Consider the following 56750-nt stretch of genomic DNA (forward strand, 5'->3'; position numbering starts at 1 on the left):
ACTGCTGTCCGGTGCCTACACCATGGACCAGCACTTCCAGAGCGCGCCGTTCGAACAGAACATGCCGGTGCTGCTGGCGCTGCTCGGCGTCTGGTACGGCAACTTCTGGGGTGCGCAGAGCCACGCGATCCTGCCGTACGACCACTACCTGCGAAACATCACCAAACACCTGCAGCAGCTGGACATGGAGTCCAACGGCAAGCGCGTGCGCCAGGACGGCCAGCCGGTCTCCACCGACACCGGCCCTGTGATCTGGGGCGGCGTGGGTTGCAACGGTCAGCATGCGTACCACCAGTTGCTGCACCAGGGCACCCAACTGATCCCGGCCGATTTCATCGTGCCGATCGTCAGCTTCAACCCGGTAGCCGACCACCACCAGTGGCTGTACGCCAACTGCCTGTCGCAAAGCCAGGCGCTGATGCTCGGCAAGACCCTGGCCGAAGCCGAAGCCGAACTGCGCGACAAAGGCATGAGCGATGCCGACGTGCAGAAACTCGCCGCGCACAAGGTGATTCCGGGCAACCGTCCGAGCAATACCCTGGTGGTCGAGCGCATCAGCCCGCGCCGCCTCGGCGCGCTGGTGGCGATGTACGAGCACAAGGTCTTCGTGCAAAGCGTGATCTGGGGCATCAACGCCTTTGATCAGTGGGGCGTGGAGCTGGGCAAAGAGCTGGGCAAAGGCGTCTACAACCGCCTGGTCGGCAGCGAGGAAACCCCGGCTGAAGATCCGTCCACTCAAGGGTTGATCAACTACTTCCGTGGGCGTCACCGCGGCTGATCTGACGAAATCAACCGAAACTAACCAGCAGTTATGGACCGGTTGCTGCCCTTCGCGACAGGCTGCAATCGGCCAGAAGCAGACTTTTTCCGGATTGTCTGTTCTTCCCCTAGAACACGGTCAAGCTCGCCAGGCATTCCAAGATAGATGGTGGACCCAAAGGAGATGACCCAAATGAGCGAAAAGATTGTTCCAGATCCACCCATCGACACCACCACTCCCGATCCCGAAACATCTCGCGACGAAGACCTGCTCCGAGACCGCGAAGCCATCAAGCGCGCTCTCGACTACTACCTGGATCCGCCTGCGCTCTACACCGAAAAACCCCGCCGCCCCAACACCATGTACATGATCGCCCCAAACAACGACACCGAAAGCCTGTTGGTCCATGCCTGTGAATCCCGGGCATCCGCCAGCGTCCTGGCCAGCGATTTCGCCACCGACCTGATCGGCCCGCAGCACCATAAGGCGATGACCATCCAGCAGATCATCATGCTTGCGGAACTGGCCATGAACCGCGCGGTGGATAACGTCGTTCCCACCTGAATACACCGAAAGAAAAATATGGGAGTGAGCTTGCTCGCTCCCACCGGGGCTCAACATTCCGTACACTCCCTGTCTCACGACTCTCAGGATGAGCCTCATGTTGAAATCTGTTTTCCTTTCGTTGCTGGTGCTCGGCTCCAGCGCCGCATTGGCCGATACCACCGTCGATGTCTCGAAGATTTACGGCAATATCCAATTCGTCGACAGCTTCCCGGACTACAAGGTGCAGGTGGTGCACTCCTTTTCCGATCTGAAGGTGCAGCAGGTCGACTCTTTTCCGGACTCGCCGGGCAAGTGGAAAACCGTCCACAGCTTCCCGGATTACAAAATCCAGATCGTCGATTCCTTCCCTGATTTCACCATCCAGTACGTCGACTCATTTCCCGGTCCCAACTGAGCCCCTCTGCATCACCGGTTGAATCCACTGCCATTAGCAGTCGTTCCGAGTAGGGAAAATAATCCGCCCTTTCTCCGCAGACTGAAACAGCAAGGTGCTCCCGTCGCGCGTATGCCGACCAAAGCCTACTGGCGCCGGGCAAGACAGGATTGATTGAAGATCAGTGTGATGACACGAAGGGCGACGGGGTTGTCGGTGCCGGCAACGCATAGGTCCGTTTCATCCACTCCACCTCCGCTAACGGTGTGCGGCCGAAGAGGCGCTTGAAGTCGCGGCTAAATTGCGAAGCACTTTCATAGCCCACCAGAGATGCCGATTTGGCTGCTGTCAGGTCGTTACGCAGCATCAGTAATCGCACCTGGTGCAACCGTGTCGACTTGAGGTACTGCATAGGCGAGGAATCGGTCACCTTGCGAAAGTGCAGATGAAAGTTGGGCACGCTCATCTGCGCTTCCTGGGCCAGGGCTTCTACATCCAGATGCTCGTTGTAACAGCTGTGGATTTTGTGAATGGCGCGCGTCACCTTGCCAAACTGGCCCTGCTGGGCGATGGCCGCGCGCAGGGTGCCACCTTGTTCGCCGGTGAGGATGCGGTAGTAGAGTTCGCGCAGCATCGCCGGGCCGAGGATTCGCGCGTCGGTGCGGTCGCCCATGACTTCCAGAAGAGGAACTCAGTCTCAACTTCAAACTGGGCGCGAACTGACAGTCGCTCACAAGTGAACGTTCAGTTCACCCCTGAGATGAACAAGGCGCTATTTCGACGCCCAAGGGCCATGCGCCAACCCGCTACCCGCCCTCGGCCTGAAATGCAACGCCCCGATCGATCCAATCGGGGCGCTTTGCTCAGCGATAGCAATCAAGCAGGCGTGCGGCGACTTCCTTCAATTGTTCGTCGGCCAGACGGTTGATCCCGGCGGCACGCTTGCGCCCGCCCCCCGTGGGAAACTGCCGGCAGAAGGCATCTGCCGCCAACCCGGTCTGTTCCGGTACCCGCAGGCTGAACGTCCAGTCACCATCCGCCCTGGCGCTGAGCAAGCCGATCGCCTTGCGCGGCGCACCGGCCGCCAGCTGGTTGGCCAACACGCCGCTGACCCGCCGCGCCCAGGGTTGCGCGGGCAGGCGGTACAATCGCGCACCCGGGCCCTCGTGCCAGGGTTCAAGGCCCGCGGCAGCGGCCATGTCGGCGGCGTGGCCGACGCGCAGGGTGGTGAAGCTGGTGCTGTGGCGGATGAAGTCCAGCGGGTCGTGGTAAGGCAGCAGTTCGGCGGCCAGCGCCAGCGGCTCGAAGTGCAAGTCCGACAGGCTGTCGCCATAGGCGTTGTAATTGAGCAGCAGGCCCAGCTCCTCCAGGGCCTTCACTTGATCGTTGTCCAGGCCATGCTGCGTCGCCAGTGTCCGTGCCGGCCTGGCCAGACCGTCACCAAAAGCGGCGGCCACCGCCCAGCGGTGATGACGCCCATTCAGCCAGGCGTTGACCAGCAGGCTGGTGCACACCTGGGCGGCCGTGTCGATGAAGGACTCGAATGCCGGGTGTTGCGGCAGCTCGCCGGCAAAGTGGTGGTCGAAGTAGCGTACCCGGGCGCCCGCGTCGAGCAGGCGCCGGGTGGCCTCGCGGTTCTGCTCGTGGGCCACGTCCAGCACCGTGACCCGTTCGCCGGGCCCGGCCCGGACCTGGCGCAACAGCTCGATGTCGCGCTTGACCCCGCTGACCAGGCGCACCTGCGGATCCAGCTCGCCTGCCAGGCGCAACTGCTGCAGGGCACACAGGCCGTCGGCATCGCCGTTGAAGGCACAATGATCGATCATGTTCATCTGCCCTCCTCCTCAGTGCATGACTTCGCCGCCGTTGGCATCGAGCTGCGCGCCGTTGATCGCACTGGCGTAGTCCGATGCGAGAAACAACGCAGCGCGGGCACACTCCTCGTCGCTGCGCATGCGCCCGCCAGGGATGCCGGCACTGAACTCGGCGCGCACCTGTTCTTCGCTGACACCACGGGCGGCAGCCGTCTGGCGTACCAGGGCCTGCACTGGCTCGCCCCACATCCAGCCACAGGCCAGACCGTTGACCCGCAAACCGTGGGCCGCCTGCTCGCTGGCCAGGTAGCGCACGCTGGCCGCCAGGGCGCTTTTCGACGCGGCATAGGCCGCCCCGCCCTGATACGGCTTGCGCACCCCCAAGGTGTTGATCATGACGATCGCCCCCGCACCCTGAGCGCGCATGGGCGCCAGTACCGCACGGCTCATGTTCAGCGAACCCAGCAGATTGACCTCCAGCGCCTCGCGCAGCGGGTCGTTGTCCGCCTCGTCCACCGCCTGGAAACCGCCATGGGAAAAAGCGCTGTTGATCAGTGCATCAATACGGCCGAATTGCTCGAGGGTGGCTTGGGCGAAACGATTGCAAGCCTGCACATCGGTGATGTCGGTGGCCACGCACAGCACCTGGCAATGCTCGGCAACGGCCTTGATGCGCTGTTGCGCCTCAAGCAGTCGGCCCATGTCACGGGCGCCGATGGCCAAGGCCCGCGCCCCCTGGCGCGCAGCCTCCAGGGCCAGTTTGATACCCAGCCCGGGGCCGACGCCCGAAACCATCACGACTTTGTCTTTAAGCAGCATGGGATGAATCCTTTTATTGTTATCGGGACAGGCTCAGCCTTGCAGATGCCGGGTGCGGTACTCGGCGTAGTCACGTTGCAGCAGCGCGTCGCTGAGGCCGAACTGGTCAGGGCTGTAGTGATGGGCAGCGCGTTTTTCCCGGCCGTTGGCGCACAGCCATTGATCCATGGCCGCCCGGACCTCGGGTGTGCATTCAAGGCCGGCGAAGCGATAGATGCGCTCGACCACTGCCTGGGGCGCGGTGAGGGTGTCTTCGAACCGCACATCGAGAAAACGCCCGGCCGGCATGCCATCGCGCACCGCCATGGCATGGCGCAACGCCCGCGCCATGCGCCGGTTCCACTGCTCGCCGACGGCTTCGGCATCCGCCTGGTCGCTGTACAACTGCCACAGGGTATGGATGAAGCTGGCCAACGAGGGAATGGTCCTTGCCGGTTCACGATGGGTGAGCACCACCTGCGCCCCGGGGAACACGTCGAACAACAGCTCCAGGGTATGCAGGTGTTGCGGGCTCTTGAGCAACCAGCGCCGGCCGGGGGCGATACCACGGCGTACCTGCTGCCATTGGAGAAACTGCAGGCAGCGCTTGAGGTAACGGTAGACCTGGGTCTGGTCCTGACGGTCGAGCCAGGCGGTGTAGCTGGGGACGTTGACGTAGGAGTCCATGGCGCAGAGGAACGAGTGTTCCATCAACATGAACTCTTCGTCGGGCTGCTCGGCGTCCAGCGGGTGGATGGCCAGTAACTGCGGAAGGAACTCGATCATCGCCGCCACTTCGGCGCGCGCCCGGCCGAGGCGCTGCAGCGGCTGCTCCAGGGTCTCCCCGCTCAGCGGCGCCGGGTAGCGGGTTTCCCACCACTGCGCCTTGCTGAACTGCGGGTCCACCGCCAGGGTGCGTTGCAGTAGCGTGGTGCCGGTGCGTGGCAGGCCGACGATCACCAACGGGTCGTTGATGTCCAGTTCGAGAATTTCCGGGAAGCGTCGACAGTGGTCCTCGATCACCAGGCGGTTGATCAGTTGCGCCAGCAGCTTCTCGCGCAACAGCGCACGTCCCTGGAACGATAACTGCGCTTCCTGCTCCAGGGCCTGTGCCAGTACCTGCAAGCCCTGACGGAAATCCCCCGGGCCGAAATCATCAAGGCCACCTGCGCGAGCACTGGCCTCGGCCAACAGCAGATCCACAGAAAAATCGTTGCCGCTCATACTGCCAGCTCCTTGAGGTCATTGAGTTTGACCACGCGGGTGGTCGGGTGAACCGGTTGTCTGGCGCCGACCCAGCGCAGGCACAGAGTGCCGTGGGGATGGCCGGCGGTTTCCAGCCAGTTGGCCAGGCCCGGGTCACGGTGGCTGAGGACCATGCGCAGGCTGCCGTCCGCTGCAAGCTGCGCCGAATGCTTGTTCAGGCAGATGCGGTGGTAGCGGTAATCGAGAGACTCCATCCAGTAGTTGTTGATCTGCAGGTTCCAGAAGTCGCACGCCGGTACCTGTTCGACCTCGATCAGCAGCGCTTCGTCGTCGGCCAGCGCCCAGTAGGAGTGGTAGTAGAAGATGTTGGGGTCGCCGCCCACCGCCTGGCACAGCGCCTGGTCGGCGGGCGGCAGCTGGTTGCCGTGCTGCTGGTAACCCTGGGCCCAATCGGCGAACAGGCGCGCGGTGTTCTCGACGAAACTGCCGACCCGTTGCAGGCTTTGCTGCAAGCGTACGGCGTCCAGCGGCGCGGGTGACTGGCTGGCCCCAAGGCGTTCGATGCGCAGTTGTGCCGGTTGCTCGCTGCTGCGATCGAGGAACGTCTGGCGCACGATCAGCGCATTGCTCTGCGGCTCGAGGGGCAGCCAGTTGCCGCTGGCCGGCGGGCGCTGGCTGAGGATGATCTCGAAGTTCCCCTCGGCATCCAGCTGCAGTTGCCCGGCGTCGACAAACCCGGTCTGGATCATCTTGCCGTCAGTCTCGTAACCGCCCTTCTGCGAGCCGAAGCTCAGGTAGGCGACACTGCCACGTTGACCGCTGACCCGGTATTCGTGCTCGCCGTTGAGACGTGCATAGCGGTACAGGTTGTCGGGGTTGTCGGCGCCGATCTTCGCGGTTTCGTGGGAGGGGGTGATGAATCCGGGGAAGTCGGGATCGGCGAATTCCAGGTGCATCTCCAGGGCGATGCGCAGCAAGCGGGTGAGGTAGCGAAAGCCTTCGGCGCGGGTCTGCTCGTCGGCCGGGGCCTCGGCACGCAGTATCTGCTCGCCGCTGCGGCGCAACTGCTCGCAAAACCGGGTCCAGCTCTCACCGCTGATGACCTCCTGCCGGGGTGTGTCTGTAGTCATGTCCGTCTCCTCTGCCGGCGGAGGGCCCGCCGCTGTACACGACCTTAGGGAGGAGTCCGGCAACGGTTCTTCGTCCGTGCGGACTAAAAAACCGTTCTAGTCCGCACGGACGAGGAGCCGCCGCAGCCGAGCGGTGAGGATCGTGCCTGAGCCCAGGGCTCACTGGCGCCACCGCCTGTGGCGCGCAGTCATCCTCACAGGAGCCACCCATGAACGCAGAAAAAAACCTGGTCCGTTCGCTGACCGTGGACATCGTCGCCCCCGCCGAGCTGGTCTGGGCGATCCTCATCGACCTGCCCGCCTACCCGCAGTGGAATCCCTACACGGTCAAGGTCGAGTCGAGCCTGGTGCTCGGCGAGCCGGTCAATCTGTTCCTGCCCAATCCGGGGCGGCCAGGTGAACTGCTGCACGTGATCGAGTACCTGGCAGACTTCGAGCCGCACCGGCTACTCGCCTGGGAGATGTATGCCAACGCCGGCAATCCCGACGCTGCCCGTCGCGAGCAGCATATCGAGCGCACCGGCGCGGCCAGTTGCCGTTACCACACCACCGACCAGTTCCTCGGCGCCACCGCCGACCAGGTCATGACCGATCATGGCGCCTGGGTCAAACAGGGGTTCGATGCCGTTGCCCACGCTCTGAAGATCCGTGCCGAGAGGCTGTACGCGTCCGTCGCGTGACCTTCAGCTGCCGGCGCTTCTTCGTCCGAGCAGACGAAGAGGCACCGGTGGCGCTTTACCTACCGTGGTGTTCAGCCGGCGCCAATCCCGGCAGAACCCGAGGAGGTATCCGATGTTGACTCATCTGCAATGGCTGGAAGCGGAAAGCATCCAGATCATCCGCGAAGTGGTGGCCGAGTGTGAAAACCCGGTGATGCTCTATTCCATCGGCAAGGACAGCGCGGTGATGCTGCACCTGGCGATGAAAGCCTTCGCCCCGGGCAAGCCGCCCTTCCCCCTGCTGCACGTGGACACCACCTGGAAGTTTCGCGAAATGATCGCCTTTCGCGACCAGACCGCCAAACGCCTGGGCCTGGAACTGCTGGTGCACATCAACCCCGAGGGCGTGGAAAAGGCCATCGACCCCTTCACCCACGGCTCGGCCCTGCACACCGATGTGTGGAAGACCCAGGGCCTGAAACAGGCACTGGACCACTACGGTTTCGACGCAGCGTTCGGCGGCGCCCGCCGCGACGAGGAGAAGTCGCGGGCCAAGGAGCGGGTGTTTTCGCTGCGCTCCGGGCAGCATCGCTGGGACCCCAAGCAGCAACGCCCGGAACTGTGGCACCTGTACAACGCACGCAAGCGCAAGGGCGAAAGCCTGCGGGTGTTCCCGCTGTCGAACTGGACCGAGCTGGATATCTGGCAATACATCTACCTCGAACAGATTCCCATCGTACCGCTGTATTTCGCCAAGGAGCGCCCGGTGGTGCGCCGTGACGGCACGCTGATCATGGTCGACGACGAGCGCCTGCCGCTGCTCCCCGGAGAAACCCCGGAACTGCGCAAGGTGCGCTTCCGCACCCTGGGCTGCTACCCGCTGACCGGCGCCATCGACAGCGACGCCGACAACCTGCCGGCGATCATCGGCGAGATGCTGGTCAGCCGCACCTCGGAACGCCAGGGCCGGCTGATCGACAGCGACTCGGCCGGTTCCATGGAGAAGAAAAAACAAGAGGGGTATTTCTGATGAACGCGATCACCGACGCACGCAATGGCGACCTGACGCCCTACCTGCAACAACAGCAGAACAAGCAACTGCTGCGTTTCATCACCTGTGGCAGTGTCGACGACGGCAAGAGTACCCTGATCGGCCGCCTGCTGTATGAGTCCAAGGTGCTGTTCGAAGACCAGTTGGGGCAGCTCGAAATCGACTCGAAAAAACTCGGCACACAGGGCGACGAACTGGACTTCGCCCTGCTGGTCGACGGCCTGAGCGCCGAGCGCGAACAAGGCATCACCATCGATGTGGCCTACCGGTTTTTTGCCACCGACAAACGCAAGTTCATCGTCGCCGACACCCCCGGCCACGAACAGTACACCCGCAACATGGTCACCGGCGCGTCCACCGCCGACCTCGCGGTGATCCTCATCGACGCCCGCCAGGGCTTGCTGACCCAGACCCGCCGGCACAGTTACCTGGTGTCGTTGCTGGGCATCCGCAAGGTGGTGGTGGCGATCAACAAGCTCGATCTGGTGGACTACTCCCAGGCCGTGTTCGAGCGCATCGAAGCCGAGTATCGCGCCTTCGCCGCCCAGATCGGCCTGCAGGATATCCAGTGCATCCCGCTGTCGGCGCTGCGCGGCGACAACATGCTCGAAATCAGCCCGAACACGCCCTGGTACCAGGGCCCGAGCCTGCTTGCCTACCTTGAAGACGTACCGCTGGAGCAGGCCCGACAGAGCCAGGCGGCGTTCCGCCTGCCGGTGCAGTGGGTGAACCGGCCGAACCTGGATTTTCGTGGCTACTGCGGCAACGTCGCAGCCGGCAGCGTGCGCGTCGGCGAGCGTATCCGTGTGCTGCCCTCGGGCCAGCAGAGCGAGATCACCGGCATCCTTGGCAGCGCCGGGCAACAGCAGCAAGCCCTGTGCGGCCAGGCCGTGACCCTGACCCTCAAGGACGAGATCGATATCAGCCGCGGCGATATGATTGCCCTGGCCGACGCCCCGCCAGCGGTGGCCGACCAGTTCGAAGCGACCCTGGTGTGGATGGACGAAGAGCCCCTGTTGCCCGGCCGCCCGTACCTGATGAAGATCGGTTGCCGCACCGTCGGCATGAGTTGCGCGAACCTCAAGCACCGGGTCGATGTAAACAGCCTCGAGCACCTGGCGGCCAAGACCCTGGAACTGAACGGCATTGGCGTGTGCAACCTGCACCTGGACCGACCGATCGCCTTCGATGCCTATGCCGACAACCGCGACACCGGGGGCTTTATCGTCATCGACCGCCTGAGCAATCGCACGGTCGGTGCCGGCATGCTGCGCTTCGCCCTGCGCCGAGCGCAGAACGTGCACTGGCAGGCCATCGACGTCAACCGCGACGCCCATGCCGCGCTAAAGGGCCAGTCGCCGCGAGTGCTGTGGTTTACCGGTCTGTCCGGCGCGGGCAAATCGACCGTCGCCAACCTGGTCGAGCGCAAACTGCATGCCCTGGGCCGACACACCTATCTGCTCGACGGCGACAACGTGCGCCACGGCCTGAACCGCGACCTTGGCTTTACCGAAGCCGACCGGGTGGAGAACATCCGCCGGGTCTCGGAGGTGGCCAGGCTGATGCTCGATGCCGGGCTGATCACCCTGGTCTCGTTCATCTCGCCGTTTCGTGCCGAGCGTGAGATGGCCCGCCGCCTGGCTGGCGACGGCAACTTCCTCGAAATCTTCATCGATGCGCCGCTGGCCCTGGCCGAGCAGCGCGACCCCAAGGGCCTGTACCTCAAAGCCCGACGCGGTGAGCTGAAGAATTTCACCGGCATCGACTCGCCCTACGAGCCACCGGTGGCACCGGACATCCACATCGACACCCGGCACGAATCCGCCGAGGCCGCCGCCGAGCGCATAGTCGAAGCCCTGCTGGCGATGTAACGGCGACCGGGCGCAGCGTTCCCCCCTGGGTTGCGCTGTGCCCGTCGGTGCCTAGGCCAAACGGACGATTTTAGCGCCATGACCCCGGTCGATACTCACCTTTGACAACACGCAGCCAAAGAGGCGCGCATGACCCTGCCCTTTTCCACCTGCCCGGACTTGCACGCCAGTATCGATGTCCCTGCCGTCGAGCTCAGCAGCCTGCTCGGGCTGGTCTATCACGGCTCCCAGGAGTCCACGCCCTGGGCCAGCCTGCTCGAAGCCCTGCGCCAGCGCTTCGCCGCCAGCTTCTTCACCCTGGTGCTGCGCAACCCCGACCATGAGCGCCCGGGGCTGATCGTCAATGCCTCGGTGCATGGCCCCCTGTTGCCCGGCGAGCCCTCCTACAGCGAGCATTTCTACTCGATCTGCCCGTTCATTGATTGGCCCGCGGATCAGGTGGCCAGTGCCGATCAGGTGCTGGGGACAGAGGCCTGGCTGGCCCATGATTTCTACCGCAACTACCTGCAGCCGCTGGACCTGCGCGATGTGCTGGTGGCCAATATGCGCACCGCTGCCGGCATGCACTGCGCGCTGTTCGCCTGCCGCGACCACGCCAGCGAAGCGTTCACTGCAGCACAGATCAACCTGATCCGCCTGTTGTTGCCGCACCTGCAACAAGCGGTGGACCTGCACTCGGCGGCAGATCAACTCGATGCCGAGCGCCAGCTCTACGCGGCAACCATCGACCGTCTGATGGTGGGCACGGCCATCCTCGACGAGAACGGCCGGATGATGCGCTGCAACCGTGCCGCCCAGCGCCTGTTCGACAGCCATGACGGTCTGGAGTGCAAGCACGACAGGCTCTGTGCCTTCGCCAATCATGAGAACCGCACACTGCAGCAGGCCGTCCAGGCGGTGTCGAAACAGCGCCAGCGCGGCCTCGACGACCTGCAAGTCCTGACCCTGTCACGGCCCAGCGGCGAGATGCCACTGAACTTGCTGCTGCGCCCGATTGCCATGAACTACCAGACCCACAACAGCGTCCGACGCCCGGCAGTGATGGTGTTCATCCGCGATCCCGCCGACTCGCCACAAGCCTCGCGCGACCTGCTGCGCAGCCTGTTCCAATTGACTCGCACGGAAACCGAAGTGGCCATGCTGGTCATGGATGGCCAGACCCTCGATGAGACGGCCGAGGCGCTCGGGGTTTCGCGCAACACCGTGCGTGCCCACTTGCGGGGGGTGTTCGCCAAGACTGGCGCCACGCGCCAGGCGCAACTGGTCAAGACCTTGCTCAATAGCGTGGCTTCGTTGGGGTAGCGGCCTGCCCCCTCCAGGTGGCCGCGAACTGTCCCGCAGGCCACCCGCTCATCTCGTCGGCCCACGATAGCCTTTGTCATCAAATGAAAATTCGCTGTCGTGCGATGAGAGGTGGCCACAGCCGCTGCTGCTCTAGAGTCGGAGCAAAATAATACAGCGCCCGGAACACGAGAGCCGCCATGACCAGATCGACCCGAACGAACGAGACCGCAACCCCCACCCAACGCCCCCCGGCGACCGCCCGAAAACGTCGCGCTCGCAAGGATGTCGATCTCCCGGAGGTCACCCGGCAACAAGAGCTGATCGGCACGGCTGCCAACCAGACCCTGGCAGGCAATCCGCTGGTCAGTGTGCGTGCGGCGGACCTGGTCAGCTCGGCCGGCTACCTGCTCAAGGCCGTGGGCAAGTCGCCGCTCAAGGCTGGCGCTCATCTGGGTGGCTACCTGAAGGAGCTGCGCGGCATCGTCGGCGGCAACTCCAGCGTCGCGCCGGACCCGAAGGACAAGCGCTTCGCCGATCCGGCCTGGCAATCCAACGCCTTCCTGCGCGCGCTGCTGCAAAGCTACCTGGCCGGCCAAAGTGAGCTGACCCGCTTCATCGACTCCACCGACCTTGCCCCGATGGAAAAGAGCCGGGCCCGGTTCGTAGCAGCGCTCCTGGCCGATGCAGTGGCACCGAGCAACTCGCCGCTGACCAATCCGGCGGCGCTGCGCAAGCTGGTGGACACCGGTGGCATGAGCCTGGCCAGGGGCTTGCGCCAGTTCGGCGAGGATATGCTGAACAACCGGGGGCTGCCGAGACAGGTCGACAGCACGCCGTTCAAGGTGGGCGAAAACGTCGCCACGGCCAAGGGCGCCGTGGTGTTTCGCAACGAGATGTTCGAGCTGCTGCAGTTCGCGCCCACCACCGAAAATGTCTATGCGCGGCCCTTGGTGATGTCGCCGCCGCAAATCAACAAGTACTACGCCATCGACCTGTCGCCGGAGAAAAGCCTGATCAAGTGGATCCAGGACAGCGGCGTGAACCTGTTCGTCATCAGCTGGCGCAATCCCACCCGCGAGCACCGCGACTGGGGCCTGTCCGAGTACGCGCTGTGCCTCGACCAGGCTGTGGACGTGGCCCGAAGGATCACCGGCAGCCCGGATGTGAACATGTGGGGTTCCTGCTCGGGCGGCATCACCCTGGCGGCCTACCTGGGCTGGCTGGCGGCCCGTGGCGAAGGCCACAAGGTGGCCAACACCAGCTGGGCGGTGTGCGTGCTCGACATGCCCTCGGCGCTGGACGACACCACCCTGGGGCTGTTCACTACCCCGTCCGCCCTGCGCGCGGCCAAGGCCAGCTCCCGGCGCAAGGGCGTGCTGAGCGGCCAGGGCATGGCCCGCATGTTCGCCTGGATGCGGCCCAACGACCTGATCTGGAACTACTGGGTCAACAACTACCTGCTGGGCAACAAGCCGCCGGCCTTCGACATCCTGGCCTGGAACAACGACACCACGCGCCTGCCCGCCCAACTGCACGCGGACTACCTCGACCTGATCCAGCACAACCCCTACAGCAACCCGGGCACACTGGAGATAGCCGGCGAGTCGATCGACATGACCCAGGTGAAGGTCGGCGCCTACGTGGTTGGCGGCACCACCGACCACATCACCCCCTGGCAGGGCTGCTACGGCACCGCCCGGCTGTTTGGCGAGGACACGACCTACGTACTGTCCAACGCCGGTCACCTGCAGAGTCTGGTGAACCCGCCGGGCAATCCCAAGTCGTTCTACTACGCGGCGCCTGCTGCCGCCGAGGCTCCGCAAACCTGGCTGCAGAACGCCGGGGAGCGCCAGCAAGGCAGTTGGTGGCCGCATTGGCGCGAATGGATCGGGCAGCGCTCGGGTGACAGCCTGCCGGCGCCGAAGAGGCTCGGCTCGCGCAAGTATCCGCCCCTTTGCCCCGCACCTGGCACCTATGTCATGGAGCGTTGAGGCTGCCATCCCTTCCTCGAGCTGACCCACGCCACCCGTGGGTTTCAGCGCTTGGCGCCCGCTGTCGCTTGGGACTCTTCAAAATGATGCCGTAATGCAGGCACACCGCGCTAATAGCCAGCGTAGACACGTACTCGCCCGAAAAACCCCGCCTGACAGGCACGATAAATAGCCAGCTATTTGTTAATGAAAACCTGAAGTATTCATTTGAGTTTTCAGATTCTTTCGTCGCGTGGCCTGTGCCTAACATCGGCTCCACAGCGAACCAGCCTCGGTATCGCTCAACGGGATCAGCTGGCGCAGAAATCCGGGAGCAAAGTCCCCTGCCGCTGCTGACCATTGATCGCCCAACCGTCTGCTGCCGTCGAAGTTCTTTTGCTCCAGGCCCTGGGATTTTTGAGGATCACCGATGAAGCTGGAAATTTTCCGCACACTGTGGGGCTACACCGCCAGCAAGGCTCAGGCGCTCGATGAGTTGCTGCGGGCCGGCTTTGACGGCATGGAAGCGCGCCTGCCGGTGGACGCCGGTGAACGGGCCGAGTTTGCCGCGTTTCTCCAGGCCAACCGCGCGGGTTATATCAGCACCGTCTTCACCGCGTACGACGTACTGCCCGAGCAGTCGGCAACGCCTGCCGTCCACCTCGATGACCTGGACCGCAAACTCGCCTGGGCCGCCGAACTCGGTCCACGCTTCGTCAACGTGCTGGCGGGCAACGACCGCTGGTCCTTGCCACAGCAAGTGGATTTTTTTGGCCGGGCACTGGATCTGGCGCGCAAGCACGGCCAGGTCTGCAGTTTCGAAACCCACCGCTCGCGTTCGCTGTTCAACCCCTGGGTGACCCTGGAGTTGATCCGGCAATTGCCCGACCTGTTGTTCACCAGTGACATCAGCCATTGGGTGGTGACCTGCGAACGCCTGTTGAATGACCCGGCCGATGACCTGAGCGCCTTCATCGAGCGGGTTCACCATATCCAGGCGCGGGTCGGGTACGACCAGGGCCCGCAGGTTCCGCACCCGGCAGCGCCTGAATATGCCAAAGAGCTGGCTTTCCATCAGCAGCACTGGGAAAGCATCTGGCGCTCGCAGCAAGCCCGCGGTTACCAGGTCAGCACCCTGACCCCGGAATTCGGCGCCGACGGCTACCTGCACCATTTGCCCTTCACCAATGTCCCGGTCGCCGACCTGTGGTCGTTGAACGTGTGGATGGGCCAGACCGAGCGCGAACACTTCGAGCGATTCCACCACTCAAGCCATCCTTAGGGAGCCGACGCGTCATGCTTGACAATAAAAATAAAAGCATCAGCACTGACACACACAAAGCCAACTTCAACAGCATCCCGGTGGTCAACATCGCCGGTCTGTTCAGCTTTGAACTGGAACACCGCCTGGCCGTGGCTGAACAACTGGGGCGCGCCGCCAGTGAAGTCGGGTTCCTCTACATCACCGATCACGGCATCGACCCGCAACTGATCGCCAACCTGCGCAAGGCGGCCAAGGACTTTTTCGACCAGCCGCTGGACACCAAGATGCGGCACTACATCGGCACCTCGCAAACCCACAAGGGCTTCGTGCCTGAAGGCGAAGAGGTCTATTCCAAAGGCAAGCCGGACCACAAGGAGGCCTTTGACGTCGGCTTCGAAGTCCCGGCCGATGACCCGCTGGTGCTGGCCAATACGCCGTTGCTGGGGCCCAACGACTGGCCGCAGCTGGCAGGTTTCAAGGCATCGGTGCAGGCCTACTATGAAGCGATCTTCGCCTTGGGCCGGCGCCTGTTCGGCGGCTTCGCCCTGACCCTGGGCCTGGACGAAAACTATTTCGACAGCCTGGTCACCCGTCCGCCGTCCAAGCTGCGCCTGATCCATTACCCCTACGACGGTGCAACCCATGACGCACCGGGGCTTGGCGCCCATACTGATTACGAGTGCTTCACCATCCTCCTGGCCGACAAACCCGGCCTAGAGGTGATGAACAACCTTGGTCAATGGATCGACGCACCACCGATTGCCGATGCCTTCGTGGTCAACATCGGCGACATGCTGGAAGTGATGACCGCAGGCGCATTCGTTGCCACTGCGCACCGGGTGCGCAGCGTGCAGGAGGAGCGTTATTCCTTCCCGCTGTTTTATGCCTGTGACTATCACACCCAGATCAAACCGCTGCCCGGGTTCGCCCAGGCCGGCAACGACTACGAAGAAATCACGATCGGCGAACACATGTATGGCCAGGCGCTGCAGACCTATCAGTATCTGCGCCAGAGGGTGACCAATGGGGAAGTTCAACTGCCAGGCAAGGCACGCAAGCCCGCCAGTTTCGGACATTTGAAAAATCAGGCGCAACCGTCCTGATTGAAGTTTTCAGCTACACCCTTACCTACGCCGGAGTCAGTAAAAGATGAAAAACAATAAGAAAAACCTGTTGAGCCTGGCTGTATTGGCAGCCGGCATGCTCGGTGCATCGATGAGCATGGCCGCGTCAGACACGTTCAAGGTCGGCATGGAAATCACCTACCCGCCTTTCGAGTCCTATGACAAGGACAAGAACGTGGTGGGTTCGGACCCCGAACTGGCAACGGCACTGGCCAAGCACATGAACGCCAAGGTGGAGTTCGTCGACACCAAGTTCCCGAGCCTGATCCTGGGCCTGAACTCCGGCAAGTACGACGCGGTCATTTCCGGCATGTACATCACGCCAGAGCGCCAGACCCAGGCCCAGACCATCGCCTATGCCAACACCGGTGCCGCCGTCATGGTGCCCCAGGGCAGCGAGATCAATGCGAAAAAGCCCGAGGACCTGTGCGGCCTGAAGCTGGGCCTGGAACAGGGCACGACCTGGGTCAAGGAGTTCCGCAAGCTGTCCGACGAGTACTGCGTGCCGAACAACAAGGGCGCGATCACCGTCAGCGAGTACCCTTCGGCGCCGGAAGTGACCCAGGCACTGCTGTCCAAGAACATCCAGGCCCAGGTTGAAATCGCCGGCGCGGCAAAAATGATCGCGGAAAAAACCAATGGCCGGGTCGTGATCACCACCGAGCACCCGATCTATCAGCAAACCCTGGGTATCTTCGTCAAGAAAGGTAACGACGAAACCTACCAGGCGGTGCAAAAGGCCTTCGAGGAAACGAAAAAGAGCGGTGAATACGCCGCTATCCTTAAGAAATATGGCCTGGAAGAGCCGACTGCCCAATAAGAACCTGTCCTGTAGTCTGGTCATCTGCCGTTCCTGCACGGGGGCGGCAGATTGAGGTGCCCTATGCAATTCGATTGGTCGTACTTTCTCTCCCTGTTCTCCCTGCCGGACTTCTGGAAAGCCTGCGTCACAGTGATCCAGCTCAGCGCCCTGGCCTGGTTCATCGGCATGCTCCTGGGTTTTGTCCTGGCCACGGCCAAGCTGTCCCAATCGCCCTTGCTGCGCATTCCGGCAGCGGTCTACATCTGGTTTTTCCGCAGCATCCCGCTGCTGGTGCTGGTGGTGTTCGTCTACAACCTGCCGCAACTGTTTCCCGGCAGCGGACCGATCCTGTCCAACCCCTTCTACTCCGGCTTGCTGGCCCTGGTGGTCACCGAGGCGGCGTACATGGCGGAAATCCATCGTGGCGGCCTGATTTCCGTGGCCAAGGGCCAGAAGGAAGCCGGGCGCGCGCTGGGTGTCGGCCTGTTCGGCATGCAACGCCTGATCGTGATCCCCCAGGCGTTCCGTATTTCGCTGCCCACGCTGATCAATGAATACATCACCGTGGTCAAGCTGACTTCGCTGGTCTCGGTCATCTCCCTGACCGAAATCCTCACGGTCGGCCAGCGCCTCTATGCCACCAACTTCCTGGTCATGGAGACCCTGGCGGCGGTCGGCGTCTACTACGTGTTGATCGTCACCGTGTTCGGTTACTTCCTGCAGCGCCTGGAGCGCTACCTGGACCTGAACTTCCGCAAGCCGCACACCCTCGACGAAGCCACCATCGCCAGGTTCAAGGCCAGCGCCGAAGCGTTGCCCGACGTAGCGCGCAAGGCCGCCGGCAACAGCGCAACGCCCATCCTGCAACTGCAGAACATCCAGAAAAGCTACGGCACGCACAAAGTGCTGCTGGGTATCGACCTGAATGTCGACTACGGCCAGGTGGTCTCGATCATCGGGCCATCAGGCTCCGGCAAGACTTCGCTGATCCGCACGGTCAACGGCCTGGAAAGCATCGATACCGGCGACATTCTGTTGTTCGGCGAAAAATTCATCGAAGCGTCGGACAAACCCAACAGCGCCCGCCTGCGCAAAGGCGTGCGCCACATCGGCATGGTGTTCCAGAACTTCAACCTGTTCCCGCACCGCACCATTCTCGACAACGTCACCCTGGCACCGCGTTACCACGGCCAACCGGGCGAGCTGAGCGAGCATCGTGCCTATGCGCTGCTGGACAAGGTCGGCCTGCTGGCCCATGCCCACAAGTACCCGCACCAGCTCTCCGGCGGGCAGCAACAGCGCGTGGCAATCGCCCGGGCCCTGGCCATGGAGCCGCAGATCATGCTGTTCGACGAGCCCACCTCGGCCCTCGACCCGGAACTGGTCAACGATGTGCTCAACGTGATCCGCGACCTGGCGAAGGAAGGCATGACCATGCTGATCGTGACCCACGAAATGGACTTCGCCATGTCGATCTCCGACCGGGTGATTTTCATGGAGAACGGCAATATTCAACTCGATGCCGCACCTGAAACCATACGCTGCGATGCCAAGGGTGAGCGAGTACGGCGCTTCATGGGCATCGATGCGCGATCGCCAAACCTGTCTGCTACCGTGGACCATGCATGAATAGGCAACCGCATTCTTTCAGCGACCTACTTTCAGGAGAATACCGATGAATCTGGGCATTGCAGGACGCTGGGCGCTGGTATGCGCCGCCAGCAAAGGACTGGGCAAGGCCTGCGCACAGGCACTCGTGCGCGAAGGCGTGAACGTGGTGATTACCGCCCGAGGCGAACACACGTTGAATGAAACGGCCCGTGAGCTCAGGGCGATAAATCCTCAAGTGACGGTCATCGCCGTGGCCGGAGACATATCGACGCCCGAGAGCCGGGCGGCAGCGCTCGGGGCCCATGAGCATTTCGATATCCTGATCAACAACGCCGGTGGCCCTCCCCCCGGAGATTTCCGTGAATGGAATCGCGACGCCTGGCTCAAGGCGCTGGATGCCAACATGCTGACCCCTATCGAATTGATCAAGGCCACGGTAGACGGGATGGCGGCACGCGGATTTGGCCGGATCATCAATATCACCTCGAGTGCCGTGAAGTCCCCTATCGAAAGCCTGGGTCTGTCCAATGGCGCGCGCAGCGGCCTGACGGGTTTTATCGCAGGGCTTGCCCGGCAGGACAACATTGCCAGTCGCAATGTGACGATCAACAACCTGCAACCGGGTTCCTTCGATACTGACCGCTTGCGTGACAACCTGATCGCGGCCGCCGAAGAATCGGGGCTGGACAGTGAGGCATTCCTTGACGAGTGCCGTCACGAAATTCCTGCCAAGCGCTTCGGCACACCGGAGGAGTTCGGCGCGCTCTGTGCCTTCGTTTGCAGCAGCCATGCAGGCTACCTGACCGGGCAGAACCTGTTGATCGACGGAGGAGCCGTTCGATCCAGTCAATAATGACGACAGGCCGTAAACGGCCACTTCTGTCCGGAATACCCCGCCCTGAATTGGGTAACCCACTGTAGGAGCGAGCCAGCTCGCGATGGTCGTTAACGATACCGCTGGTTAACTGACTAAACGCAGCGCTCTTGAGTCCATCGTCGGAACGCCGCCCGGAGCAAGCTCGCTCCTACAGTGAACAACTTGACCCTGTATTGGGGGGGGTGTAATCCCCATTATCGGGGGCCTTCACCCAACTTCTGATACCCGCGCTCAAAGCCCGCCAGCAAGGGGATTATGGCGCAGAGCCATTAATCATTTCCTTTCACTTTTGGCAGAAAAATTGCGTCGTCGACATCCCGGCTCGTAACAAAATGTTTCGCCAGCCGACCAGAAAGCCGTGGCTCGTTACCCATGCATTGCCACGCGCTCTGCGGAACCCGTCAGAGGTGTTTGCGATGAAACTGGATACCGAAAGGTTGACTCCTAGTCCATTGTTCAAAACCAGGCTGGCGTTGAGTATCTCTGCTGCCGCGATCATGCTGGGGTTGGGCTTGTCCCACACCCAGGCAGCCCCCCTCGACAACACTGATCAACCGCCTCCTACCGATCCATCGGCGTTCACCAATCCACCCGCCGACCCCAATGCCGCATTGAGCAACTTGCTCAAGCAGCCTCCGGCAAACGTCGGCGCCTTCGATTTGCCCAATGGCGTGGTCGGTAACCGAAAGACGCCCTTGGCCGACAATGTGCTGCCACCCAATCTGCAGACCAGCTTCAATATCCCCACTAACGGGAATGCCAGCCCATTGTTCGGGGCTCAACCGTTCACACAGAAACTTGAACTGTTCGAGGAGTTCGGTTCGAACAAGCTCAATGCAGCCGACCCGCCATCACCCGTGCCGTTTCCGGTCCCGACGGTGGGCCCCGCACCAGCGCAAGATCCATTGTTTGTGGCGCGTAGCGGCCCGTCGCCGGATGCGCTGGATGCCTTTCTCAGGCAGCCGGCATTGACGCCCTTCCCGAGCGAGTTCTCCAATGTGCTGGACTACAACCCCTGGAAGGCGCAGATCGAGGCCTTCCTCAATCGCCGGGTCGGTTCGCCTGCAGAAGGCCGGCCACCGGGAAAAGGCTGGGCGCACCAGCGCTTCAATGAATTTTTCCCGCGCAACGCTTTCAAGACTGTGCAAGCCGGCGCGCACGTCAACAGCGGCTTGCGTGATCGTATGCAACGGCATAACTACGCCGTCGGAGAATTCGGGCCAGGCGGGCTCTATCACAACACCAACGGCGACCCGGCCAACGAGGGCACCACCAAGGGCATTCAAGTGCAGTTTCACCCCAACCTCCCTGTCCAGGACCATAATGCGCTGTGGACGTTCGACGGCACCTTTCCGCCCAAACTGCTCCAGGTACGCTATGGCCAGGCGATGCTGATGCGTCATTACGATGCCTTGCCCATCGACCCGGCGGCCAACCGCGGTTTTGGCCTGCACACCCTCACCACCCACGAACATAACGGCCACTCGCCTGCGGAAAGCGACGGTTTTACCAACGCGTTCTTCTTCCCGGGCCAGTACTACGACTATCGCTGGCCGATCCAGTTGGCCGGTTACGACACCATCAATACCAAGGCCGAGGATCCACGGGCAGCGTTCCCGTGCGACCCCGGTGAAACCCTGTTCGTCAACGACGCCAGCCCCGGCTTCAAGACGTGCAACAACGGCACCATCAAGATCCGTGGCGACTGGCGCGAAACCATGAGCACCCACTGGTTCCACGACCACATGCTCGATTTCACCGCGCAGAATGTCTACAAGGGCAACGCGGTGATGATGAACTACTACAGCGCCGTGGACCGTGGCAACGAGTCGGTCAACGACGGCGTCAACCTGCGCTTGCCCAGCGGCTCGGCGCTGGGCTGGGGTAACCGCGACTATGACATCAACCTGACGATCGCCGACAAGGCCTGGGACAAGACCGGCCAATTGTGGTTCAACCCCTTCAACACCGACGGTTTTCTCGGTGACCAGGTGCTGACCAACTGGGAGTACAAGCCCTTCCTGGACGTACGTGCCCGCCGCTACCGTTTCCGCATTCTCGATGGATCGGTATCCCGCTACTTCAAGTTCGCGCTGGTGCGTCAGGTCAGTGGTAATGGTGGCGAGTTCCCCGGTCCGGCAGGTTCCGGCGTGTCTTATATCCGCGTGCCGTTCCACATGATTGCCAACGACGGCAACCTCATGGAGCACGCGATACCCTTCGACGGCAGCCTGGACCTCGACCACGACGGCGACACACAGAACAACAATGCCATCCTGCCGATCCTGGGCATTGCCGAACGCTATGACATCGTCGTCGATTTCGCGAAAAACGGCATCAAGCCAGGCGACAAGATCTACTTCGTCAATATCGAGGAGCATCAAAACGGCAAGCGCCCCAATCGTGACGTTCCATTGGGCGATGTGCTGTCCGGGAAGTACCTGCCCGTGGTCAGGCCAACCAGTCACGGGCCACAGTGGATCAACGGTGATCCGGGGGTGGGCGTGTTCCTGCAACTGAACGTCCAGCCTTACACCGGCCAGGATGTCAGCCTGAACCCGGTCGACTACGAGCCTGCCAAGCCTGGCAAGCCCGAAGGCAAGTTCATGATCCCCCTGCCCTTGCACCGTGATGACCCTGCCGATATCGCCCGGCTTGCCCAGGCGCGGCACCGCACCTTTATCTTTGGCCGCTCCGATGGCACCGATGAGACGCCCTGGACGATCAAGACCGATGGCGGCCCGGGCTTCAACATGGACCCGCGGCGGATTTCCGCTGCGCCACAACTGGCCAATGGCCCGACACCGGCCGGGTTCAAGGGTGAAGGCACGCTGGAGATCTGGAAGATCCAGAACGGCGGCAATGGCTGGAGTCACCCGGTGCACGTGCACTTCGAGGAAGGGGTCATCCTCAGTCGCGGTGGCAAACCACCACCCGAATGGGAAAAAGGCGCGCGTAAAGACGTCTACCGTATAGGCGACAGCGCTGACAGCCTCGACAATGTCGAAATGGCCATACGCATTCGCGAGTTTGCCGGTACCTACATGGAGCACTGCCACAACACCCAGCATGAGGACACCTCGATGCTGCTGCGCTGGGACTCCGAGCACCCGGGCCAGTTCCAGTTGATGCCCACACCGTTGCCCAGCTGGGACGGCGTGAAATTCGTGGACTCGGTTGCGCTGCCTACATTCCGTACCGGGGATGGCGTCGGACCACAGGTCAAGGTCAACGTTATCCAGGGAGCCAGCAGTGGTAGTGGCAGTAGTGGCAGTAGTGGCAGCAGTGGCAGCAGTGGCAGCAGTGGCAGCAGTGGCAGCAGTGGCAGCAGTGGCAGCAGTGGCAGCAGTGGCAGCAGTGGCAGCAGTGGCAGCAGTGGCAGCAGCAGAGGCGGTAGTGATGATGGCAGCAGCGGCAGAGGCAGCGGTGGTAAAGGCTAGCGTCATCCATCAAACAGCTGGTCATGTCGTCAGCAAACGCAAAAAGCCGCTTGCATGACCGTTTCAACCCAAAGCCGTCTGACATCACAGGCGGCTTTGGGCTCGGTTGCTGCCTGGCTTTTTCAGGATTCCTCCGGCACGGGTCCTTCTCAAGCCGATTGTCTGCGCCAGGTGCCGGGGGATGTGCCGAACTGGCGTTTGAAGGCGCGACTGAACGCCGCTTCGGATTCGTAGCCGACTGCAAAACCGATTTGCGCCACATTGCCGCGACCTTCGCGCAGGTGTTGAGCGGCCACATGCATGCGCCAGAGCGTCAGGTATTGCATCGGTGGCTGTCCGACCAGCGCCGTGAATCGCTCCGCGAAAACCGAACGCGACATGCCCACTTCAAGCGCCAGGGCTTCTGCAGTCCAGCTTTCGGTCGGACGCGCATGGAGTAGCGCCAGTGCGCGGCCGATATGCCGATCCCGCAAACCCGCCAGCCACCCGCGCCGCTCGGCGGGAAGGCTGGCGACATACTGGCTGACGGCTTCGACGAACAGCAGCTCGGACAACTTGGCGATGACCGTTGCCGAACCGACGCGCCCCGCCGCGATCTCACTGACAGCAAAACGGAACGAGCTTTCGATCCACGCACCGGAAGCCGTCGCGCGTACGTCCAGTTTCAACAAGGATGGCAACGACGAAAGCAACGGACTGAAAGGTGTTTCAGAGCCGAGGAACCCGCACAACAACTGCGTGGCCTCGCCATCCCCGCCGTACTTGATCCGTGAAATCCCGCCGACGTCCGGTGGCTGAATGACTTCTCTGGCCGGCATCGGCGCAACACTCAGGTCGCTGCCAAAAGCGTGAGCGTCATTGCGCGGCAGCAGAACCAGTTCGCCTGGCCCCACCTCGATGGCGGTTTCACCGTCGACGCGTATTTGCATGTGCCCCGCCGCGACAAAATGCGACGCAATGATATGCCGGGGTACTGCCAGGAACGGCTTGCAATCATCCGCCGAGAGTCTGCCGTTGATGCACCAGGGCGCAGTGAGTTCCGCCTCGAGGAACACTCCTCCAGACAGCCGAATCACTCGCAAAACATCAGAAAGCGCGTCCAGCAATTGCCAGCCCTCCTTTCCGGAGTCCGGAGCATGTAATCAGGCGCACCGGTCATTTGCCGCCCGAACCGCGAGACCTAGATTAGCACCAGCGCGGACTCAGCGATCAAGACTGTTCCCAGAGGCTTCACCCAAGGTCATTGGCTCCGGCGTCAACCGTAATTGCCCCCATTGCAATTCAACCAGGGCTACAGGAGATCCATATGAACACCATCGCTACCCTGCCCGGCTCAGAGTCAGGCAACGCTGCCCGTTATGCGCGGATTGTCCGGTCATCAGAAAAGAACCAATGGCAGATCGATCGCGATTTGCTCCAGGACCGGCGTTTCGACTTCTCGCGAAAATTCCTGCCCGACGGGTTGTCGCAGGTCGACCGCCTGACTTTTCTCGCCGCACCTGAGGCGCGCCTGCTCAGTCAGATTCAGGGCCGAACCTACGCGTATGTCTTTGGCCTGGTGGAGCGATTTATCAGCGCGAAAATGCTCGATCAAGGTCGGGCCCATGTGTTTGACGATCAACTCGCACTCGAGGCGCTGGTGCGCTTTTCCAACGACGAGATCAAGCACCAGGCGTTGTTCCGGCGCATGGAGACGATGATGGGTTCGCAATTGCCCGCAGGCTATCGTCAAGTGGCCGATCCAAACGACGTGGCGCGCACGGTACTGGCGGCCAGCACCTGGTCGGTACTGGCGCTGACCTGTCATATCGAGCTGTTCGTTCAGGCGCATTACGTACAGAGCATCGCGCCGCGCGAAGAGTTGTGCCCGCTGTTCAAGGACGTTTTCAAATTTCACTGGATGGATGAGAGCCGACACGTCGTACTCGATGAACTGGAGTGGCAGGCCGAGCACGCGAAACTGTCACCGGCCGAGCGCGACCAGGCGGTGAATGACCTGATTGCGCTGGTGGCGGCCGTCGACGCCATCCTGCAAGCCCAATCGGCATCCGATGCCGACTATTTCATCGGTCATGCTTCACGATCGTTCAGCGCCGATGAGACAGCGCAAATCAAAGCCGGTGTGCTGGGCGCCTACCGCTGGCAATACATCATCTCGGGTGTGCAGCATCCGCACTTTGGTCGGCTGCTGACGCACATGACAACGCCTGCGCAGCTGTCCAGGATTCAGACCGCACTGGCCCCCATCATGAACAATTGATCGGCAGCGACCGACCGACAGTGGGATAACGATCTATCGAGGATGGCGGCCATGACGATACCGATGTGGATGCTGCTTGGGTTTGCGACCTGGACTTTGCTGCTGTTGATGGCAACCGTCGGCGTTTACCGCTGGGTCGCCATCCTGTTCTCCAGTGCGCCGATCGCCTCTTTCCGAAGCGACCGGCTCGAAGGCGCGGACTGGTACCAGCGCGGGACCAGGGCACACGCCAACTGCGTGGAAAACCTGCCAGTCTTTGCCGTCATCGTGTTCGTGATTTCCGCTCTTGATATCAACGGCCCGGCAGTGAACTACCTGTCCATACTCGTGCTGATCGCTCGCGTGTGCCAGTCATTGGTTCACGTATCCCATGTGCAAACCAACAGGTTCGTGGCAGTTCGGTTTTCCTTCTTTTGCGTTCAGTTGGTCTGCTTTCTCGCGCTTATTGCAATAGCCGCTTGTTATGGAGCATGAACTGCTCAGCGATCGTCAGATAACGGCCAGGGGTGGCCGGTGGTCGTTGCGTTTCGATTGTTGCTGGCGTTTGACTAAGCTTAGTAAATCAGGATGAACTCAAACTTGAGTGATTGCGGCAATCAACGGATCGTTACTCCCCAAGGAGACGACCATGTATGCGGTTATACGAACCTACCTGGGAACGGGTGCAAAACAGCTTTTCGAGCTTCTGGAAGAGCGTAACGTCGACATCGAAGCCACCCTGCGCACAGTGCCTGGCCTGGTGAGCTACACACTGCTCAATACCGGTGACGGTGGTACGTCGGTGACCGTTTGCACGGACAAGGCCGGCAGTGATGCGAGTTCGAAAGTCGCGCGTGAGTGGATTCAGAAAAACACCTCGAATATCCGCGCAAACCCGCCGATCGTAACCGAAGGTCCGGTCATTGTGCAGATCAACTAGCATGCGTCCGATTGATCTCACGATACTGGCGCAGTCGCAAGTTACCGACGGGTCCGCCTGCCGGCGAGTGCTATAATTCGATCAGATTGCACGAAGTGTGCAACGTTACCCTTGGTACAGATAAAGACTGCAAATACTGGTCAACGGCTGCCTGACAGAGGAGGTCTACAGCAAACTCTAGATGGGAGGTGTGGCATGAATCGACACTATTACATCAGTGACAATCTCAACGATCTTGAAAGCGTTGAATATGAACTTGAAGCCAGCGGCATCAACTCCGAACAGATTCATGTACTCAGTGAAAAAGTTGCTGATGTTGAACAACATCACCTCCACGAGGTTAACTCGTTAATGGAACAGGATGCTGTTCACTCCGGTGAGATTGGTGCGGTGATTGGAATACCTCTCGCAGCGCTGGTGCTGCTCGGCGCCTACTGGATGGGCTGGACCGAATCCGCCGTAGGCTGGATGCCTTTCATCTTCCTTGCCATCGTTGTTTTTGGCTTCTGCATCTGGGAAGGCGGTTTCTTCGGGTTCCAGGTGCCGAACACTCACTTCCGCAATTTCAGCCAGGTGGTCAAAGAAGGTAAACATATCTTCTTCGTGGATGTTGAAGCGAACCAGGAGCCGATACTGGACCAGGTCATCGGCCATCATCCAAAGCTTACGGTCGCCGGCACCGGAGCGGCAGCCCCCCACTGGACTGTGGCCTGGCAGCACAAATGGCATCAGTTCAAACGAGTGATCTCGGGTTAGCACCCGCAGGCTCAAGGCCATCCGGAAGCGGCTTATTGACCGAAGAAGATGACCCGGCTGAGGAACACATAATCCGCCTCGGTGGCCATGAGTCCGACAAGTACCAGCAGACACAAGGGTGGTACCAATATCGCGTAGACCATGGCCAGCCGCTCCCACGCCATGTGCATGAAGATGGAGACAATCAAACCTGCCTTCAACAACATGAACGTGATAATCAGGAACCACCGAAGGTAGCCATGGAAGTGGAAGTAGTCGACAAGGTACGACATCGTGCTGAGGACAAATAACAGTCCCCAGATTTTCAGGTACAAACTGATTGGATGTTGCTGACCCTGAGCATGTGCCATCACTCGCGCTCCTCTACCACAAATAGAAGAAAGCAAAAATAAACACCCACACCAGATCCACGAAGTGCCAGTAAAGCCCGGCTATCTCGACGTTCTGATAGTTACCTGAGTGGTCATAGTCTCCGCGCAATACTTTGCGCGCGACAATGCTGAGATAGATAGCGCCGATTGATACATGCAATCCGTGAAAACCGGTGATCATGAAGAAGCTGGCGCCAAATTGCGCGGCGCCCATGGGGTTCCCCCAGGGGCGCACCCCTTCTGCGATGAGCTTGCTCCATTCAAACGCCTGCATGCTGACGAAGGTCACGCCCAGGGCGGCGGTCGCCAGCATCAGGGCCGTGGTTTTCGCGCGATCATGGCGGTAGGCGAAGTTGACGGCCATGGCCATGGTGCCGCTGCTGCTGATCAGCACAAAGGTCATGATGGCGATCAGGATAAGCGGGATTTCCCTGCCGCCGATCGTCAAGGCGAAGACTTCGCTGGGGTTCGGCCAGGCACTGGTGATGGTCATGCGAACCGACATGTAGCCGGTCAGGAAACAGCTGAATATAAACGTGTCGCTGAGCAGGAATATCCACATCATCGCCTTGCCCCAGTGGACCTGCTTGAAGGCCTCCTTATCCGAGGACCAATCGCTGGCGATGCCCGCCCATCCCGGAGCGGGCGGCAAGCCTTGTGGATTGGACTCGACTGGGACGTGCGGGTGCGATGCCATGGTGTTTCACCTCAGGCCGCAGAATCTGGCGATGGCTTCATAGGTTTGTGGCGTGCTGGTCAGCAGCGCGAACAGCACGAACCACAGACCCAACAGGTAATGCCAATAGATGGCACAGAGTTCTATGCTGGCGCTCAGTTGCGGCAACGGCACATGACGCAGGAATTTAGCGACGGTCCTGAGCCAGGCAGTCAAACCGCCCAGCAGGTGCAGGCCGTGCACGCCGGTCAACAGGTAGAAAAAACTGTTGGCCGGATTGCTGGCGACAAAGTAGCCCCAGGCGACAAACTGCTGCCAGACCCAGAGCTGTCCCGCCAGAAAGGCAATGGCAAACCCTCCGCCCAATACAAAACCGATGACCGTTGCGTCCATTCGAGCCCGGCGGGCGGCCTTGCGCGACCACTGCAGTGCGATGCAGCTCAACACCAGGAAAGCCGAATTCACCCATAGCTGCCATGGATGGGCCAGCGGCGCCATGGGTTCTGTCAGGGGCAGCCAGTCGGCCATTTGCGAGCGGGCGATAAAGGCGAGCAGGAAGAGCATGAACAACGAACTCACCGCCGCCAGAAACAAGCGCAGGCCAAACCTTGCGATGTGGCTTCTATCACCACCCTCGCCGGCCTGAATGCCCTCGGGATCGCGACTCCAGCTGCCGCCGGGGTCCGCACCGTCGGCGTTCCTCAATAGCAGCCTGTTCATGGCTTGACGTCCGCGGTACTGGTTCCGGCACTGAGTTGGCGCATTTGCTCCAGCTCCTCGGCAGAGACCGTTTGCGGCACGAAATCCTGTTCTATCCCGGGCACGCTGTAGTCATAGGCCCAGCGATGCACCACCGGTAGCTTGGCTCCCCAGTTACCGTGTACCGGCGGGGTGTCCGGCGTTTGCCATTCCAGGCTCGCCGCGCCCCAGGGGTTGCTGCCTGCGGGTTTGCCTTTGAATACGCTCCAGGCCAGGTTGAACACGAACAGCAACTGGGAAGCGCCGACGATCAAGGCGACCACCGTTATGAAGGCATTCAACTCTTGCGCCGACTGCGGGATGAACGCGTAGTTTTCATAGGCGTAGTAACGGCGTGGCATGCCCTGGAATCCCAGGTAGTGCATGGGGAAGAAGATGGCATAGGTGCCCAGGAAGGTAATCCAGAAATGCAGCTTGCCCAGGATGTCGTTGGTCATGCGCCCGGTTATTTTCGGGAACCAGTGGTAGATGCCGCCGAACACCACCAATACCGGCGCGACGCCCATGACCATATGGAAATGGGCCACGACGAAATAGGTGTCCGAGAGCGGAATGTCCACGATCACATTGCCGAGAAACAACCCGGTCAGGCCGCCCACCAGGAAGGTGACGATAAAGGCCAGGGCAAACAGCATCGGCACGGTCAGATGGATGTCGCCGCGCCACAGGGTCAGCACCCAGTTATAGACTTTCAGCGCGGTCGGCACCGCGATGATCAGGGTGGTGACGGCGAAAAAGAAACCGAAGTACGGGTTCATGCCGCTGACGTACATATGGTGTGCCCAGACCACAAAGCTGAGTACGCCAATCGCGATAATGGCCCACACCATCATCCGGTAACCGAAGATATTCTTGCGCGCATGGGTGCTGATCAGGTCCGAGACCAGGCCAAACGCCGGGAGCGCAACGATGTACACCTCCGGGTGGCCGAAGAACCAGAACAGGTGCTGGAACAGGATCGGGCTGCCGCCCTGGTGATCGAGCGTCTGCCCCAGCGAGACCATCGCCGGCATGAAGAAGCTGGTGCCCAGCAGCTTGTCGAACAGCATCATGACCGCGCTGACAAACAACGCCGGGAAAGCCAGCAAAGCCATGATCGAGGCCATGAAGATTCCCCATACCGAGAGCGGCATGCGAAACAAGGTCATGCCGTGGGTGCGCGCCTGCAATACCGTGGTGACGTAGTTCAGCCCGCCCATGGTGGCGGCGACAATAAAGATCGCCAGTGAGACGAGCATCAACACGATGCCCCACTCGACCCCCGGTGTTCCCCGGGCAATGGACTGCGGCGGATAAAGCGTCCAGCCCGAACCGGTGGGGCCGCCGGGGACAAAGAAACTGGCGAGCAACACCACGACCGCCACCAGGTAGAACCAGTAGCTGAGCATGTTGACATAGGGGAAGACCATGTCGCGGGCGCCGACCATCAGCGGGATCAGATAGTTGCCGAAGCCGCCCAGAAACAGCGCCGTCAGCAAGTAGATGACCATGATCATGCCGTGCATGGTCATGGCCTGGTAGTAAGTACTGGCATCCATGAACGCCAGGCTGCCGGGGAAGCCTATCTGCAGGCGCATCAAGTCGGACAACACCACGGCGATAAGCCCCACGAACAGAGCCGTCAGGGAATATTGAACGGCTATGACCTTGTGGTCCTGACTCCAGATGTATTTGGTCAGGAAGCTCTTGGGCTCGTGCAGTGCTTCTGTTTCGGCTTGCTCCGCATAGGCCATCACGTCATCCTCCTGGCGAAGTTTCAGTGTGTTCCTGGCTGCTTTACGGTGACTTCCCTGGCTCCGCCTTGCTTGCATCAGCGTCGGCATTCGCTTTGGACTTGATAAAGGCGATCAGCGCGTCCAGTTCCTTGTCGCTCGGCTTCAAGACCGGCATGACGGCTGCGTAGCCCTTGACGATCCTGGCAGAGGGATCAAGCACCGATTCCTTCAAGTAACCCTCATCGACCTTGACGCTCGTACCGTCGGCCAGGGTTTCGGTCTTGCCATACAGGCCCTGCCAGCTGGGGCCGACGCCCTTGGTGCCATCGACGCTGTGGCAGGCCAGGCAGCCAAACGACCCGGCCAGCCGCTGGCCCTGCGCCACCAGGTCTTCACCCGGGGCCGATGCTTCGCCAGTAGAGGCTTGATCACCCTGCGGCGCAGCACCCAATGATTTGATCAGGGCGACGATCGCACCCAGTTCATCGTCAGAAAGAGTATAGGTCACCATGACCGGCGGGTAGCCCTGTACCAGGCGGGCCTTCGGATCGAGGATCGACTCTTTCAGGTAGGCCTCGTCGACCTGCACGCTGGAGCCATCGGCCATCTTTTCAGCGCGGCCGTACAGCCCCTTCCATCCCGGGCCGAGGCTGGCACTGCCATCCTGGCTATGGCAGGCACCGCAGCCGTATTTCTCGACCAGCAGGCGGCCTTTTTCCAACAGGCTGTCCCGGCTGGGCCTGGCAGCTGTGGTCAACGTCTGCGCAAACGTCGGTTGGCCTTTGAGCCATTGATCGAAGGCGTCCGGTTCATCCACGATCATATGGCCGCGCATGTTGTAATGACCGACACCACAATATTCGGCGCACAGGGTTTCATATTTTCCGGTTTTGGTCGGCGTAAACCAAAAGTACGAGACCATCCCTGGCACCATGTCCATCTTGCTGCGAATTTGCGGTACATAGAAATCGTGCAGCACATCTTTGGAACGCAACAAGACTTTCACCGGCCGATCAAGTGGAAGATGAACTTCATTATTCATCACAAGTACATCGTCCTGCCCTGCCGGGTCCTTGGGATCAAGGCCAAGGGGATTGCCCGGATCAACGAACTTGATATCCGACCTGCCCAGCTTTGCGTCCTGACCGGCAAAACGAAAAGCCCACTGCCACTGCTGGGCGACCACTTCAAGTTCGTAGGCATTTTTCGGCACCCGGATGAAATCGTTATAAACAACCAGGCCTGGCGCCAACATCCCGGCAATACCTATCGAGGTAACGATGATCAACCATAATTCCAGCTTCTTGTTTTCTGGCTGGTAGGCCGCCCGGGCACCCTCCTTGTGACGAAAGCGCATCACCGCTACTGCCATGAATACGATGATGGCAATGAAGAATATTCCGCTGATGACCAGGGTGATGAACAGGGTGGTGTCTATGGACCCCCAGTTGGACGCTGCCGGTGTCGCATGCCAGGGCGCAAGTATGTGGAATAGCACGGATGCAATAACGATTAGTATCAGGACAATTGCTATCGCCATTTGCTCTTCATCCTATTCCTGTTGTTCATTGGTTATGCAAGAGCATCGCCACTGACATCCAAGCAGGCCAGACAAATACCACCCGTCGGGGCGGCAAAGTCAGTAAGAAGTATAGAGCCATCGGCTTGTAACGTGAGGTTGGCAAGGGACTTCCGCTTGCCAGCTATACTTGGATTCTGATGACGGACGGCAGCGATCGGCCAGATGCAGCCAAAAAAAACGAACCCTGCCCTTGTGCAGTCGTCAAACATGAGTAATCGCAATGAGCAGGGACGATAACTAACAGAGTCCAGCAATCCACATCGGAGGTTTCGTCATGAGTGCCCTGACGATCGAAGGCTGGTGCAAGCCCAGCCCCGACCAGAAGTCCATCCCGATCGGTGAGATCCATTTTTACGTCGACGGCCCTCTGCATGTCCGTCTGGAGCAGGCTGAAGAGCGCTTGCAGCAGTCCCACGAACGTGAAGCCATGGTCGATGTCGATATGGATACCATGGAATTGATCATGCCCGAGGGATACGCCCCCTTGTCCGACTGTCGTATGCGCGTCTATTTGCACCACGAACGCGGTCAGTTTCACCTGGTCGGGCACCGTGCCAGCGATGGCAGCCTGGTCTACACCAACGCGGTGTTGATCGATCAGTTGCTTGAGTAGCGGCTCACCCGCAACTTCAGCCGTATAGCAGTATGGCTCCCGGCGGTAACCGGTGGCGTAGTTTCTTGCAGCTGCCGACTGCTGGCTGATGCCCGGGCGGGCGATCAGGAAACCAGATCCGGCATTTCCCTGGAGGCGGCAAATGGCCTCGGGGAATCACGACGTCACCGTACTCGGGCGCAGGCTCGACGGAAGCCATTTGCGCTGTTCCTTCAGGCTGTGGCCTGTCCGCCGTCGGCGAAATCGAGGCCCACGCAGCCTTAATGCGATCAAGGATGCCAGGGTGTTGCCCGGTGTCCGCAGCGGGTTGTTCAACAGGCGCGATCTGTGCTTCCTGGATCTGTGCTGCATCGACCTGTTCATCCTGCCCCTTCTGCACTGCAACCAGGCCCTCGCTGGCTTGCGCTGGGGTATTCGAGGCCTTAGCCCGCTGGGCCGCCTGGATCAACTGAAAGTTGCGGTTGCGTAACTCGACGTTGCTTCCTACCTGCACGTTCGAGCGCAGTGCCAAAGTTTCAGCCTGCTGGTACTGCCCCTGCTGAAGACGCAACACACCGAGGTAATGCAGCGTCGCGGGATTGTTCGGCTGAATATGCAGGGCACGTTCCAGCGTCGCGGCAGCCTGGTCCAGCTGACCACTTTCATACTGCCGCGAGGCGGTTTCGATCAGGGTGGTAGAGGCGCGGTTACTTTGCGTGGCTGCTCCTCGCTCGGCGGCAACCGAACAGTGCGACGCGAAGGCGCAGAACGCCAGGAGGAGACCCGGTAGAAAACTATTGGTTGGCATCAGGGCGGCGGACTCGACTGAACTCGGACGGCACTGTCCAGACACAGGCCACCAGCGCTGCTCGGCTTCTCCGATACAGGGCCCCAATTGACCTGGCCAGTGCCCTGAAGTTCCCGCAGTACAGACCATCGCAGCCAATACCTCAAAAGCGCCGAACACTGGAGGGCAATCAGCTATTTAAACAGCGGCTCTCTAGAACTTTTCCCTGTTTATCGGTCTATGTGGATAGGCATATCCGCCCGGTTAGCGCAAACCCGCGGGCGGATGGCCACTCGTCCAATTGTCAATCAGAGGTTGTCTTCGTTCATGAAATTCCATGACCCACGGATGGTGCTCTTCGGCCTGTTCGCACTCGCGGCGGTGGGCTCGGCATCTGCAACACAAATGAAGACCCCGCCCCCCGCTTTCACAACTGAAGTCGCAGCCGTTCAGGCTCCGGTCCAGGCGGCCGGCAACCCTTGGCCGAACCTGGCCAGCATGGTCGACAAGCAGCCAGGGCCGTTGCTGGCCCATGACGACCGCTACTGGCGTGACGGCCGTTGGCACTATCGCCGGGACGATTGGCGCCGGGACGACTGGCGTAGAGAGCAGTGGCATAGAGATCAGTGGCGTAGAGAACAAGCCCGTCGGGAAGCCGAACGCGATCGTTATTGGGAGCGCCACCAGGATCGGGCCATGCGGTACCGTTACGAGGACGACCACCGCTACTATCGGCGCTAGTGCCAGCACACCGTTTTAATCAACCTGCCGAGTGATACCGTGCCGCCCGCCAGAGGTTGTGCTTTTCCTCTGTCAGGTGGCGCAAGCCACTGCGTTCCAGCATGCGTTCCGACTCCTCCTGCACCGCGGCCAGCACGGCCGCTTCGTCGACCGCGCGCACGACATAGTCTTCCATCAGGATCCTGCCATCGACGATGGTGGTGCACACGTCCGCGCCATTGGCAAAGCAAGTGACACGGTGCACCGGCATGTTCATCGGCATCAGGTGCGGCTTGAACAGGTCGATCAGAATGATGTCGGCTTTCTTGCCGACTTCCAGCGAGCCGATCTCATGCTCCATCGACAGTGCCCTGGCGGCATCGATCGTGACCATTTCCAGCACTTTGCCCTGGGGCAGGATGTCCGGGTCGCGGAAATGGCGGCGGTGGTAGTGCATGCACTGGAACATATGGCGGAACATGTCGTAACCACGGTCCGGGGCGGCGCCGTCGGAGCCGAGGGCGACGGTGACATTGGCCTCGATCAGTTCCGGTACCGGGCAGCGGCCCAGGATCGACATGATGGCGCTCGGGTTGTGCACGATTTTGGTCTGTGTCTCGCGGCACAGGGCGATGTCTTCCGGGGTCAGGTCAATGCAGTGCGACATGAAGGAAGTCGGGCCGAGCAGGCCCAGCTCGTGGTGGGCCAGCGCCAGCGTACCGGCGCGATGACCATCCTGGGTGAACGTCAGGCCATGGCGCTGGGCCAGCGCCAGATAGTCCTGTGCTTGCTGACGGAACAAAGGAGCCAGCTCCTGATGGCCGGGTTCGTATTGTGGCGCGTACACCGGCAGCGTGATCGCTATGCGCACCCGGCCGTCACCCATTCCGTCGCAAGTCCTGGCGATTTCCTCGCAGACCTCGAACATCTTCTCGAAACTGACGTCGCGCCGAGTGGGCGGTTCGGTCGACCAGTCCAGATAGGTGCGCGGCGCTGGCGCCCGCGACGGCCCGACAGCGACCACCGAGCGGGTCCCGATGTCGGCGATTGCCCGGGCATGGCGTTGCGCGTAGACCGGGTCGTCGACGCGCATGATCGAATCGCCTCCGCCCAATAGCGACACACCGGTGGTGGTGCCGTATTTGAGCCGTTCCAGTGCCGACAACCTGGCGTCGGCCTCCCAGAACCCGACTCCGGAGGCCGAGGTGTAGATGATCTCGCACGCCTCCATCCAGGCATCGCCCTCCCCGCCGCCGATGGTTTTCAGCATGGCGTGGCCGGCGTGGGCGTGGCTGTCGATCAAGCCCGGGAGTACCGCCTTGTTGCGTGCATCGATGATTTTTACCGCCGTGAAGCGCGCCCGCAGTTCATCCGTGCGCCCTACCGCGACGATACGGTTGCCGAGCACGGCCACTGCGCCGTCCTCAATGACGCGCCGTTGTTCGTCCACGGTAATGACCACGCCGTGCTCGATCAGCAGGTCGACTTTATTGAGGTGTGCATTCACGTCGTCGCGATGTGTCATACAGGGCATCCGGTTGAGGCTGGGGGCAAAGTGTCTTGGGTCACAGGCGGCTCTGCAGCAGGCTGCCATTTTTCGCCACGACTTTTCCGCGGCTGATCACCGTCCGTGCCAGCGGACGCGCCACCACGGCTTCACTGAGTGTCTCGGCGGGCAACAGCAACAGGTTGGCTGTTTGCCCTGTCGCCAATCCATGATCGCTCCGCCCCAGTGCCAGCGCCCCGTTGCCGGCGGCGGCTTCGAACGCTGCGCAGATTTCAGGGTCGGTTCGCATCCCGCAGCGCAAGGCGAGCAACATCGCGCGTTCGAGCATGTCGCCATTACCCATGGGGGTCCATGCGTCGCGAATGCCATCCGAACCGAGGCAGACGTTGACCCCCACTGAGCGCAGCTCGGCAAAGGGCGGGATGGCAATATCCGATGGCGCCGTGGTCATGAGGGAAATCCGGTTGGCCGCCAGGCGTTCAGCCAACGGCCGCACTTGCGCCCAGTCTTTCATGCCCAGGCAAAAGGCATGGCTGATCATGACGCGTCCCTGGCGCTGATAACGCTCGGTGAAGTCCACGATGCGAGCGATCTGCCAGAGCCCCAGCTCGCCACCGTCATGCAGGTGGATATCGATACCGCGATCAAACCTGTCCGCGAGTTCGAACAGGATCGACAGGTGGGCGACGGGATCATTGTCGATGCCGCAAGGGTCCAGCCCTCCGACTACTTCGACTCCCAGCTCCAGGGCTTGTTGCATCAAGGCTTCAACGCCGGGGCGGTTGACCAGGCCAACCTGAGGGAAGGTGACGAACTCGATATCCACCAGGTCGGCGTAGCGTTCGCGCAGCTCCAGCATGGCCTGCACATGCTCGATACCCAACTCGGGGTCGGCGTCGACATGACAGCGCAACAACAGCGAGCCGCGTGCGATGCATTGCTCCAGCAGGGCACCGGCGCGCTCGGCAATGGGCGATGTGAGCTCGCGCAGGATCTGCCGTTCGTTGGCTATGCGCGCTTTGAGGTTGGGGCCTGCACTGTGAGGCCGCCATGGCTGTCCCCACAGAGTCTTGTCCAGATGGATGTGGCTTTCCACCAATGACGGAACGAGTAACTGACCCTGTCCGTCAAGGTCAGGGCCGGCGACGGGACTGTTGCTGGCAGGCCGACGCTCGCCGATGCGCCCCTCGATAATCTGCAAGTCTTCGACTTCGCCGCCATAGGGGCGGACATTACGCAACCAGAACGTCATTTGAACCTCATCACTGTTTGAGCGGGCCCCCGCAGCCAGATAACCAGCGGGGGCACTCTTTAAGGGGTTAGCCGAAGAGCTACTTCAAGTTGCCGGCCAGGAACTGCTTGAGCCGTTCGCTGCGGGTGTGCTTGAACAGTTGCTCTGGATTGCCTTCTTCCTCGATCTTGCCCTGGTGCAGGAAGATCACATGGTTGGACACCTCCCGGGCAAAGGCCATTTCGTGCGTCACCACCACCATGGTCCTGCCCTCTTCCGCCAGGGCCTGCATCACCTTGAGCACCTCGCCGACCAGCTCGGGGTCGAGCGCCGAGGTCGGCTCGTCGAACAGCATCACCTCCGGCTCCATCGCCAGCGCCCGGGCGATCGCCACGCGCTGCTGCTGACCGCCGGACAGGTGCGAGGGGTATTTTGCCTCCATGCTCGCCGGCAGGCCGACCTTGGCCAGGTACTTGCGCGCGCGAGCCAGCGCATCGTCGCGGCTGAGGCCAAGCGCATGCATTGGCGCCTCGATCACGTTTTCCAGCACGGACAGGTGTGCCCACAGGTTGAAGTGCTGAAACACCATCGACAGCTTGGTGCGCATGCTTTGCAGCTGCTTCTGGTTGGCCACGCGCAGCCCGCCGTTCTTGTCCTTCTCGGTGCGGATTTCCTCGGCGTTCACCGTGATGCGCCCGGCGCACGGCTGCTCGAGGAAGTTGATGCAGCGCAGGAAGGTACTCTTGCCGGAACCCGAAGAGCCGATAATGCTGATCACGTCGCCTGCCCTGGCCTTGATCGACACGCCCTTGAGCACTTCATGGTTGCCATATTTCTTGTACAGATCGTCTACGGTGAGTTTGTACATGGGTTTGACCCTGGGTATGCGGCCTTCAGGCGGCCTGGGGTTTCAGGAAGGCCAGCCAGCGGGTTTCACCGCGACGAAACAGCCAGACAAGCGACAGCGCAACCACCGCGTACAACAATGCGGCGATGAAGAACGCCTCGAACGATGCATAGGTGGCCGAGTTGACGTCGCGGGCGACCTTGAGGATGTCGGGCACCGTGGCGGTGAACGCCACCGAGGTCGAATGCAGCATCATGATCACCTCGTTGCTGTAGTACGGCAGTGCGCGACGCAGCGCCGAGGGCAGGATGATGCGGCGGTACAGGGTGAACCTGGACATGCCGAAGGCCCGCGCCGCTTCTACCTCGCCGTAGGGCACCGACCTGATCGCGCCAGCGAAGACTTCCGTGGTGTAGGCGCAGGTGTTGAGCGCGAACGCCAGCACCGTGCAGTTGAAGCCTTCACGAAAGAACATGTCGAGGAATTCGTGCTCGCGCACCACGCTCAGGCTGTAGACACCGGTGTAGATGATCAACAGTTGTATATAGAGCGGCGTGCCACGAAACACATAGGTGTAAAACCAGACGGGGAGCCGGATAAAGCGGTTCTTCGACACGCGAGCCACGGCCAGCGGCACCGACAGCACAAATCCGATCGCGATCGACAGCACCAGCAGCCACAAGGTGATTGCCAGGCCGGAAAAGCTGGCGCCGTCCGACCACAAATACGCTTGCCAGTATTCCTGGATAATCGCGATCACAGGTCAGCCTCCCGAATGCCGACGGAGTAATGATGCTTGAGCCCTATCAGGACGCCGTTGGAAACCGTGGTAATGGCGAGATAGATCAGCGCACCGATCACGGTGAAATAGAACAGCTGCATGGAGCTCTTCCCGGCATCCTGGGTGGCCCTGACGATATCGGACAGACCGATGATCGACACCAGCGCGGTGGCCTTGATCATGACCTGCCAGTTGTTGGCAATACCGGGCAAGGCAAAGCGCATCATTTGCGGGAACAGAATGCGATAGAACCCCTGCCATGGGCTGAGGCCGTAGGCCATGGCCGCCTCTGTCTGGCCGCGCGGGACCGACTGGAAAGCACCGCGGAAGGTCTCGGTAAAATAAGCACCGTAGATGAACGCGAGCGTTGCGACACCGGCGAGGAAGGGATCGATGTCAATCTGATCCATTCCCAACCCTTCGGTGACCTGGTTGAGAAGGATCTGGATGCTGTAGAACAGCAACAGCATGGTCACCAGGTCGGGAACACTGCGTATCATCGTGGTATAGAGGGTGGCGATATTGCGCAGCCACCGGTTACCCGACAACTTGGCGCTGGCGCCTGCCAACCCGATCAGTACCGCGGCCAGCAGCGATAACGTGGCCAGCTTCAGTGTCATCCAGGTGCCACTCGCGATCAGCGGCCCATAGTCTGCCAAGGACATTACATTCTCCTTGAATTCGATAGCCCAGCGATGCCGGCTATCTTGTTCAATCGTATTTTTGTTGTTTTTGAATGCCGCAAAAGTCTGGATTCGCAAGAACTTCAAGTCCGCGACTTGAAATCAATCAGTTGTAGATATCAAAGGAGAAATACTTGTCGGAGATCTTCTGGTAAGTGCCGTCCTTGATAATCTCGGCAAGCGCCCCGTTGATCTGTTCGCGAAGTTCATTGTCTTCCTTGCGCAAACCGATCCCCGCTCCCACACCCAGTGTTTTCGGGTCGCGCAATTCCGGGCCGGCAAACGCGAAATCACGTCCGTTCTCGGTTTTCAAGAAACCCAGGTCGGCCTGCACTGAAGACTGCAGCGCTGCATCCAGGCGGCCGGCGATCAAGTCCTGGTAAACCAGGTCCTGGTTCTGGTAGGTCGTTACGGTGACGCCTTTCGGTGCCCAGTACGTCCTGGCATAGGTTTCCTGCGTGGAACCCTGCTCGATCCCGACGCGCTTGCCCTGGAGGGATTCGGCCGTTGGCTGCAGAACGGAGCCTTTTTTCGCAATGAGACGCGGCAGCACGTTACTGATCTTGTCGGAGAAAGCGATCTGCGCCTGACGCTTCTCGGTCACGCTCATCGAAGAAAGAATGCCATCGAACTTCTTGGCTTTCAGCGCCGGGATGATGCCGTCGAAGGAGTTCTCGACCCATACACACTTGACCTTCAGCTGTTCGCAGATCGCGTTGCCAAGATCGATATCGAAACCCACAAGGCTGCCATCGGGCGCCTTGGATTCGAATGGCGCATAAGTGGGGTCGACGCCGAAGCGAATGACTTGCAAGTCTTTCGCGTACACGCCGCTGGCGGCCAAGGCCAGGACAACTGAAACTGCGAGCTTTTTCATATTATTCTCCGTAAGCGCGTAGGTATTGCGGTTTTAAAAAAATGGCTGATCCCGTATGTAATACCGCTCCCTGTAGGAGCGAGCTCTGCTCGCGATGATCGTTAACGATTACGCGTGTTTGCTGATTACACGCGGTGCTCTCAAGTACATCGCGAGCAGGGCTCGCTCCTACAAGTATTCATCACACCCCTTGCATGCTGCGTCGGTAGCTCGCCGGGGAGAACCTGATCGTCAGCACCGCCATCGCCGCGAGCACGCCAATGTGCAACCACCAGCCGGTGATGAAGCTGCCACCGCAATCGCGCAGCCAGCCGATCAACCAGGGAGCACTCGAGGCGAGCAGGAACCCGACGCCCTGGACGAAGGCCGCCAAGGTCCCGGCCGCTTGTGCGTTGGGCAAGTGGTCGAGGCTGACAATCAGGCTGAGCGAGAAGAACCCGCCGAGGCCGAAACCGGCCAGTGCGACCCACAACCACGGCGCGGCATTGGGGGCGAGCGCGAAGCCGGCGAAGCCGGCAATCTGCAGCGCAATCGTCAGCCACAAGGCCGCGCGCCGATCCGCGCTGCGGCGGGCGAGCATCGGCATCGCGAACGCCGCCGTCGCCTGGAACATCGCCAACCACGCGAGCAGGTTGCCCGAGGCCTGCAAGCTCATGCCCTGCTGTTGGTAGAAGGACGGCAGCCAGGCCACCAGGCTGGAGTAGCCGCTGTTGGTGAGCCCGAAGTAAGCGGCCAACTGCCAGGCACGGCGATTCTTGAAAAAGCTTGCGGTCCGGATCGGTGCAGGTCCGCCAGCGGCCACCGGTGCGGTGCGTGGCGCACACACCAGCCAAAGCAGGAACACGACAAGCGCTGGCAACGCCCAGATGGACAGCCCCAGTCTCCAGCCGCCATAGGCGTTCAACCAGGTACTGGCCAGCGAGCCAAGCGCCCCACCGCCCACCAATGCCGCCGAGTAGAGCCCCATCACCAGCGCTATCCGGTCAGCGAACCAACGCTTGGCGACACCCGGAATCAACGCCTGGATCATCGCCACGCCGATGCCGGCGATTCCGGCACTGGCAATCAGCTGTGCGCCGTCCTGAACCACGGCCCTTAACGCGCACCCGAGCATCAACAACAATAATGCGCCGGCCAACGCCGGCCGTTCGCCGAAGCGCCGTGCGACACCGATGCCCATGAAGGCAATCAGGCCCATCAGCACGAAGGGCAAGGTGGTCAGCATTGCGGCGGCGCGAAAATCGAGGCCGATGTCGGCGCGGACCAGATCGAGTACCGGCCCTACCGACGTCAGAAACGGCCGCAAATTCAGGCCCAGCAACACCAGCAGTATCAATGCCGCCAGTGACACCTTGTCCGTGCGCGACACGCTCGCAGCGGTACAAACCACTGCTGCGGGTGCTGGCTCGGCAGCCTTTTGCTGCATCAGCGTCACGTCACTGGTCATCAGGTTTTCCTTGGTCATTTGGGTCGCCGAGCCACATCAGCGGCTGTGCTGCCAGATTAAGAGCAGGTACTATCATTCGGAAATGAAATGTTCGAATGACCATTAGTGGGGAACGTAATGACGTCGACACTGATCGATCCGTTGCTGCTCAAGAGTTTCGTCGCGGTAGTCGAGAGCGGCAGCTTCACCCGCGCCGGTGAACGCGTGCACCTGAGCCAGTCGACCATCAGCCAGCAGTTGAAACGGCTTGAAGAGCAACTTGGCTGCGAGCTGGTCAACCGCAGCGGGCGCTACGTCGTCACCACCGAGGACGGCGAGCGCCTGCTCGGCTATGCGCGCCGGGTCCTGGGGCTGATGGAAGAGGTGGTGGAAGAGTTACGCAAGGGCCACGCACAGGGCGAGGTGCACATCGGCGTGCCGGAAGACTTCGCCTCAGACCTGCTGACGCCGACGCTTGGCGCCTTCGCACGTGCGCACCCGTCGATAAGGCTTGAGATCAGCAGCGGGTTGAGCAACACGCTATGGCAACAGTTTTGTGCGGGCGACTACGACCTGGTGCTGGTCAAGCAACGCCCGGGACAGGTTGTGGGGCACGCCGCCTGGCCCGAACCGCTCGCCTGGTTCGACAGCCTCAACGAGCCGACCTACGAACGCGACCCGCTACCACTGGTGGTGTTTCCGGTCGGCGGCTTGTATCGCGATGAAATGATCCACGCACTCGAGAGCGCCGGCCGACGCTGGCGCATCGGCTACAGCAGCGCGAGCCTTGCAAGCGTGCGCTCGGCCGTCGCCGATGGTCTGGGCGTCAGCGTGCTCCCCTCGCGACTTGCACTGCCTGGCCACCGACAGTTGGGCGTGGCCGAATCCTTCCCTGAATTGGCGCCGCTGGAAATCGCACTGCACCTGCGCCCCGATGCACCGCGCCGCGTGATCGACCTGGCCGAACAGCTGAAAAGGCTATGCGCCCAGGTCACCGGCCACTTCGGCTGACGCCCTGTGCTAACGTTCGCGCATCATCACTTTGAAGTAATACGCCGATGTCCATTGCAGACAACCTCCTCGCTTTCACATTGGCAGCCACCCTGCTGACGCTGACACCGGGCCTCGATACCGCGCTGGTCTTGCGAACCGCAACGGTGGAAGGCCGGCAACAGGCGTTCCGTGCGGCACTGGGTATCAATGCCGGCTGCCTGCTGTGGGGTGCCGCTGTCGCCTTTGGCCTCGGCGCTCTGATCGCAGTGTCGGAGCTTGCGTACAACGGCTTGAAATATTGCGGCGCCGCTTACCTGGCCTGGCTTGGGTTGAACATGCTGGTGCGCCCGCGAAGTTCGTTGTCGCCCGTCGAAGCGGACGCAAAACCCAATGCAAACTGGTTCCTGAAGGGCATGCTGGGCAACGTCCTCAATCCCAAGATCGGGATTTTCTACGTGTCCTTTCTCCCGCAGTTCATTCCCCAGGGGCACAACCTGATTGCCTGGACGTTCGGCCTGGTCAGCATTCACGTCGTGCTCGGTTTGTTGTGGTCGTCGACATTGATTGGCGCAACCCGACAACTCGCCGGTGTTCTGCGGCGTGAGAAAGTCATCACATGGATGGATCGCACAACGGGCCTGGTCTTTGTGCTGTTCGCGGCGCGGCTGGCCTTTGGCAAGCGTTGATGGCGGCAGGCCCTTCCCTGCCGCAATGAACCGGCGGATCGACACGCAGTTCGCGCCTGGAAGGCCAGGCGCTGAGTGAATGTCGTCTATCTGGACGCTGTATCCATATACGCCTTTACCGCCTCAAGCCCGGGTTGACCTTCCGCTGTCTGGACATCAAGCAACGTTTTATCAAGCCACTCGGGATGGGCTCCCAGCCATTTCTTGACGGCCGATCTTGGGTCAAGGCCACCATTGATCACATAGTCCATCATGGTGTTTTCGGCATCGATGGAAAACTCCAGGTTCTTCAGAAGCCGGCCGACGTTAGGGCACTCGTCCAGATATCCCGTGCGCACGTCGGTACGCACCGACGATGCGCCGAAATTCTCTCCGTAGTACTTGTCGCCACCCGACAAATATTCCAGTTCAATATTCTTGTTCATGGGGTGAGGCGCCCAGCCCAGGAACACGATCCAGTCGTTCTTCCTGATTTGCCTGGCGACTTGCGTCAGCATGCCCTTCTCACTGGACTCGACCAGGTTCCAGCTCCCCAGGTTATAAGCGTTGTCCGCGATGAGGTTCTGGATCGGCTTGTTTCCGCCGGGCTCTACGCCATAGATTTTCCCGCCAAACCTTGACTTGTAGGTGTCCAGGTCGGCATAGCTTTTTACGCCTTGCTCATAGACGTATCGCGGAACCGCCAAGGTAAATTTTGCTCCGGTGAGATTCACGCGCACCGTCTGGATCGACTTGTTGTTGTAGTAAGGCTGAGCCGCCTCGATCAACGCCGGATCCCATGTTCCGAGGAACACGTCGATACTCTTGCCCTCCATCGCCTTGTAGGCAATGCCCGTCGACAAGGTAATGACTTTCGGGGCGTAGCCCAGCCCTTCCAATACGGCTGTGGTCAAGGACGTCGTCAACGTGATGTCCGTCCATCCCACCTCCGCGAATTGAGGCGCGTGACACCCCACAGGGTCCGCGGCGCCGGCAACCCCCTGGAACGTCATCAACAACACAGCACAGCCGATCGCACTGCTTTTCATACCCGACCCCCTTGAGTTCTCTTGTTTTTTGGAGAATCCAGTGATAACTTTTTTTTCATTGAGTGTCCAATGAAAATAAAAGAGAAGCCCATGCCAAAGGTCGGAATGCAGGAAATCAGAAGAAAGCAGCTCGTCGAGGCAACGCTTGCCCTCATTGGCGAGCAAGGCATGGCGGGCACCAGCATGGCTCAGGTCAGTGCCCGCGCCGGGTTGGCCAACGGCATCGTCCACCACTATTTCTCGGACAAGAACGCTTTGCTTGAGGCCACCTTGAGAGAGCTGAACAAACGCATCAACGCCGAGATCTTTGCGCGCCTGCGAGTGTCGGCAACACCGGCAGAACGGGTGCTCGCGTTTGTGGACGGCAACGTCAGTGCCTTGAACCTGACGCGGGACAATGTCGCGGCCTGGCTGGCTTTCTGGGCTCAAGTACCGCAGTCCCCCAAATTGCAGCGGGTACAGAACATCGTTGCGCGCAGGAGCCACTCCCTACTGTTCCATGCCTTGTCAAAAAGCATGGACAAGGCAACAGCCCATTCCAGGGCGCAGATGATCGCGATCTTCATCGACGGCTTGTGGTTGAGGGCTGCGGTCGATTGCAACCCGGACACGATCGATGATTCGCGCCGTCTGGCCTACGAGTTCCTCAACAACGTTATTGGCTATGATCTGGAGGCTTAGAAATGACACCTGAAGAGTACAAAAGTCTTGATGCCGTGGGCCTTGTTCAATGGCTCAAGTCCGGTGACGTCACGCCGCTTGAGCTGGTGAACCTGGCAGCCAGAGAAATTGAAATCCAGGACCCTGCCCTGGGCGCGGTCGTTGCACTCGATATCGAAGGCGCGCAACGAGCGGCGCTGGATTCCAGGTCGGGACCACTCGCCGGTGTACCGATCCTGATAAAGGACACCAATATCGATGTCAGAGGTTTTGCAACCAGGCACGGTTCGCGATTGTACGAAGATGCCGAACCTGCTCAGGTCGACAGTGAGTTTGTGAGTAGATTGCGCAAGGCCGGGGCAATCATTCTCGGAAAAACCAAGACACCCGAGTTTGCAGGAGACTTTGTAACAGAGCCGCAATGGCAAGGCCCGTGTCGCAACCCCAGGAATCCGCAGTACGCGTCGGGCGGGTCAAGTGGCGGATCCGCCTGTGCCGTGGGCGCAGGCATGGTGCCCGTTGCCCATGGCACTGACTGCGGCGGGTCGATCCGGGTTCCGGCTGCCGTTTGTGGTGTGGTTGGACTCAAGCCAAGCCGGGGACGCAACCCTGTAGGTCCGCATGCCGGCGAGTTTGTGGGTGGTCTCGATTCCGAACACGTACTGACCAGGACTGTCCGCGATAGCGCATTGCTGCTGGACGTCCTGTCCGGCTATGAACCAGGCGCACCTTATGCGGCTCCCCCTGCCCCTCCCTCCTGGCTCGAATGCCTGAAGACGAAGTCGCCACGACTCAAGATCGCCTTTGCCTGCGCCCGTCCGGATGGCTCGGGTATCGATGAGGCCATCCACAAAGCGATATTGAATGCCGTGGATTTTTTAAGTAAAGACGGCCATGAACTACGCCCGTTCAGTTGGCCAGACATGAGCAAGGCCGGTGCAGCGGCTGCATTGTTCTGGCAGATGGAAATCGAGGCCTTGATGGAACACAAGGCCCAGACTCGCGGTTATCCAATATCGGCACAGGATGTTGAATGGATCACCTATGAGTTTTACCAATGCTCGACCCGCAGAACCGCACTGGATGTACACCATGCACGTGCCATCCAGAACAAGGTAAGCCACGACATGGCCGATCGCTTCACCGGTATCGATGTCCTCATCACACCGACAGTGGCGCTTGCTCCACCGTTGATTGGTGGTTTTGTCGCAACCGGGGAAAGGCATCTGGACGAATGGTATAAAAACGCTTACGCATTCTCTCCCTTCACCGAGGTTTTCAACCTGACCGGCCAGCCGGCCATCAGCATCCCCGTCGGGATCATGGCGAACGGCCTTTCCATCGGGATGCAGATCGTCGGCAGGTTTGGTGACGAGGAAAGCATCCTCAGGCTGGCAAGTGAAGTTGAACGGAGCTTGTTGGCAAACACCCTGTTTGCAACGGCATGACCTTGCGCTGAACCACGTTGGATTTTTTTGACGTGGTCGCTGGCCAGCTGAATTGACCCAAACGCTATAGACACTTCCTGCAGGCAATTACTGGATCGTTGCCTGACGTGATTGCCTGCGTCACGGGGCAGAAGGCGTATTTTATGCGTGTCAGCTTTGGGTCGATTCTGCTGAAACCGTCAGCTTCGGTTTTCACCGCGGAAAAGTTCCGGCCCTTGATTTCAATCCGTGTTTCGCGCAGAAGATTCCGGGACCGGAGACGTAGCCGCGTAGAAAAAAGCGACGCCGAACAAGACCGCACGCCCGGATTACTTGAAAACCGGCACGCTGGCTGACTCGTTTGGCGTTTTAAGGTATTCACGCAACCGGGCCCCGATCTCGGCAATCTTCGCCTCCCCGGCACGCAAGGCTTGCCCGTTGGTATGCACCGAGTAGTTTCCCAGCGCGAGATCGTACGGATGAGGCTCGGCGGAGCCGATCACGAAGACGGTATCCTTGTGCATGGCCTTGAGCGTAACGGCGCCGCTACCGGGTTCGAAGACGACCATCTCTGCCGCCATGACCACCTCCGGAGCGCCAAGGACCCCGCGACTGACACTCAGCCACAACGACTCATGCCCCTTGGGCGGCACATAAGTCCAGGATTCTCCGGCAGGCAGCGTGACCAGCAGGTAGTTCATGCCAGCCGGAGCGCGGACCGGGCTTTGCACACCCTGGTACGAACCCAGGATCACACGCGCCGGCCCCGCTTGCGGCATCACGCGCGACTCCAGGTACTGGCTGTCGACGCTGGCGTTTTCCAACGCTGGCGGCAGTGCGACCCACAGTTGAAAACCCTGGATGCGCTTCGAAGTACCGACCGACATTTCCTTGCCATGCCAGACCCCGCCACCCGCGCGCATCCATTCAACACCGCCATAGTCAATCATCCCCTTACCCGAATCGGCATCCTCGAAACGCAAATTGCCTTCGGTAATGACAGTGACAGTGGCGATGCCCGAATGCGGATGCATGGGCATGCCGTTGATGAATGAGCTCTCGCCTTCAAACAGGTCAAGGAACACAAAAGGCTTGATCAGGTGGCCGAGGTCCGAAGGGCTCATCAACCGCACAATCGCACCATGCCCACTGCCGGTGGTGCGGTAGCGGATGGCCCGCCGGGTAACGGTGTCTTGTGTGTCGATCTGCAGTTGTTGCTGGAAAGGCATCGTCAATACTCGAAGTGGGCGGCCGTTCGGCCCGATGCTTCAGACAATAGGCCAGGTCCGATTACTTGATAAGGCGGTACAATTGGATTGAACTCGTCCACCAGCATCAGGAATGCCCCGCCATGCTCGATCTCAATGACGTCGCCATGTTTGTGCAGGTCGTCCATTGCGGCACCTTCGCAGAAGCCGCGCGACGGCTGGGCATGCCGCCCAATACCGTCAGTCGGCGCATCCAGCAGCTTGAAACGCAACTCGGCACCCGGCTGCTGCAACGTTCCACGCGCAAACTCACGCTCACCAGTGCGGGCCAGGGATTTCATGAACGTTGCGTGGGCGCCGTCGATGACTTGCTGGAGGCGGGACAGGATTTGATCACGGGCAGCAGCGAGCCCATTGGCCGGGTGCGCGTGGCGGCTCCGGCGGACTTTTTCGACTTCTTCGAGATGGCATGGGTGAGCGAGTTCCTGACCGCGTATCCACGCGTGCGACTGGACTTCGTGCTCAGCGATGCCAAGGCCGACCTGATCGCCGAGCAGATTGATGTCGCCTTTCGCGGTGGCCCCTTGCGCGATTCAGGTTATGTCGGTCGTCAGATCCTTGACCCGCGCAGCGTCGGGATGGTCGCCAGCCCCGCGTACCTCGCGGCGCGTGGCTCACCGCACACGCTGCAGGACCTGGCGAGCCACGATTGCGTGATTTCCGCGCATCCCGGCGGCCACGCCACCTGGCGTTTGATCGGCCCGAAGGGTGAGGAAGAGATACAGGTGACGGGGCGCTTCAGCGGCAATACCGCCCAGTCGCTGCGCAAGGCCGCCGTGGCGGGCCTCGGCATCGCGCTGCTGCCGCCGCTGATGGCCAAGCTTGAAATGGATGCCGGCGTACTGGTCCCGGTGTTGCCTCAATACCAGCCAAACGGCTACGGCCTGAACGTGCTGTATCCGAGCCGCCGACAGCTTCCAGCCGCCGTGTCGGCGTTCATCGGGCTGGTGATTCGCAAAATGAATGCGGTAGATGTACCGCAGGTGTATCAGTAACCGCATCCATTGCCGGCAACTTACCGGGTTGTATCGAGTACAAGCCTGCCGCGCAGATGACGGCCCAGGCTCTTCTCGATCGCCACCTTGGCCTCGCTCAACGGGTAGGCTTCGACATCGACTGTGAGGTGGCCCTTGTCGAACAGTTCGGCAATGAGCGAGAGCTGGCGGCCATCGGAGCGGGTGGCAAAGTTGACGGGCGTCACACCATAGTCGTTGGCCAGCGACATGTTCGGCAGGCTCACTGGCGAGACCAGCACACCGTTTCTTTTCAGCACTTTGAACGAACGGTTTTGCGTTTCGCCGCCCACCAGATCCAGTACCACATCGACACCGGCCACCCGCTCGTCGAATGCCTGGGTCCTGTAGTCGATGGTGTAGTCGGCGCCGAGGTCCTTCAGGTAGGCATGATTGTGCGCAGAGGCCGTTGCGTAGACTTCAGCGCCCAGGTATTTGGCAATCTGCACGGCCATGCTGCCCACACCACCGGCCGCGGCATGGATCAGCACCTTCTGCCGCCGTTGCACGCCAGCGTGGTCGGTCAGGGCTTGCCAGGCCGTCAGGGCGGTTGCCGGGACAGCGCCGGCCTGCAAGGCACTTAGCGATTTCGGTTTTATCGCCAGCTTTGAAACCTGGGCAGCTGCCTTGGTCGCATAACCGCCAACGATATTGATGAAGCCGAACACTTCATCGCCGATGCTGAACTCAGTGACGCCCTGCCCCAGCGCGATCACGGTACCGGCCACTTCAACGCCCGGGGTAAACGGCAGCGGTAAAGGGATGAACGCTTTCATGGCGCCTGACAGGATCTTCCAGTCAATCGGGTTGACCCCTGCCCCGGCGACATCGATCAGCACTTCACCAACACCGGCCACCGGGTCTGCAACATCTTCCAGGCGTAAAACTTCAGGGCTGCCGTATTCGTACACGCGTATGGCTTTCATGGAGGCCTCGACTATTGAAAGAGGAAGGAAAACATTGCGCCGCGAGGGACCGGCCTTCGCAGCGCGGGGTATCAACCACGGCGAGCGTCGAGGCTGAAGCGACCGGCACCGAAGGCCACGACCTGCAGCAGGCCACCGGCCATCGCGATGTTCTTGAAGAAGTGGATGAACTGGTTCTGATCGCCCAGCGCGTTATGGAACGCCAGTGCGGTAAACACACTGAACACGGCCAGCACAGCGGCAACGGTGCGGGTGCGGTAACCGGCGATCAACGCCAGGCCGCCACCGATCTCGACAACGATCGCCAGCGCCAGCGCCAATTGCGGAAGCGGAAGCCCCACGGAGCCGATGTAGCCGACCATCATCGCCGGAGCGGCCAGTTTCGAAAAACCGGAGAGAATGAAGATTGCGCTGAGCAGTACGCGGCCGATCAACGAGGCCGAGGCCTGGGTCACGTCGGAACGGCTCTGTTCAGAGGGGGTGGAAGAAGCGATGTTTGCGGAAGTCGTCATGGGGTATTTCCTTCAAAGTTTGCGCGATTCGCCATGAATCGCTGCTGTGAAGAAATCTTGCGCCTTGACATCTAATCTGAATAGCCGACTAATTTAGATCATTAGATTCGAATAAATAGGCATGTTACTCACCTTGTCGAAAGGGAGTTCCATTGTGAAAAACGCTGAACGGCCCCCTGCAACAGGCTCCGACACGCACTTTCGCGGTCAACGCCTGGCCGCATCCGCAACGACGGGTATTGACCATTACATTCGAGGAAACAGGCATGATTTCTGATCCGGGAACACCCACCCTCGACCAACTGCGGGTGTTCCTGACCGTTGTTGAAGTCGGCAGTTTTGCAGCGGCTGCCAGAAAGCTGCATCGGGCCACTTCGGTCATCAGCTACTCGATTGCCAACCTGGAACTGCAGCTCGGCGTGTCGCTGTTCGACCGCCAGACCACACGCAAACCGCAGCTCACCGACGCTGGCCGCACCGTGCTGGCCGAAGCCAGGACCATCGCCAACGGCATTCATGGTCTGCGCGCCAAAGTGAAGGGGCTGCTGCAGGGGCTCGAAGCCGAAGTTCACGTGGTGCTCGATGTGATGCTGCCTCCGGAGCGCGTGGTGGACGCACTGAAATCCTTTCGGGAGGAATTTCCTACGGTTGCCCTGCACTTGCACATGGAGGCCCTCGGCGCCGTCACCGAACTGGTGATCAACCGGGGCGCAATCGTCGGCGTCAGCGGGCCGATGAACGAAGGTATCGACGGCATCGAAAGAATCGGCGTCGGCAGTGTCGAACTGATTCCGGTGGCGGCCCCGAATCATCCGCTGGCTTCGAGCGACTCGAATGTGCCGGGCGCCGGGCGCGAGTTCACGCAACTGGTGCTGTCCGATCGCTCGCTGCTGACCAAGGACAAGGATTTCGCCGTGCTCAGCAACCGCACCTGGCGCCTGGCGGACCTGGGCGCCAAGCACATGCTGCTGCGTGAAGGCATCGGCTGGGGGAACATGCCGATGCCGATGGTCCAGGAGGATCTGCAGAGCGGCCGCCTCGTGCAGTTGAACATTCCGGAATACAAAAGCGGAACCTATTCCTTCGACGTCATCTACCGCACGGATCTGCCACCGGGCCCCGCGGCAAGGTGGTTGATCGAGCGGTTCGTACAGCAAGGTGTGGCGTTGGACGAAACACTCAATCTACCGACTGTTTAAGTTATCGATTGGCGAAGAGAGTCAGCAATTGGCTGTGGATTCAACCGGTGGATGCAACAGATTGGCTGAATCGTTCAGCGGGTGTTTCGTAGCTCAGTGTTTTCCGAGGGTGGCGATTTATGCCACGGATAGCCCTTCGCGCTGAGTTGAAAGGCGTAATCGAACAAACGCTTCATATACTCGCCATCGAATTTCTGATTGTGCGGAAAGTAAAAGTCGGAGCCTATGTACGCAAGATTGAAATCCGCTCCATCCTGCCGCGCCATACGGTAAATTCGCTCCAGGTCGCTGATCCCCTGAGTTTGAATCAATGTGCTGATGGCTCGGCCGCCGATGCTCAATGTACGGCGCTTTGTCCCGGCCCACTGCGGCTCCAGTGTGCCATTACGAATGACATAGAATTGACGTTCGTGTCGCAAAGGTGCGCCGGCGGCTTTGCTCAGCGACATCACGGTGCTGGGCGGATAAAGAAACACCTGAGTGATGACCCCTCCGTCCACGTGCATTTCCTGAAAATGTTTGCCGTCAACTTCCACATCGATCATGACGGGTGAGACTGCACCGGGAATACTCATCGACGCGAGCATGATGTTGCGAAAGAGGTCGAGCGCTCCCGATGCCTGGCTGGAGGCAATCGCGCCCATGTTCCAGGTGACTGGCCGCCCTGAATCAAGGTCAGTTGTGCCGATCAGCAGAATTCGTCCTTTAGCGTATTCCACCGCAATCGCGGCAAGAATCTGCGCAGTGACGTATTTTGCAATGAGACGCGACAGCGGCTTGCTGTCCGCTATACCGTCGCTGGCAAGACGGGTCAGCACGCTTCGCGAATGAAAAATGTCTTTCGGACCGATTGCGTTGGAAACATACCGAATCACGCCGTCGTGCTCAGAGCCCAGGTAGGCAAACGGGGCGACCAGGGCACCCGCGCTAATGCCCGTGACGACCTTGAACATGGGTCGAGATCCATGCTCGGTCCAACCAGCAATGAGTCCCGCTGCAAATGCCCCGGCATCGCCGCCGCCCGAAACCGCCAGCATATTGGCCAGCGGCAGGATATTGTTCGGCTTTCCAGCCTTGGCGAGCACTTCGCTCTCACGCTTGTTGGACTGAACTGCATCCTCAATGAACGGAGTCAGATCGTGGTCCAGTCTGTAGCGAGCATCGGGAATGCCCGGGATGACGGCTTTTTCCGTCAAGGTTGGCGGAACGGCATCACGGCGCGGCAGCCACGTTTGAAGCAACAGGTCCAGCGTTGAGGCGCCAGGTCTGAGAGGGAATGGTTTCAAAACGCCTCCTGCGGCCCCTGCCGTCGACAGCAAGCGCGCTCATCGTACCCGAGACAGTTCTTGGTCATGGTGCCGGAAATGACGATGCGCCAGCCGACTGCGATGCGTCATTCGAACGCCAGGCAGCTCATTTTGCGCTCCATTACATGATAAAAAAACTCATTGGCCGCGCGCCCCAGGCGCTATGCGAAAACGCTTGAGGTCTCCGGGCAAGGGGCCACCGCTCAGCCCGGCGCGAGCAAGTTCACTGCCCTCAAAAGGCAGGCAATCAGGCGAGATCCACGGTTTCCACGGTGATTTGCGCAATCGCGTGAAACGGTGCGAGCGCAGCTTCATCGGCAGTCGCACAAGTGATCAATCGCCATTCGCGCTCGATAGGCGTCCAATGCTGCTGCCGCGCCCGCCCCAGTTTGTCGGTGTCGGCAAGAACGACGATCTGTGCAGCCCGCTTGATGATGCACTCCTTGAGATAAGCCTGCTGCGCACTCGCCTCGCACAAGCCGAATTCCGCGACGACGCCGTCCGCGCCGAGGAAGGCTTTGTCCACGCTCAGGCGGCTCAACGTCAGCTCCGCCAATGGTCCCAGGGTGCTCATGCTCGAACCGCGCAAATCACCGCCGATCAAGGTCAGGCGCACGCCCGGCGCGTTGGCCAGGGTCATTACGGCGAGCAGGTTGTTGGTCACCACGTGCACATCCTGGCGCGAGCACAGATGATGAGCCAATGCGGCGCAAGTGGTGCCGCCGTCGAGCAGGACGGTGTCGCCGTCCTGGACGTGGGCAGCCGCTGCAAGGGCGATGGCGTCCTTCTGTTCCCACTGGCTGGTTTTACGCTCTTCCAGCGAGGCTTCCGGCTCATGGACGCCCACCACAGCGGTGGCGCCGCCGTAGGTGCGGACCAGGTGCCGCTGCTTGGCGAGCATGGTCAGGTCGCGCCGCACGGTCGCTTCCGAAACGCCGAGGGCCGCGCTCAATTGCTCGACGTTGGCATCGCCGATGCGGACGAGATCGAGGATGGCGCGGTGGCGTTCGGACACTTTCATGGCGGGTCTCTTTGGTTGGACGGCGGCCGATCTTACACGACAACACCGCTGCACCTCATCCCCGTCGCGTGGCCAGTTCAGCACCCTGGCGCAGTGCTTCGAGCAGGCTGCGCTCATCGGCGATGCCCTTGCCGGCGATGTCGAAGGCGGTACCGTGATCGACCGAAGTGCGGATCACTTCAAGGCCGACGGTCACGTTCACCCCGGCTTCGAGCCCCAGTACCTTGACGGGACCGTGGCCCTGGTCGTGATACATCGCCACCACCAGATCGAAGTCGCCCCGCCCGGCGCGGAAGAACAGGGTGTCGGCCGGCAGCGGGCCGGTCACGTCGAGGCCGCGCTCCTGCAGCAGCTTCACCGCCGGGATGATTTTTTCTTCCTCTTCGCCATAACCGAACAGGCCGTTTTCACCGGCATGCGGGTTGATCCCGCACACGCCAATCCGCGGACGGGCGATGCCGGCCTTGATCAGTGTGGCGTTGCCGCGCTCGATAGTGCGCTGGACCAGGCCCGGTTCGATCTTGCGAATCGCATCGATGATGCCGATGTGGGTCGTGACGTGAATCACCCGCAGCTGCGGTGCCACCAGCATCATCGACACTTCGTCGACGTGGGTCAGGTGCGCGAGCATTTCGGTGTGGCCGGGGTACTTGTGGCCGCCGGCATGCAGCGCTTCCTTGTTCAGCGGCGCGGTGCAGATTGCATCGATCTGTTTAGCCTCGGCCAGTTCCACGGCACGGGCGATATATTGATAAGCAGCGTCACCGGCAATGGGAGACAGCTCGCCGAACGGCAGGTCATCGGGGATCAGGTCGAGGTCAATGCAATCGATGGTGCCAGCCTCGTACAACGCCTGGGAGGCGTCTTCGATACGGCGTACTCTGGCGCTGCCGCCGACGATCACGTTGGCCTGCTCCAGGCGCCGCGCATCGCCGATCACCAATGGCCGGCATTGTTGGTAGACGATGTCGTGGGTCAGGCTCTTGACGATGATTTCCGGGCCGACACCCGAGGCGTCACCCATGGTGATGCCGATGATGGGAAGGTAGTTGTTCATAGTGTTCATTGGAGTCCTTGGATTCGAGTACGTTGGGGCGGGGAGCGATCGGCGCGTTCGCTCAAGTGCTGCCATGCCGCATACAAGGCGTGGTCAGTGCCGAATGCACCGGCCTTGGTAACAATGCCGGGACGATGCCCTTGCCGGGAAACGGTGGGACGCGCGAAAGCCACGCCGGCTTCGATTTCCGTGAGCAGTTGGAGGCTGTCGATGCCGACGGTGGTCAATATGGCCCGCGCCGTCTCGCCCCCCGTGGCAATCAGGCCGCCGACCTTGGCGAAGTGCGGTTCTACCAGCGCGGCCAGCCGGGTTGAGAGTCGAGCGCCCTCCTGGGGATCGAACGACTCATCGCGACCAATGCGCAGCAACAGGTCACTCCAGCCATCCAACCGCTCGCCGATACGTGCTTGCCACAGCGCCCAATCGACATGCGTCGTGCCTTGGCGCAGGACTTCGGGCGGGACCACCAGTTCGCTGACCCCGGCGCGCTCCTTGAGCAGTGCGCATTGCCGTTCGCAAACTCCCGACAGGCTGCCGACCATGATCAGAATCGGTGCCTGGCTTTTTTCCTGCGTTGTGGGTTCGATTGCCGTGAAACGTGCTTCGGAACAATCCGCAAGACTGGCGATTTCCCGAGCCAGCCCCCCCGAGCCGATCCAGAACAGCGGCTGTTCCATCGACGCGGTCAGGCGAGCGATCGTCAGCAGGTCGCCTTCGGTTTGCGCATCGACGATCAGCGCCTGGGTCCCCTTGCTCGCCACTGCGGCGATGTGATGCACGAGTGCCTCTTCATTGCCGCGCAAAGTGTCGAGATCAAGCTTGGCGGTGCTCAGGCCTGCGGCCACCAGCATCGCCTCGACATCCGCCGGGCGATCGGCGTTTTCGAGCTTCCAGGTATCGGTGGTTTCCAGCGGCTGGCCGTTAACGAACACCCGCCCTCCTCGCAACGTGCGCCCGGTTGCAGGAAACGCCGGGGCGACGATGGCCAGGCCCGCCAGCGGTTGCAGGGCGGCCACTTCCGCCGCCCAGTTGCCGCGCAAGGTCGAATCGATTTTCTTGTACAGCCGCTGGCCGGGACGCTGCAGCGCCTTGTACGCAGCGACCGTGCGTTCGGCGGCTTGCGCAGGCGACAGGCGCCGTGTGTCCGTGTCGGCGGCAATCACCTGGGCGTCAGCCTTGTCATGCAAAGGGTCGAGCGTGACGACCGTTTGCATCCCCGCGCTGGCAAAGCCGATGGCGCAGTCCGCCGCGCCCGACAGATCGTCTGCGATGATCAAAATGCTCATCGCACGGCTTCCTGCTTTTGCGCTTGCAGGTCCGGCTCGGGGACGACGGCGGGGTTGCGCTGTTGCACGCGTTTGGCGACCGCTGCGGTGAGCAACGGTGCAAGGATCGCGGTGACCACGACGCAGGCAGCGACCAGAATCGTCGCGCTCTTGGCCGCTTCGGCGTACACCGGATTCGCCGCTGCGATCAACGCCGGAACGGCAGCGGCATTGCCCGCGGTGGTGGCTGCCGCCACGCCGGCAACGCCGGTGCCGCCGGTCAAGCGATCGGCAAAGAACAGCGGAATGCCGGTCAGCACGACCACCGCGACACCCATGCCGAGCCCCAGCAAGCCCGCCTGCCAGACGTTATGCAGGTCGAGGCTGGCACCCAGTGCGAGGGCGAAGAACGGGATCATCACCGGCACGGCCTTGGCCAGGAAGTCGCGCATGTCGCGGTCGAGGTTGCCCAGCAGCATGCCCAGGGCCAGCGGCAGGATGCTGCCCACCAGCGTTGGCCAGGGGAAGGCTGACAAACCGGCAATGCCCAGGGTCACCATGGTCAGAAAAGGCCCGGATTCCAGTGACATCACCGAATAGGCACCGACGTCTTCGGAACGGCCGTACTGCCCCATCAGCGCCATGTACAAGCCGCCGTTGGTGTCGTTCATTGCGGCGACCACCGCCAACGTGGAGATACCGGCGAAAAGCCCGGAGGATATGGGCTGCTCACCCAGGAAGTGACCGAGCACGATACCGATGAGCACGGCGATGCCGACTTTGGTGATGAGCAGCGTGCCGCCCTTTTTGAGCAGGTAAGGCGTGGCCTTGATATTGATGCTCGCGCCCATGCACACGTAGAACACCGCCAGAATCGGCAGTGCGCCGGTGAACAGCGCATTGGTGAATGATCCGAAAAATTTGGGCGTGTCAGGCAGGAATGTCGCCACGAGTGAGCCGATCAGCAGAGGCACGATCATCATGCCGCCGGGGATGCGTTCAATGGTGCGCTTGATAGGAATCTGGGCCACGAGGGTCTCCTTTTATAATTGTTTGGCAAGACGTGTTTCACCTCGAATCTGACTGAATCGATCACTCAGTGATTAATTCAGTCAAATTGATCTTATGCCAACAACTGAAACTGCGCAATTCAATCATTCAAATGATCGTTTCGCTCATTTCTGATAAAAATTCCGCTCAGCGCAAGCGGGTCGAACCCTCCCGTGTGCGGGCCAGAGCCTTGCCGGGGCAAACTGTGTTTGCCGATGTCGATGCCCAGAAGCGTCATCGTGTTCATA

The 56750-nt window shown here is 60.9% G+C and carries 52 protein-coding genes and 3 pseudogenes; 26 read left to right on the top strand and 29 right to left on the bottom strand.

Annotation, left to right across the window (positions count from 1 at the left end):
* The 3 genes and pseudogenes from ACLD1X_RS23830 to ACLD1X_RS23840 form a co-directional block, all read left to right on the top strand.
* A pseudogene (locus tag ACLD1X_RS23830) lies at window positions 1-778 on the top strand (glucose-6-phosphate isomerase); the annotation flags it as partial.
* 174 nt (window positions 779-952) lie between these two features.
* Entirely contained in the window at window positions 953-1324 is a 372-nt protein-coding gene (locus tag ACLD1X_RS23835; protein WP_429371864.1) for a DUF6124 family protein, read from the top strand.
* A gap of 97 nt (window positions 1325-1421) precedes the next feature.
* Window positions 1422-1721 carry a hypothetical protein gene (locus ACLD1X_RS23840; RefSeq protein WP_429371866.1) on the top strand — a complete coding sequence of 100 codons (300 nt, stop codon included), beginning with the start codon at window positions 1422-1424 and terminating at the stop codon, window positions 1719-1721.
* A gap of 160 nt (window positions 1722-1881) precedes the next feature.
* On the opposite strand, the pseudogene ACLD1X_RS23845 reads toward ACLD1X_RS23840, so the two are convergent.
* The 5 genes and pseudogenes from ACLD1X_RS23845 to ACLD1X_RS23865 form a co-directional block, all read right to left on the bottom strand.
* Window positions 1882-2382, bottom strand: a pseudogene (locus ACLD1X_RS23845) (helix-turn-helix domain-containing protein); the annotation flags it as partial.
* A gap of 181 nt (window positions 2383-2563) precedes the next feature.
* Entirely contained in the window at window positions 2564-3532 is a 969-nt protein-coding gene (locus tag ACLD1X_RS23850; RefSeq protein WP_429371868.1) for a DHH family phosphoesterase, read from the bottom strand.
* Between the two features lie 12 nt (window positions 3533-3544).
* Complete coding sequence (locus tag ACLD1X_RS23855; protein WP_429371870.1) at window positions 3545-4333, bottom strand: SDR family oxidoreductase; 789 nt, start codon at window positions 4331-4333, stop codon at window positions 3545-3547.
* Window positions 4334-4366: 33 nt separating this feature from the next.
* Window positions 4367-5536 (bottom strand): sulfotransferase family protein, encoded by a 1170-nt coding sequence (locus tag ACLD1X_RS23860; RefSeq protein ID WP_429371872.1) that lies wholly within the window; start codon window positions 5534-5536, stop codon window positions 4367-4369.
* Window positions 5533-6648, bottom strand: coding sequence for a DUF1214 domain-containing protein (locus ACLD1X_RS23865; protein WP_429371874.1), 1116 nt, complete (start codon window positions 6646-6648; stop codon window positions 5533-5535). The genes ACLD1X_RS23860 and ACLD1X_RS23865 overlap by 4 nt, the downstream gene beginning before the upstream one ends.
* 209 nt (window positions 6649-6857) lie before the next feature.
* Here ACLD1X_RS23865 and ACLD1X_RS23870 point away from each other — a divergent pair, with 209 nt between their 5' ends.
* From ACLD1X_RS23870 to ACLD1X_RS23920, 11 genes are all read left to right on the top strand, one after another.
* Window positions 6858-7328 (top strand): SRPBCC domain-containing protein, encoded by a 471-nt coding sequence (locus ACLD1X_RS23870; protein ID WP_429371876.1) that lies wholly within the window; start codon window positions 6858-6860, stop codon window positions 7326-7328.
* 67 nt (window positions 7329-7395) lie between these two features.
* Window positions 7396-8337, top strand: a complete 942-nt coding sequence (cysD, locus tag ACLD1X_RS23875) for a sulfate adenylyltransferase subunit CysD (protein WP_429372031.1) — start codon at window positions 7396-7398, stop codon at window positions 8335-8337.
* The gene (gene cysN, locus ACLD1X_RS23880; protein WP_429371878.1) at window positions 8337-10229 is read left to right on the top strand and encodes a sulfate adenylyltransferase subunit CysN; all 1893 of its coding nucleotides are present in this window, start codon (window positions 8337-8339) and stop codon (window positions 10227-10229) included. The genes cysD and cysN overlap by 1 nt, the downstream gene beginning before the upstream one ends.
* Before the next feature lie 129 nt (window positions 10230-10358).
* Entirely contained in the window at window positions 10359-11531 is a 1173-nt protein-coding gene (locus tag ACLD1X_RS23885) for a helix-turn-helix transcriptional regulator (RefSeq protein WP_429371880.1), read from the top strand.
* A 179-nt stretch (window positions 11532-11710) separates the two neighbouring features.
* Window positions 11711-13504, top strand: coding sequence for an alpha/beta fold hydrolase (locus ACLD1X_RS23890; protein ID WP_429371882.1), 1794 nt, complete (start codon window positions 11711-11713; stop codon window positions 13502-13504).
* Between the two features lie 409 nt (window positions 13505-13913).
* Complete coding sequence (locus ACLD1X_RS23895; RefSeq protein ID WP_429371884.1) at window positions 13914-14765, top strand: sugar phosphate isomerase/epimerase family protein; 852 nt, start codon at window positions 13914-13916, stop codon at window positions 14763-14765.
* Between the two features lie 14 nt (window positions 14766-14779).
* Window positions 14780-15850, top strand: a complete 1071-nt coding sequence (locus ACLD1X_RS23900) for an isopenicillin N synthase family dioxygenase (protein WP_429371886.1) — start codon at window positions 14780-14782, stop codon at window positions 15848-15850.
* 46 nt (window positions 15851-15896) lie between these two features.
* On the top strand, window positions 15897-16691 hold the full coding sequence (locus ACLD1X_RS23905) for an ABC transporter substrate-binding protein (protein WP_429371888.1): 795 nt from the start codon (window positions 15897-15899) through the stop codon (window positions 16689-16691).
* A 63-nt stretch (window positions 16692-16754) separates the two neighbouring features.
* The gene (locus ACLD1X_RS23910; RefSeq protein ID WP_429371890.1) at window positions 16755-18302 is read left to right on the top strand and encodes an amino acid ABC transporter permease/ATP-binding protein; all 1548 of its coding nucleotides are present in this window, start codon (window positions 16755-16757) and stop codon (window positions 18300-18302) included.
* A 46-nt stretch (window positions 18303-18348) separates the two neighbouring features.
* Entirely contained in the window at window positions 18349-19137 is a 789-nt protein-coding gene (locus ACLD1X_RS23915) for an SDR family oxidoreductase (protein WP_429371892.1), read from the top strand.
* Between the two features lie 521 nt (window positions 19138-19658).
* Complete coding sequence (locus tag ACLD1X_RS23920; RefSeq protein ID WP_429372032.1) at window positions 19659-22601, top strand: multicopper oxidase domain-containing protein; 2943 nt, start codon at window positions 19659-19661, stop codon at window positions 22599-22601.
* A 149-nt stretch (window positions 22602-22750) separates the two neighbouring features.
* Here the strand turns inward: ACLD1X_RS23920 and ACLD1X_RS23925 are convergent, their stop codons facing one another.
* Complete coding sequence (locus ACLD1X_RS23925; RefSeq protein WP_429371894.1) at window positions 22751-23707, bottom strand: AraC family transcriptional regulator; 957 nt, start codon at window positions 23705-23707, stop codon at window positions 22751-22753.
* A gap of 200 nt (window positions 23708-23907) precedes the next feature.
* On the opposite strand from ACLD1X_RS23925, the gene ACLD1X_RS23930 reads away from it, so the two are divergent.
* From ACLD1X_RS23930 to ACLD1X_RS23945, 4 genes are all read left to right on the top strand, one after another.
* Window positions 23908-24861: a diiron oxygenase gene (locus tag ACLD1X_RS23930; protein WP_429371896.1), complete on the top strand. Its 954-nt coding sequence runs from the start codon at window positions 23908-23910 to the stop codon at window positions 24859-24861.
* Window positions 24862-24912: 51 nt separating this feature from the next.
* Window positions 24913-25335: an MAPEG family protein gene (locus ACLD1X_RS23935; protein ID WP_429371898.1), complete on the top strand. Its 423-nt coding sequence runs from the start codon at window positions 24913-24915 to the stop codon at window positions 25333-25335.
* Between the two features lie 154 nt (window positions 25336-25489).
* Window positions 25490-25780 carry a hypothetical protein gene (locus ACLD1X_RS23940; protein ID WP_429371900.1) on the top strand — a complete coding sequence of 97 codons (291 nt, stop codon included), beginning with the start codon at window positions 25490-25492 and terminating at the stop codon, window positions 25778-25780.
* 195 nt (window positions 25781-25975) lie between these two features.
* A complete protein-coding gene (locus ACLD1X_RS23945; RefSeq protein WP_429371902.1) occupies window positions 25976-26536 on the top strand; it encodes a magnesium transporter in 561 nt (186 codons plus the stop codon).
* A 32-nt stretch (window positions 26537-26568) separates the two neighbouring features.
* On the opposite strand, the gene ACLD1X_RS23950 is transcribed toward ACLD1X_RS23945, so the two are convergent.
* The 5 genes from ACLD1X_RS23950 to ACLD1X_RS23970 are packed head-to-tail and all read right to left on the bottom strand — an operon-like array spanning window position 26569 to window position 31597.
* The gene (locus ACLD1X_RS23950; protein ID WP_008017298.1) at window positions 26569-26886 is read right to left on the bottom strand and encodes a cytochrome C oxidase subunit IV family protein; all 318 of its coding nucleotides are present in this window, start codon (window positions 26884-26886) and stop codon (window positions 26569-26571) included.
* Window positions 26887-26899: 13 nt separating this feature from the next.
* Window positions 26900-27604, bottom strand: coding sequence for a heme-copper oxidase subunit III family protein (locus ACLD1X_RS23955; protein WP_429371904.1), 705 nt, complete (start codon window positions 27602-27604; stop codon window positions 26900-26902).
* A 6-nt stretch (window positions 27605-27610) separates the two neighbouring features.
* On the bottom strand, window positions 27611-28303 hold the full coding sequence (locus ACLD1X_RS23960) for a cytochrome c oxidase subunit 3 (protein WP_429371906.1): 693 nt from the start codon (window positions 28301-28303) through the stop codon (window positions 27611-27613).
* Complete coding sequence (gene ctaD / locus ACLD1X_RS23965) at window positions 28300-30075, bottom strand: cytochrome c oxidase subunit I (RefSeq protein WP_429372034.1); 1776 nt, start codon at window positions 30073-30075, stop codon at window positions 28300-28302. Before ctaD ends, ACLD1X_RS23960 begins: the two co-directional genes overlap by 4 nt.
* A 43-nt stretch (window positions 30076-30118) precedes the next feature.
* A complete protein-coding gene (locus ACLD1X_RS23970) occupies window positions 30119-31597 on the bottom strand; it encodes a cytochrome c oxidase subunit II (protein ID WP_429371908.1) in 1479 nt (492 codons plus the stop codon).
* Window positions 31598-31913: 316 nt separating this feature from the next.
* Between ACLD1X_RS23970 and ACLD1X_RS23975 the strand changes: the two genes are divergently transcribed.
* Window positions 31914-32252: a hypothetical protein gene (locus ACLD1X_RS23975; protein WP_429371910.1), complete on the top strand. Its 339-nt coding sequence runs from the start codon at window positions 31914-31916 to the stop codon at window positions 32250-32252.
* A 16-nt stretch (window positions 32253-32268) separates the two neighbouring features.
* Here ACLD1X_RS23975 and ACLD1X_RS23980 read toward each other — a convergent pair whose 3' ends face one another.
* Window positions 32269-33039, bottom strand: a complete 771-nt coding sequence (locus ACLD1X_RS23980; RefSeq protein WP_429371912.1) for a tetratricopeptide repeat protein — start codon at window positions 33037-33039, stop codon at window positions 32269-32271.
* Window positions 33040-33345: 306 nt separating this feature from the next.
* Here ACLD1X_RS23980 and ACLD1X_RS23985 point away from each other — a divergent pair, with 306 nt between their 5' ends.
* Complete coding sequence (locus tag ACLD1X_RS23985; protein WP_429371914.1) at window positions 33346-33759, top strand: hypothetical protein; 414 nt, start codon at window positions 33346-33348, stop codon at window positions 33757-33759.
* 19 nt (window positions 33760-33778) lie between these two features.
* On the opposite strand, the gene ACLD1X_RS23990 is transcribed toward ACLD1X_RS23985, so the two are convergent.
* The 7 genes from ACLD1X_RS23990 to ACLD1X_RS24020 form a co-directional block, all read right to left on the bottom strand.
* On the bottom strand, window positions 33779-35263 hold the full coding sequence (locus ACLD1X_RS23990; protein WP_429371916.1) for an amidohydrolase family protein: 1485 nt from the start codon (window positions 35261-35263) through the stop codon (window positions 33779-33781).
* A gap of 40 nt (window positions 35264-35303) precedes the next feature.
* Window positions 35304-36497 carry an amidohydrolase family protein gene (locus tag ACLD1X_RS23995; protein ID WP_429371918.1) on the bottom strand — a complete coding sequence of 398 codons (1194 nt, stop codon included), beginning with the start codon at window positions 36495-36497 and terminating at the stop codon, window positions 35304-35306.
* 79 nt (window positions 36498-36576) lie between these two features.
* Window positions 36577-37344, bottom strand: coding sequence for an ABC transporter ATP-binding protein (locus ACLD1X_RS24000; RefSeq protein WP_429371920.1), 768 nt, complete (start codon window positions 37342-37344; stop codon window positions 36577-36579).
* 25 nt (window positions 37345-37369) lie between these two features.
* Window positions 37370-38083 (bottom strand): ABC transporter permease, encoded by a 714-nt coding sequence (locus ACLD1X_RS24005; RefSeq protein ID WP_429371922.1) that lies wholly within the window; start codon window positions 38081-38083, stop codon window positions 37370-37372.
* The gene (locus ACLD1X_RS24010) at window positions 38080-38769 is read right to left on the bottom strand and encodes an ABC transporter permease (protein WP_429371924.1); all 690 of its coding nucleotides are present in this window, start codon (window positions 38767-38769) and stop codon (window positions 38080-38082) included. Before ACLD1X_RS24010 ends, ACLD1X_RS24005 begins: the two co-directional genes overlap by 4 nt.
* A 124-nt stretch (window positions 38770-38893) precedes the next feature.
* On the bottom strand, window positions 38894-39664 hold the full coding sequence (locus ACLD1X_RS24015) for an ABC transporter substrate-binding protein (RefSeq protein WP_429371926.1): 771 nt from the start codon (window positions 39662-39664) through the stop codon (window positions 38894-38896).
* Window positions 39665-39845: 181 nt separating this feature from the next.
* Window positions 39846-41129, bottom strand: a complete 1284-nt coding sequence (locus ACLD1X_RS24020) for a cyanate transporter (RefSeq protein WP_429371928.1) — start codon at window positions 41127-41129, stop codon at window positions 39846-39848.
* 99 nt (window positions 41130-41228) lie between these two features.
* Between ACLD1X_RS24020 and ACLD1X_RS24025 the strand changes: the two genes are divergently transcribed.
* Together ACLD1X_RS24025 and ACLD1X_RS24030 are read left to right on the top strand one after the other, a co-directional pair.
* Window positions 41229-42101, top strand: a complete 873-nt coding sequence (locus ACLD1X_RS24025; RefSeq protein ID WP_429371930.1) for a LysR family transcriptional regulator — start codon at window positions 41229-41231, stop codon at window positions 42099-42101.
* Between the two features lie 47 nt (window positions 42102-42148).
* On the top strand, window positions 42149-42769 hold the full coding sequence (locus tag ACLD1X_RS24030) for a LysE family translocator (RefSeq protein WP_429371932.1): 621 nt from the start codon (window positions 42149-42151) through the stop codon (window positions 42767-42769).
* A gap of 86 nt (window positions 42770-42855) precedes the next feature.
* Here the strand turns inward: ACLD1X_RS24030 and choX are convergent, their stop codons facing one another.
* Complete coding sequence (gene choX, locus ACLD1X_RS24035; RefSeq protein WP_429371934.1) at window positions 42856-43797, bottom strand: choline ABC transporter substrate-binding protein; 942 nt, start codon at window positions 43795-43797, stop codon at window positions 42856-42858.
* Between the two features lie 69 nt (window positions 43798-43866).
* Between choX and betI the strand changes: the two genes are divergently transcribed.
* Both betI and ACLD1X_RS24045 read left to right on the top strand, forming a co-directional pair.
* Window positions 43867-44478 carry a transcriptional regulator BetI gene (gene betI, locus ACLD1X_RS24040; RefSeq protein WP_429371936.1) on the top strand — a complete coding sequence of 204 codons (612 nt, stop codon included), beginning with the start codon at window positions 43867-43869 and terminating at the stop codon, window positions 44476-44478.
* Window positions 44479-44480: 2 nt separating this feature from the next.
* Window positions 44481-45905, top strand: coding sequence for an amidase (locus ACLD1X_RS24045; RefSeq protein WP_429371938.1), 1425 nt, complete (start codon window positions 44481-44483; stop codon window positions 45903-45905).
* Between the two features lie 308 nt (window positions 45906-46213).
* Here ACLD1X_RS24045 and ACLD1X_RS24050 read toward each other — a convergent pair whose 3' ends face one another.
* Window positions 46214-47113, bottom strand: coding sequence for a pirin family protein (locus ACLD1X_RS24050; RefSeq protein ID WP_429371940.1), 900 nt, complete (start codon window positions 47111-47113; stop codon window positions 46214-46216).
* A 122-nt stretch (window positions 47114-47235) separates the two neighbouring features.
* Between ACLD1X_RS24050 and ACLD1X_RS24055 the strand changes: the two genes are divergently transcribed.
* A complete protein-coding gene (locus tag ACLD1X_RS24055; RefSeq protein WP_429371942.1) occupies window positions 47236-48147 on the top strand; it encodes a LysR family transcriptional regulator in 912 nt (303 codons plus the stop codon).
* Between the two features lie 20 nt (window positions 48148-48167).
* On the opposite strand, the gene ACLD1X_RS24060 is transcribed toward ACLD1X_RS24055, so the two are convergent.
* Window positions 48168-49091, bottom strand: coding sequence for an NADP-dependent oxidoreductase (locus tag ACLD1X_RS24060; RefSeq protein ID WP_429371944.1), 924 nt, complete (start codon window positions 49089-49091; stop codon window positions 48168-48170).
* A 71-nt stretch (window positions 49092-49162) separates the two neighbouring features.
* A complete protein-coding gene (locus ACLD1X_RS24065; protein ID WP_429371946.1) occupies window positions 49163-49603 on the bottom strand; it encodes a DoxX family protein in 441 nt (146 codons plus the stop codon).
* Window positions 49604-49869: 266 nt separating this feature from the next.
* Here ACLD1X_RS24065 and ACLD1X_RS24070 point away from each other — a divergent pair, with 266 nt between their 5' ends.
* Window positions 49870-50802, top strand: a complete 933-nt coding sequence (locus tag ACLD1X_RS24070; protein WP_429371948.1) for a LysR family transcriptional regulator — start codon at window positions 49870-49872, stop codon at window positions 50800-50802.
* 86 nt (window positions 50803-50888) lie between these two features.
* Here the strand turns inward: ACLD1X_RS24070 and ACLD1X_RS24075 are convergent.
* The 6 genes and pseudogenes from ACLD1X_RS24075 to ACLD1X_RS24100 all read right to left on the bottom strand — a co-directional run.
* Window positions 50889-52088 (bottom strand): annotated as a pseudogene (locus tag ACLD1X_RS24075) (patatin-like phospholipase family protein); the annotation flags it as partial.
* 268 nt (window positions 52089-52356) lie between these two features.
* Complete coding sequence (locus ACLD1X_RS24080; RefSeq protein WP_429371950.1) at window positions 52357-53130, bottom strand: DeoR/GlpR family DNA-binding transcription regulator; 774 nt, start codon at window positions 53128-53130, stop codon at window positions 52357-52359.
* A gap of 55 nt (window positions 53131-53185) precedes the next feature.
* Complete coding sequence (pdxA, locus tag ACLD1X_RS24085; protein ID WP_429372036.1) at window positions 53186-54187, bottom strand: 4-hydroxythreonine-4-phosphate dehydrogenase PdxA; 1002 nt, start codon at window positions 54185-54187, stop codon at window positions 53186-53188.
* A gap of 5 nt (window positions 54188-54192) precedes the next feature.
* Window positions 54193-55473: a four-carbon acid sugar kinase family protein gene (locus tag ACLD1X_RS24090; RefSeq protein ID WP_429371952.1), complete on the bottom strand. Its 1281-nt coding sequence runs from the start codon at window positions 55471-55473 to the stop codon at window positions 54193-54195.
* The gene (locus ACLD1X_RS24095) at window positions 55470-56483 is read right to left on the bottom strand and encodes a 2-keto-3-deoxygluconate permease (RefSeq protein ID WP_429371954.1); all 1014 of its coding nucleotides are present in this window, start codon (window positions 56481-56483) and stop codon (window positions 55470-55472) included. Before ACLD1X_RS24095 ends, ACLD1X_RS24090 begins: the two co-directional genes overlap by 4 nt.
* A gap of 119 nt (window positions 56484-56602) precedes the next feature.
* A complete protein-coding gene (locus ACLD1X_RS24100) occupies window positions 56603-56749 on the bottom strand; it encodes a hypothetical protein (RefSeq protein WP_429371956.1) in 147 nt (48 codons plus the stop codon).
* Window position 56750 lies beyond the last annotated feature (1 nt).

The sequence above is a fragment of the Pseudomonas sp. 18173 genome (genome assembly GCF_050432945.1).
Taxonomy (GTDB): domain Bacteria; phylum Pseudomonadota; class Gammaproteobacteria; order Pseudomonadales; family Pseudomonadaceae; genus Aquipseudomonas.

What these genes read in the sequence shown, in the direction of transcription:
- ACLD1X_RS23835 (WP_429371864.1), top strand. Translation starts at nt 953, where the DNA reads ATGAGCGAAAAGATTGTTCCAGATCCACCCATCGACACCACCACTCCC.
- ACLD1X_RS23840 (WP_429371866.1), top strand. Translation starts at nt 1,422, where the DNA reads ATGTTGAAATCTGTTTTCCTTTCGTTGCTGGTGCTCGGCTCCAGCGCC.
- ACLD1X_RS23850 (WP_429371868.1), bottom strand. Translation starts at nt 3,532, where the DNA reads ATGAACATGATCGATCATTGTGCCTTCAACGGCGATGCCGACGGCCTG.
- ACLD1X_RS23855 (WP_429371870.1), bottom strand. Translation starts at nt 4,333, where the DNA reads ATGCTGCTTAAAGACAAAGTCGTGATGGTTTCGGGCGTCGGCCCCGGG.
- ACLD1X_RS23860 (WP_429371872.1), bottom strand. Translation starts at nt 5,536, where the DNA reads ATGAGCGGCAACGATTTTTCTGTGGATCTGCTGTTGGCCGAGGCCAGT.
- ACLD1X_RS23865 (WP_429371874.1), bottom strand. Translation starts at nt 6,648, where the DNA reads ATGACTACAGACACACCCCGGCAGGAGGTCATCAGCGGTGAGAGCTGG.
- ACLD1X_RS23870 (WP_429371876.1), top strand. Translation starts at nt 6,858, where the DNA reads ATGAACGCAGAAAAAAACCTGGTCCGTTCGCTGACCGTGGACATCGTC.
- cysN (WP_429371878.1), top strand. Translation starts at nt 8,337, where the DNA reads ATGAACGCGATCACCGACGCACGCAATGGCGACCTGACGCCCTACCTG.
- ACLD1X_RS23885 (WP_429371880.1), top strand. Translation starts at nt 10,359, where the DNA reads ATGACCCTGCCCTTTTCCACCTGCCCGGACTTGCACGCCAGTATCGAT.
- ACLD1X_RS23890 (WP_429371882.1), top strand. Translation starts at nt 11,711, where the DNA reads ATGACCAGATCGACCCGAACGAACGAGACCGCAACCCCCACCCAACGC.
- ACLD1X_RS23895 (WP_429371884.1), top strand. Translation starts at nt 13,914, where the DNA reads ATGAAGCTGGAAATTTTCCGCACACTGTGGGGCTACACCGCCAGCAAG.
- ACLD1X_RS23900 (WP_429371886.1), top strand. Translation starts at nt 14,780, where the DNA reads ATGCTTGACAATAAAAATAAAAGCATCAGCACTGACACACACAAAGCC.
- ACLD1X_RS23905 (WP_429371888.1), top strand. Translation starts at nt 15,897, where the DNA reads ATGAAAAACAATAAGAAAAACCTGTTGAGCCTGGCTGTATTGGCAGCC.
- ACLD1X_RS23910 (WP_429371890.1), top strand. Translation starts at nt 16,755, where the DNA reads ATGCAATTCGATTGGTCGTACTTTCTCTCCCTGTTCTCCCTGCCGGAC.
- ACLD1X_RS23915 (WP_429371892.1), top strand. Translation starts at nt 18,349, where the DNA reads ATGAATCTGGGCATTGCAGGACGCTGGGCGCTGGTATGCGCCGCCAGC.
- ACLD1X_RS23920 (WP_429372032.1), top strand. Translation starts at nt 19,659, where the DNA reads ATGCTGGGGTTGGGCTTGTCCCACACCCAGGCAGCCCCCCTCGACAAC.
- ACLD1X_RS23930 (WP_429371896.1), top strand. Translation starts at nt 23,908, where the DNA reads ATGAACACCATCGCTACCCTGCCCGGCTCAGAGTCAGGCAACGCTGCC.
- ACLD1X_RS23935 (WP_429371898.1), top strand. Translation starts at nt 24,913, where the DNA reads ATGACGATACCGATGTGGATGCTGCTTGGGTTTGCGACCTGGACTTTG.
- ACLD1X_RS23940 (WP_429371900.1), top strand. Translation starts at nt 25,490, where the DNA reads ATGTATGCGGTTATACGAACCTACCTGGGAACGGGTGCAAAACAGCTT.
- ACLD1X_RS23945 (WP_429371902.1), top strand. Translation starts at nt 25,976, where the DNA reads ATGAATCGACACTATTACATCAGTGACAATCTCAACGATCTTGAAAGC.
- ACLD1X_RS23950 (WP_008017298.1), bottom strand. Translation starts at nt 26,886, where the DNA reads ATGGCACATGCTCAGGGTCAGCAACATCCAATCAGTTTGTACCTGAAA.
- ACLD1X_RS23955 (WP_429371904.1), bottom strand. Translation starts at nt 27,604, where the DNA reads ATGGCATCGCACCCGCACGTCCCAGTCGAGTCCAATCCACAAGGCTTG.
- ACLD1X_RS23960 (WP_429371906.1), bottom strand. Translation starts at nt 28,303, where the DNA reads ATGAACAGGCTGCTATTGAGGAACGCCGACGGTGCGGACCCCGGCGGC.
- ctaD (WP_429372034.1), bottom strand. Translation starts at nt 30,075, where the DNA reads ATGGCCTATGCGGAGCAAGCCGAAACAGAAGCACTGCACGAGCCCAAG.
- ACLD1X_RS23970 (WP_429371908.1), bottom strand. Translation starts at nt 31,597, where the DNA reads ATGGCGATAGCAATTGTCCTGATACTAATCGTTATTGCATCCGTGCTA.
- ACLD1X_RS23975 (WP_429371910.1), top strand. Translation starts at nt 31,914, where the DNA reads ATGAGTGCCCTGACGATCGAAGGCTGGTGCAAGCCCAGCCCCGACCAG.
- ACLD1X_RS23980 (WP_429371912.1), bottom strand. Translation starts at nt 33,039, where the DNA reads ATGCCAACCAATAGTTTTCTACCGGGTCTCCTCCTGGCGTTCTGCGCC.
- ACLD1X_RS23985 (WP_429371914.1), top strand. Translation starts at nt 33,346, where the DNA reads ATGAAATTCCATGACCCACGGATGGTGCTCTTCGGCCTGTTCGCACTC.
- ACLD1X_RS23990 (WP_429371916.1), bottom strand. Translation starts at nt 35,263, where the DNA reads ATGACACATCGCGACGACGTGAATGCACACCTCAATAAAGTCGACCTG.
- ACLD1X_RS23995 (WP_429371918.1), bottom strand. Translation starts at nt 36,497, where the DNA reads ATGACGTTCTGGTTGCGTAATGTCCGCCCCTATGGCGGCGAAGTCGAA.
- ACLD1X_RS24000 (WP_429371920.1), bottom strand. Translation starts at nt 37,344, where the DNA reads ATGTACAAACTCACCGTAGACGATCTGTACAAGAAATATGGCAACCAT.
- ACLD1X_RS24010 (WP_429371924.1), bottom strand. Translation starts at nt 38,769, where the DNA reads ATGTCCTTGGCAGACTATGGGCCGCTGATCGCGAGTGGCACCTGGATG.
- ACLD1X_RS24015 (WP_429371926.1), bottom strand. Translation starts at nt 39,664, where the DNA reads ATGAAAAAGCTCGCAGTTTCAGTTGTCCTGGCCTTGGCCGCCAGCGGC.
- ACLD1X_RS24020 (WP_429371928.1), bottom strand. Translation starts at nt 41,129, where the DNA reads ATGACCAAGGAAAACCTGATGACCAGTGACGTGACGCTGATGCAGCAA.
- ACLD1X_RS24025 (WP_429371930.1), top strand. Translation starts at nt 41,229, where the DNA reads ATGACGTCGACACTGATCGATCCGTTGCTGCTCAAGAGTTTCGTCGCG.
- ACLD1X_RS24030 (WP_429371932.1), top strand. Translation starts at nt 42,149, where the DNA reads ATGTCCATTGCAGACAACCTCCTCGCTTTCACATTGGCAGCCACCCTG.
- choX (WP_429371934.1), bottom strand. Translation starts at nt 43,797, where the DNA reads ATGAAAAGCAGTGCGATCGGCTGTGCTGTGTTGTTGATGACGTTCCAG.
- betI (WP_429371936.1), top strand. Translation starts at nt 43,867, where the DNA reads ATGAAAATAAAAGAGAAGCCCATGCCAAAGGTCGGAATGCAGGAAATC.
- ACLD1X_RS24045 (WP_429371938.1), top strand. Translation starts at nt 44,481, where the DNA reads ATGACACCTGAAGAGTACAAAAGTCTTGATGCCGTGGGCCTTGTTCAA.
- ACLD1X_RS24050 (WP_429371940.1), bottom strand. Translation starts at nt 47,113, where the DNA reads ATGCCTTTCCAGCAACAACTGCAGATCGACACACAAGACACCGTTACC.
- ACLD1X_RS24055 (WP_429371942.1), top strand. Translation starts at nt 47,236, where the DNA reads ATGCTCGATCTCAATGACGTCGCCATGTTTGTGCAGGTCGTCCATTGC.
- ACLD1X_RS24060 (WP_429371944.1), bottom strand. Translation starts at nt 49,091, where the DNA reads ATGAAAGCCATACGCGTGTACGAATACGGCAGCCCTGAAGTTTTACGC.
- ACLD1X_RS24065 (WP_429371946.1), bottom strand. Translation starts at nt 49,603, where the DNA reads ATGACGACTTCCGCAAACATCGCTTCTTCCACCCCCTCTGAACAGAGC.
- ACLD1X_RS24070 (WP_429371948.1), top strand. Translation starts at nt 49,870, where the DNA reads ATGATTTCTGATCCGGGAACACCCACCCTCGACCAACTGCGGGTGTTC.
- ACLD1X_RS24080 (WP_429371950.1), bottom strand. Translation starts at nt 53,130, where the DNA reads ATGAAAGTGTCCGAACGCCACCGCGCCATCCTCGATCTCGTCCGCATC.
- pdxA (WP_429372036.1), bottom strand. Translation starts at nt 54,187, where the DNA reads ATGAACAACTACCTTCCCATCATCGGCATCACCATGGGTGACGCCTCG.
- ACLD1X_RS24090 (WP_429371952.1), bottom strand. Translation starts at nt 55,473, where the DNA reads ATGAGCATTTTGATCATCGCAGACGATCTGTCGGGCGCGGCGGACTGC.
- ACLD1X_RS24100 (WP_429371956.1), bottom strand. Translation starts at nt 56,749, where the DNA reads ATGAACACGATGACGCTTCTGGGCATCGACATCGGCAAACACAGTTTG.